Source organism: Pseudomonas sp. SJZ080 (assembly GCF_007828295.1).
In the GTDB taxonomy this organism is placed as follows: domain Bacteria; phylum Pseudomonadota; class Gammaproteobacteria; order Pseudomonadales; family Pseudomonadaceae; genus Aquipseudomonas; species Aquipseudomonas migulae_A.
Genome location: NZ_VIUK01000003.1, coordinates 207,409 through 265,079 on the forward strand (window position 1 = coordinate 207,409; position 57,671 = coordinate 265,079).

The following is a 57,671-nucleotide window of genomic DNA, read 5'->3' on the forward strand; positions in this document are numbered from 1 at the left end:
TCGATCAACGTCTGCTGCATCGCCTCGCGAAAGTGCCAGTCGTTTTTACCCAGGTACTGATTGGCGATGACGCTCAGCGCCGGGTTCACCACGTGCTCTTCCGCCGTGACCGTACGCAGGTTGTAACCGATCCAGCCCCAAGTCACGACGGTGCTTTTGAGCTCGTCGCTAAGGGCCTGGAATTTCGGGTGATGGAAGAACGGCACCATGCACTCCGGATAATCCGGGCGTGCCGGATCGAACGCTTCGCTGACCGAGGCCTTGTCCGGCGCACACACCGTGGCCCTTTTGGTCCATGCCTGATTGAGCCGCACGACCAGTTGATGATCGACCTTGGCGATCTCGATTGCTGTTTGCATGACGCGATACCTGTAGGACGCGTACCCGCTGAGGGGTACGCCGATTAAATAGTGAGCGACGGATGAATCAGGCCAGCCAGTAGCGGGTCAGGTTGCGCGCCGGGTCAGTGTATCGACTGCGGGCGTGGATCATTCGCCAGTTGTCCCAAATCAGCATGCAGCCGTCGGGAATCAGCACCGGCGTGTTGTGCTGGATGAAATATTCCTCGCCGAGCAGCGCGAACCTGGCCAGGGGCGATGAACTGCTCGTCACCTTCGATTGCTGCAAATCGTCTTCGGAAGGATTCACATCGCCGTAGTGAAACTGGTTGTAGCTGAAGCGGAAAATGTCCCCGTCCTCTGTCGGCGTCAGGATGTACTCCTTGACCCTGGTTTGCGCCGCCTCACCCGGTTTGGCGGTGGCGACGAACTCTACGGGTGTGTCGTCGATCCATTCGCGCAACTCGGGTTCGGTGCGTTCGAGGTACGCCAGGAACTCGATTCCGTCGACCAACCCCGTATGCCCGCCACCACAGGTAGCCTGATGATGACAATGCAACGCCAGATAACGCGGCGGCGGCCCATAGACCGGCGCTTCGGTGTGCGGGCCGATGCCGTTCATGCTCTGGGAGTACGGCAACGCTTCATACCCCGGCTTGCGGGTAATGGCGAACGCCGTCTGCCCGTTGAATTGCGGAATGACCTGACCGAACGCCTGCAGCGTGCCGACGACATCGTAGGCAAATTCGGCTGGGGTCAGCACCGTCCAGCCACGGGATGACAATTCATCATGGCGGTGGCCCAGTGAAACGTAAGGTTTAGACGCAACAATCCCTTGATCTGACATGGTGGTGTTCCTGGCGGTTTATCAGGCGTTAACGGTTGAGGTGTAAGCGGCAATGAATTCGCGACAGGCGTTGCCCGGTCGATAGCGCTGTTCGTCGATGCTCTGCACGGGGGTGATTTCAGCGGCGGTGCCCGTCAGAAAACACTCATCGAAGTCGCCAAGCTCAGTAGGAAGAATCGTGCGCTCGACCACCTGGTAATCCAGCGCCCCGGCCAGTTCGATGACGGTCTGGCGAGTGATGCCATTGAGAAAACAATCGGGTAGCGGCGTGTGCAGCGTCCGGCCCTTGACGAAGAACACGTTGGCACTGGTGGCTTCGGCTACATGGCCGCGCCAGTCGAGCATCAGCGCATCGTGATAACCGTTGTTTTCCGCATCGTGTTTGCTGAGCGTGGCGATCTGGTAATGCCCGGACGCCTTGGCTTCGAACGGGCTGCTGCTGGGCGGCGGCCGACGCCACTCGGCGGTCTTCAAACGAATGCCGCCCATGTGCCCCGCCGGGTCGAAGTAACTCGGCCATTGCCAGCAGGCGATCGCCACGTGCACGCGGTTGAAGCGGGCCGAGGTCGAGATCATTTCACTGCCGCGCCACGCCACTGGCCGCAGATAACCGTCGACCACGTTGTTGCGTTGCAGCAGTTCATGGCTGGCCGCTTCCAGTTCGGCCAACTCATAGGGAATCGCGAAATCCATCAACTGCGCCGAGCGGTACAGCCGCTCGCTGTGCTCACGCAGTTTGAAGATCTTGCCGTTGTAGACACGCTCCCCTTCGTACACGGTGCTCGCGTAATGCAAACCATGGGTCAGCACATGCAAGCGCGCCTCGGACCACTCGACGAACTCGCCATCGAGCCAGATAAAACCTTCTCGCTGGTCAAACGGAATGCCGCTCATATCCCTATCTCCTGATGAATTTTCTTACGCCGTTTCGAGCAAGACCGGTATCAATTCGGGCGCTGCTACAGGCTCCGGCTGAAAGAAAAACGAGCGCTCGCCAAACGCCGGTCGCAGCTCATCGAACCAGGTCGCGTGCGGATCGAAGCGCGCATAGAAGGTGCGCAATACCCATTGCGGGTCCCGGGCCTGAAGAAACTGCAACACGAAGACTTTTTCCCCGGCCACGGTCTCGATGCCGTTGATCAACACCTTCCCGTAAAACGTGCTCATCGATGGCCCGCGCACTGTGCGCGCCAGCCCGGAGACCGTTCGGTAAGCCGCCTGGAAAATCTCGAACGCCCGCACCAGCGGCATCGCGAAGTAGTGGCTCGGCCCGGTATCGCGCTCGACAAACATGTAATAAGGCACCGCCCCCAGCCGCACGCCCTCGGTCCAGAGCGCCGCCCAATCGGCGGGGTTTTCGTTGATGTGGCGGATCACCGGCGCCTGCATGCGCAAGGTCGCCCCGGTGGAACGAATGCGTTCGACAGCCTGGCGAGCGATGTCCTGGTGGATCTCCACCGGGTGGTTGTAGTGCCCCATGATCGACAGGTGTTTCCCTGCCGCGACGATCCGTTTAAACAGCGCCAACAGTTCCGGTGCGTCCTTGTCGCTGACAAACCGTTGCGGCCAATACGCCACGGACTTGGTGCCGATGCGGATGCTCTTGAGGTGGGGCAGTTCCAGCAGCGGCTCGATATACCCCGCCAGCGACCGGGTGTTCATGATCATCGGGTCGCCCCCGGTGATCAGCACGTCGGTCACCTCGGTGTGCACCCTCAGGTAATTCACCAGCTCCTGGGACTCACGCGCGTTGAACTTGAGTTCTTCCTCGCCGATGAACTGCGCCCAGCGGAAACAGAACGTGCAGTACGCGTGACACGTCTGACCGGCACCGGGGAAAAACAGCACGGTCTCGCGGTACTTGTGCTGTATCCCGGGTAGGACTTTCCCGTCGAGGGTCGCGCCGTTGTGTGTCAGCTGCCCGGCCGGGTGCGGGTTCATGCGCAGCCAGATCGCCTCGATCCGACGCTTGATGGCGACGGCGTCATCGCGCTCGATCAACTGTTTAAGCGACGCGTACTCGTCCGGCAGCAGCATGTCCTTGTGAGGAAAGGTCATGCGGAAAATCGGATCATCCGGAATGTTGTTCCAGTCGATCAGCGTACCGAGGACATATTCATTGGTGCGAAACGGCATGACCCTGGCCACCACGGTCATGGCTTCCTGCAACGCTGGTGTCAGTTTTTGCCAATACGGCGTGTCGCGAATGGTGCGTGAGTTATAGGGTTTGTATCTTTCCTGCTCCGACAGTCCCTGCATGGCAGCGCTCCTGGTGATTGCCTGGCGTTTTCACTGAATGGCCGGCGCTGCGCGCTCTATGTCCATCCATGCCCGGACGCTGTCGCGATCCCATTGCCGACGCACATAGGCCGCGAGCCGTTGAGGAACGCGATCGCCATTGGCGAGCAATCGGTTGAGCATGATTGCCAGGTCGGTGTCGGCGATGCTCCAGTCTCCGAACAGATGATCGGCGCCCTCCTCCAGCAACCGGTCGGCGACAAAGAACAGTCTCGCGACAGCTGCCTGGGCTTCATCCGACAACGGGGTTTCTTTCTTGCCGAAGTAAATGAGGTCTGCCGGACGCTCTTTGCGAATGACCAGCAGATCACTGCGCAACCAGGCCTGGAGTTGGCGGGCGCGGGCGCGCTGCTTGATGTCCAGCGGGAACAGTTTTGGATGCCCCGGCGCTATCTCGTCCAGATATTCGGCAATGGCCGAAGATTCCGACAATGCGAAACCGTCGTGAATCAACGTGGGGATCTTGCACGTCAGAGAGATATCTTGATAACTCGACTTATAGTTCTCACGTGCTTTCAAATCCAGCGTGACAAGTTCAAATGAAAGTTGTTTCTCTTTCAACGCCACAAATGCTGACAGCGCAAAAGCACTGACAAAATCTGCGCCGATATACAGTTTCAGCTTCGTACTTTCCATAGAACGCTCCCTTGCTTTAACCACAATAATCCGTTGCATTGGAAACGATCGTAGTTAGTTGCTTAAGCGCTGAACAGATACAGAAATTAGCTGTTTCTACGGATACAGAAGTTTAAAGACACAAATACCCAGGATGGGCAGAAATAAAAAAGGGAGTCTGCGAATGCAGACTCCCTGGTGGGTCACAGAGGGGAAGGTTGAGCGTGTCAGACCGTGGCGTCTGCCGCATTGGAGAGTTGCGCCATCTGGGGCATGTTGCTCATGTTCAGCATGGCCAGCGGTTCAGTGGCGCTGGTGTTGACGAAGCCGTGTCGGGTCCAGGCTGGCACCAGCAACACGTCGCCGGGGCTGACGTCCACTGCATCGGCATCGCCCAAGGTCAACGCGCCGCTGCCGGACTGAATGATGAACAGGTGCCACCAGGAATGCGCATGGCCATTCAGCGTCGTGCCCGGTTTCAACCATTGCATGGACACCGCCATCCCTGGCGTCAACTTGCAGCCTTCGGTGCTGTCGTCGTGAGCCAGGGCGACAATATCGATCTCGCTGGCTTCGAGGTTCTTACGCATGCCTGTGAGTTCGTCACCCTTCCACACCCGGGCATTGACCGGCGGTGGGTTCAAACTCTGGCGAAAGTCCTTATATGAAAAAAAACCACCTTGAATGTTATTCATCCGCGCACACCGATTTATTATCGACTTTGAGTCGACCTGACACTAGGCGAACAATCGATCACTGTAAAGCCGAGCAACTAAGACTCACAACACCGAGGGCCGCAGCGCCACAATCATGTCAACTTCCACGGCGGCATTTTTCGGTAGTTGGTAGACACCGACAGTGGTTCGGGTATGTTTCCCCGCATCGCCCAGCACATGACTGAAGACATCCGATGCGCCGTTGGCAACTTCACTGAGATCAACAAAGTCCGCCGTGCACTTCACGTAAACCGTAACCCGTATCAGCGACTTTATTTTGTCCAGTGAACCGATGGCATCAACGATCAGTGCCAGCCCGCGCATGGCGCTGATGCTGGCCGCCGCTTGTGCGTCCATCAGGCTGAGCTCAAGCCCGACCCTGCCCGGGTATTGCATTTTGCCGCTCACGCGCGGTACCAGACCGCTGATGTAGATTTCATCGTGATGCCGAACCAGCGGTGCGTAACGTCCGCCCACTGTGTTCTCGCCGTAGATGTCGTAGTCGAGTTCTTTCGCCAGGGTGATGAAACGTTCGTCACACGACATTTTTTGCTCAATCATTCATTCAACCCTCTTAAACCAATAATGCTTGAAACATTGATCCCGAAGGCTCAACCCACGGCTCTCGCCGGCACAGCCAGGCATGTGACTTCGACGCGCGATTCGATCGCCTCTGCCAGGCGCAGCAGGTTGTCGCTGAGCTGCCCGTAGTCTTCGCTGAACAATACGATGTGGCCGATAAACGACGTGTTGTCTTTCACCAGTGCGGTGACTGAATCACTGAGGCGCTTGGCGTACACCGCCTCGACCAGCTCGATGTTCAGCTCCCGGGCCAGGGACTGGATGTCGGGCACGAAGCGCAAAAGACCACCGGCCGGGGCTCTGAGCAGGCGAATGCCGCAATAGCCACGGGCAACGGGATCCTGATGGTCGACCTTGCCTTCTACCGCCCACCGGACCCAGCGTTCCCATGGATCGAAATCGACAAACGCCAGACGGGCCAGGTCCCAGATATGCATGCCGCCAGGGCGCATGTTGGTTTCCACCGCTGAAGTCAGGCCGTCGCGGCGCAGGAAGATTTCGTTGTGATAGGCGCCGTTTTCCAGTGAGACCAGTCCGGACATATGGCGACCGGCAGCCGCCAGGCGAGCCTGTACGTCAGCCGCCAACGGTGCCGGCACCACTTGCTGGATTTCTGCGCGATAGGCGCCTTCGGTGGTGGTTTTCTCAGTGACCCAAGTGCTGCCCGCGACGTAATCCCAACTGTATTCCCGGGCGTTCTGAATCAACTCTTCGAGGACGATGCCGCCTTCTCGATACGGCTTGAGCGCCTGCCAGGCCTCATCGCATTCGGACGGGTGATGGATGACCCGGCAACCCCTGCTTGCGCCTTCGCAGGCGGGTTTGATGAAGGCTCTGCCGCCCAGTTCGACGACCCGCTGACGCAGTTCTCCCAGGCTTTCGATACGTGCGGAAAACACCGGACGGTAATCCTCGGGCGCAGTGTCGGCGGCCGCTTCCAGCGTGCGAAAAATCTGTTTATCCAACCCCGCCCGCGCCTCGCCGGGGGTAATGCCGGGCAGGCCGAAATGCGTAGCCAACGCCGCGCCCAGCAACACGCCACGGTCGGAAAATGGCAGGACGCCTACCAGCTTCCAGCAATCGGCACTCAGGCAACCGACCAGCAGATCGACGGAGTCGGCGATGTCCTGCGGTGCCATCGAGGCTGTGCAGACGTGGTCCGCCACCTGATCGTCATCGGCTTGAATCTGCTCGACCACCAGGATCAGCCTGGCGTTATAGAGCGTCTTGCAGAGGTCGCGAAGCTTCTGGATATCGTGAACCCGGTTGCCGTTGTACCCGACCACTACTACGCATGACGTGGTGTTCATGAAACCTCCGACCTGTGGAGTAAAAAACGCAAATGCGAGGACTCAGTCGTGCAGCGACGCGTTCGCTCTGCGGTTGAGCCAGTACCAGGCGAGGATGCCGCCCGCGCCGATGGCCGCCAGTACCAAGGCGCTGTAGGGCGGCGGCATGACCCGCATGATCAACACCGTCAGCCCGGCACCGACGCCCAGGGACACTTCCTTGACGAACATGTTGTTTTGTTTGACGGAGAAGTAATCGAGATAGCTGAACGCGCACTCGGCGATGGACAGCAGCGCAACCCAGATCAACGCGCCGGCAAGGGTTTCGACGTGGAACGCATCCGGCGACGAGAGCACGGCGAAGCCACCGATGATGATCCCGATGACCGCGACCACCTTGAAGCGCCCGGTGCGCTCGATCAGTTTCATCACTGGCACTTGGGCGAATACCACCACGGCGCTGTTGAGGATCAGCATCAAGCCATACCAGGCCGGCAATTCACCGGTCTTGAGCAGGATCGCCTGAGGCAGGATCGAGAACACGCCAAACAGCTTGATGCCCATGATGATGCCGGCGATCACCCACGGCAGTTTGTTGCGCCAGCCGCTGCCGTCATGGGTGACCGGGCTTGCAACCACCGGTTGGGTGGTAAAGGTCGCGCCCATGGCGATGGGCAGGCACAGCAGGACGAAACCTGCGGCACCGAGGAAAAACAGGGTGGGCGTCAGCAGCGGCGACAGCAGGATCAGCCCCGCCACCAGACTGCCCATGTTCATGGCGACGCGGTTGTAGGCAGCGCCCTCTTTGGTCTGGGCGGCTTCGCTCTTGATCAGGTAACCGGCAATGGCAATGCCGTAGGCGAACAACGCCGCCGCGAACATCACCATGCCCTGGTTGCTGGTGACCGCCAGCAGCAACAGCCCGAGGGCAGCACACATGAGTGTGACGCTCAATGACCGACGGCCCAGCACCAGCAATGTCAGCGGCAGCAGCAACAGCAAGGCCCGATAACCCAGGGCGAGGATGCTGTTGGTGGCGGTGTCGAGCCAGACGTTGGCCTTGCCCAGCACGGCAAACAGCGACACGGCGGTGATGATCCGGATCGTGAACAGGCGGATGTTGATCACCGGTTTGGCGACGGCGACCGTGGTTTGAACACTCATGCAACACCTCTGGAACCAGCGACTGTTCAGGCGTCCAGCGCGAACAATCAGGAAAGTCTGTAAGGTGATGGTAGAGAGAGTCGCTTGTTTTCATCAGAGCAAGTTCGTATAGAATCAAACGAACTTTACTGCCGGAGAGACCAGTAAAATGCAGGTTCAGCGAGCAGTGATCGCCGCCATCGAGTTCCAGCCGGGAGTGCCGCTGGTCCAGCAGATCGTCGATCAATTGTCGGTGGCGATCAGCCAGGGCGGGCTGCCTCACGGCTCGCGGCTGCCGCCGATTCGCGAACTCTCCGAGTTGATGAACGTGGGCAAGTCCACGGTGGTGGATGCACTGGACCGCCTGCGGGCCAAGGGTCTGGTGGTTTCACGCCAGGGTTCGGGGCATTACGTGCACCGTTCCACCGCCACGCTCAAGACCGATGCCGGCCCGGACCTGCAACCCCAGGACACCCTCAGCGTGGTCCGCCGCGCAGTGCTGCAGGACAACGGCGCGTTGCGCCCTGGTGCCGGTTTCCTGCCTTCCTCGTGGCTGCCGGCAGAAGAATTGCTGAAAGCCGTGCGCGGCACCCTGCGCGCAACCTCCCTGCGCATGGGCGAATACGGCGTCGCCGCCGGTTATCTGCCGCTGCGCGAAGCGTTGCGGGTCAAACTGGCGACCTTGGGCATCGAAGTGCCGGTGGACCAGATCATCACCACCGCCAACACCGTGCAGGCCATCGACATGCTGATGCGTCTGCTGGTCAAACCCGGCGACACGGTGCTGCTCGACGATCCGTGTTACTTCACCATGCACACCAATCTGGCCTTGCATGGCGCCAAAGTCATCACCATCCACCGGGGTGTCGACGGCATGGACCTCGACGCCTTGGAGCAATTGCTGATTGCCCATCGGCCCGTGCTCTACATGACCAACAACACCCTGCACAACCCGACCGGGCACTCGTTCTCCCCGGCGCAGGTCTATCGCTTGCTGGAGTTGAGCCACCGTTATGGTTTTCACATCGTCGAAGACGATTTGTATTGCGACATGCAGCAACGAACAACGCCGCGCCTGGCTGCGGGCGGGCTGGACAATGTCAGTTACGTCTCCGGTTTCTCCAAGACCCTGACGGCCAACAGTCGTGTCAGTTATGCGGTGCTTTCGCCGCAACTGGCGGCACGGATGGTCACCCTGAAAATGGCCTGCGGTGGCATGACGTCGGAACTGGCGGAGCAGATTATCTGCACGATGCTCAGTGATGGCAGCTACGCCAAACACACCCGGCGCACGGTGGATCGGCTCTACGAATCGAGCAGTCGGGTGTCGGGTTGGCTGGTGGAGGCAGGGTGTTCCGTTTCATCGCTGCCGCATGAAGGGTTGTTTATCTGGACGCGATTGCCCGACGGGCATCATGCCGAAACGCTCGCGAGGAAGGGGCTGGATATCGACCTGGTGCTGGCGCCTGGCACCCTGCTGAGCAAAGCGCCGGACGCCAGTCACTTTCTGCGTTTCAACGTGGCGCACAGCGATAACGTTCAGGTGCGCGAACGGTTCTTCCGCCTGCTCGACACACCAAGTAACTAACTGACTGCCACTAACCTTGTGGGAGCGGGCTTGCTCGCGAATGCGGTGTGTCAGGCGCCATTAATGCTGGCTGATACGGCCTCTTCGCGAGCAAGCCCGCTCCCACAAGGATTGCGGTGATCACACTGTCGACTGACAGGATCAGACCGAAGTCATCTTCTACAAGATATGTCGCCTGACATGCTCACAAGCCACCAGATCGCTACGATTGCGGCTTCGGAAAATGCCGGATAGCTTGAGGTTGTCGCTGCCAATTCAGCGACCGGGCCTGAGAACCCGAGTAAGATGCGCATGCAACTGCGCCTAACTCACGATTGTCGGCGTTTTTTTACGCCCGAGTTTTCGTGCAATGGCGGCTGTGTGTGGGAGACCTTCGGGTCTGCCGGTTCCTGCATCTCCGGTTTCTCAGCCTGCGCACAGCTGCCACCCATTCGCCTGAGAACGAACGGGACAGCTTCACCTATGCAGGAGTTACAAATGAACGCTATCGATCTATCCGCTACACCGGTCATCGACCACCGCCCAACCTACGGAAGGTGAAACCCCAATGACCAATCCCAAAGACCTGAAAACCATCGGCCTCACCCCCTTCTCCTACCACGCCAATCAACCGCTGTTCCGCATCAACCGTGACGTCCCGATAATCCAGGCGCTGCACCACGCCTCCGACCTGCTCCATATCGCCAAACTTCTCGCCTCAGACGCCGCCATGATTCGCGATAGCGACCGACATGCCTGGGCGTCGCATTTTTTGCAGGATATGAGCAAAGCGATTATCGATGATGTGGCGAAGGTGCTCGACGCACCGTGTAACAACCGCGCTTGAATGAAAAAGCCCCGCGATTCTTTTGAATGCGGGGCTTTTTATACGAAGCGTGATCTAGCAATCGTCAGCAACTTCGGCCCCGTGCTTTTCCTGTTCCTGATCTCGAAGCAAGGTCTGCGTGACCCGCTCGATGTAATCAAACACTTCCTCCTGAACCGAATACTTGTACTGCTTGCGTCGGTGCTTTGAGACCGTGCCATTTTGCGACAAGCACATCATTACCAGATTGGCCAAGTCACTGCCGCGGACGTCATATCGCTCATCAACCGCCTTGACGATTTTGTCGTAATTTTCGAGAAAAACCGTTTCTTCACGAAGCTCTACTTCAAGAGCTCTCTTGGCCATCTCCAGAGTGAATCGAACGCCGGGCGTGGCATCCCAGAAGCGGTATATTGCCGGATGGCCAGTGAAGTTGAAGGACAAGTTTCCCTGATCAATCCACCGCACGTCCCAGAACTCACGCGCGGGTCGGGAGAATTCCTGCAGGGTTTCCAGATACAGACGCTCCTCACGCTTCATTGCCACCGACACCGGAAGCAGCAAGCCATTATCCAATGCCCCAGCACGGCAAAGCGTCTGGTGAATGAGGAAGCGGGAAAGTCGACCATTACCATCCATGAAAGGGTGAAGAAAGACGAATCCAAATGAAATGATCCCGGCGGCGACCAGAGGGTCAATATGTTTTACCGCGTCATTCCCCAATGCCATCAGCTGTTCCATCAGCTCTCGACATAAGTCCGGTGCAGGCGGGACATACGTTACACCCGCTGCACCATGCAGACCGCTTGCCAGATGGTTCTGTTCATGACGGAACGCAGCGGCCATATCGTATGGATTGGAGATCGTTGCATTCTGGAGGGTCACCAAGTAATCCTCACTCAACGGAATGCGTTCATGAGCCTGTCGGAGCAACTGGATGAAGCGTCGGGACTTGTCTTCGCTCGGTGATTCCTTCTCGATGGCGAACGAGTCCTGGGTTTCGCTCAGATAGGCCCAGTTGATTGCCCGATCCATCATTCCTGAAGGCAGGTTTTGAATGAATTGCTGTGCACGCGCAAGGATATCGTGTTGTAGCAACGCCATGATTTGAGGTGTTCGCTCAACGGTGGCGCAGTAAGCCAGTGTTCCAATACCATTGAACTCAATACGCCAGCGGGAATTACGTTCCCCTGGCATAGTCAAGTACTGCTCCGGGTCGAACAAGGGGATGAAGCCTCCCTTCACCGGGGAGTTTTGGGTCAGCTCCTCACCGGTGAATGCTTCGTGGAGAAAGCAGGCCTTGCGGATGTAGATCCCGTTTGGAGCCTTTCGCAATTCGGTTTCGAGCGCTTGTGCCGGAATTCGAGGTAACGCCTGAGCCAGAATGGCAAGGTTGATCCCCTCATGCTTCAAGGCGAAGAGGACATGTCCGAGCAGATCGTCTGGTGCAGGTGCAATTGCAGGTGGGACTGCCAATGTCGCGCCGATTCGTTCAAGCCGTGTAACGGGCTGAACTCTGGCAGGTTGGCGCAAAGGAAACGCTGAAAGCTGCAGTGCGTCTTGCAGACAGGCATATCCAGCTGAGTTCATCGCGCAAATCCTCATTTTTGAGCAGGCCGCGCGATTTTTCTTTAGCGGGCCAATAAAATCTTAAGATTCCTAGAATATCTCGATTTTTTCTTAAGTGACCAGTTCTATCTCATTGCTCGTGGTTATAGCGGGATGCCCTCAATTGACGTGACTTACCCACAGGGGTTTGGTGGCGAACACAAAAATGGCGGCCACACAGATTCAATTGTGGGAGCGGCGGTGCGGCGATCCGACTTGCTCGCGAATGGGGCGACACGGCCCACCAGAACACACCCAATAAAAAACCCCGCACTTCTCTCGAAGGCGGGGTTTTTCTTTACAGCATCCGACGCTTAAGGCGCGTACGTCAGCAACAGCTCGGTCGGCACTTTGAAGTCCAGGGACATCATCACGCTCAACGCGGTAATGGTGAAGATCGAGAACACGAACAGCTTGCGTGCCCAAACCGTGTCATCCACTGCCTTGTAGCCGGTCCAGGCCATGTACAGCCAGTACATGCCCATGGCCGCGGCGACGGCGAGATAGCTCATGCCGGCGTAGCCGCTGAAGGTCAGCATCAAGGTCGCCACAAGGAAGGCCAGGATGTAGATCAGGATGTGCTTCTTCGCCACTTGAATCCCGCGCTTCACCGGCAACACCGGAATCGATGCGGCCAGGTAATCGTTGAAGCGGAAGATCGCGATGGCGTAGGAATGCGGCATCTGCCACAGACTGAACATCACCAGCAACGTCAGTGCAGCCATGTCGAAGCTGTTGGTCACAGCAACGTAGCCGATCACCGGCGGCATCGCCCCCGACAGACTGCCCACCAGCGTGCCGTGAACCGACTTGCGCTTGAGGTACAGGCTGTAGAAACCGACGTAGATGACAAAACCGATCACTGCGAACAGCGCGGCCAACGGGTTGGCCACCTTGTACAGCAACGCAACGCCGGCAACACCCAGGACGGTCGCGAAGATCAGGGCCAGTTTCAGGGAGATCAAGCCCTGGACCAGCACCCGGTTCTTGGTGCGTTCCATCTTAAGGTCGATGTCGCGGTCGATGCAGTTGTTGAACACGCAACCGGAAGCCACAACCAGGGACGTGCCGATCATGGCGGCCAGGAAGATGGCCAGATCGACATGCCCTTTCGAGGCCAGGAAAAATCCGCCTGCCACTGAAAGCACGTTACCGAAAATGATCCCCGGTTTGGTGATTTGGATAAAGTGCTTCAAGGACATTCGGACTTACCTCACTTCGCCATCATGTTGGTGTGGATGCTGAACATGATCCACAACGACAGGCCAACCAGCAGGACAATCACGATCGCGGCGAACACAAACGCAATCACGTTGTTACGCTGCGCGGCGGAACGGTCCAGGTGGAGGAAGTACACCAGGTGCACCAGCACCTGGATCACTGCGAAGGCCAGTACGATCCACAGAGTCAGCGACTTCGGCAGCGACGGGTACATCACCAGGCCGAAAGGAATGACGGTCAGGATCACCGACAGGATGAAGCCGATAGCGTAAGACTTGACGCTGCCGTGGCCGGCGTCGTGGCTATCGTGGGAATGAGCGTTAGCCATTTACATAGTCCCCATCAGATAAACAACGGTGAATACGCAGATCCACACCACGTCCAGGAAGTGCCAGAACAGGCTCAGGCAGCTCAGACGGGTCTTGTTGGTCGCGGTCAGGCCATTTTTCTGCACCTGGTACATCATGATCGCCATCCAGATCAGACCGCTGGTCACGTGCAGACCGTGGGTGCCTACCAGGGTGAAGAACCCGGACAGGAAGCCGCTGCGGCTAGGACCGAAGCCCTCGGAGATCAACACGTGGAACTCGTTGATCTCCATGCCGATGAAGCCGGCACCGAACAGGAAGGTCATGGCCAGCCAGCCCAGGACCTGGTTCTTCTTGCCCTTGAACAACGCCAGCATGGCGAAGCCGTAGGTGATCGAGCTGAACAGCAGCAGAGCGGTTTCGCCCAGTACGTATGGCAGCTCGAAGATGTCGTGGCCCGACGGGCCACCCGCTACGTTGTTAACCAGTACCGCGTAGGCCGCGAAGATCGACGCAAACAGAATGCAGTCGGTCATCAGGTAGAGCCAGAAACCGAATACGGTCATCTCGCCCGAGTCGTGGTGATGGTCATCGTGCCCATGTCCATCGACATGGGTGTGTCCAGCATTGGTCACTAAGTTCGACATGGTTTAAGCCTGTTCCAACGAGGTTTCAACACGGGTGGCGGTGGCTGGAACTTTCCCGGCCGCTACCAGACGCTTGTGCTGCTCGGCTTCGATGCGCTCGATCACGTCGACCGGCACCATATAGCCTTGATCATCGCGGGCAGCGTGGATCACGAAGTAGCCCACGGTGCCGACCAGACTGACGATGGCCAACCACCAGATGTGCCAGATCATCGCGAAACCGAACACGGTCAACAGAGCCCCCATGACCACACCGGTCGCGGTGTTGTTTGGCATGTGGATCGGTTCGTACTTGGCCGGAGCCTGGTACGCGGTACCGTTTTCCTTGGCTTCGGTGAACGGATCGATGCCTTCGGCTTTTGGCAGCACGGCAAAGTTGTAGAACGGTGGTGGCGACGAGGTCGACCATTCCAGCGTATGGGCATTCCACGGGTCGCCGTGTTCGCACATGTTTTCCGGCTTGTTGCGGTCACGCACGCTGACGTACAGCTGGATCAGCTGGCAGGCGATGCCCACAGCGATCATCACCGCACCGAACATGGCGACGTACAGGTACGGCACCCACTCAGGGTTGGTGGTGGCGTTCAGACGACGGGTCATGCCCATGAAGCCCAGTGCATAGAGCGGCATGAACGCGACGAAGAAGCCCGAGATCCAGAACCAGAACGCTGCCTTGCCCCAACCTTCGTGCAGTTTGAAGCCGAACGCTTTAGGGAAGTAGAAGCCGAAGCCGGCGATGTAACCGAATACCGCGCCGCCGATGATCACGTTGTGGAAGTGAGCGATCACGAACAGGCTGTTGTGCAGGACGAAGTCAGCACCCGGGATGGCCAGCAATACGCCGGTCATGCCGCCGATGGCGAAGGTCACCATGAAGCCCAGGGTCCACAGAACCTGGCTGGTGAAACGCAGACGCCCTTGGTAAATGGTGAACAGCCAGTTGAACAGCTTCACCCCCGTCGGGATCGAAATCAGCATCGTCGCCAGACCGAAGAAGGCGTTGACGCTGGCACCCGAACCCATGGTGAAGAAGTGGTGCAGCCAGACCATGAAGCCCAGGATCGAGATCGCGCCCGATGCGTAGACCATCGAGTGGTGGCCGAACAGACGCTTGCCGGTGAAGGTCGAGATGACTTCGGAGAAGATCCCGAACGCCGGCAGAATCAGGATGTAAACCTCAGGGTGACCCCAGGCCCAGAACAGGTTGACGTACATCATCGGATTGCCACCAAGTTCATTGGTGAAAATGTGGAAATCCATGTAACGGTCAAGCGTCAGCAGTGCCAGGGTAGCGGTCAGGATCGGGAACGAAGCCACGATCAGGACGTTGGCCCAGGTGCAGGTCCAGGTGAAGATCGGCATGTCCATCAGTTTCATGCCAGGGGTACGCATTTTCAGCACGGTGGCGAGGAAGTTGACCCCCGTCAGCGTCGTACCCAACCCGGATAGCTGTAGCGCCCAGATGTAGTAATCCATCCCCACGCCCGGGCTGTATTGCAGGCCCGACAGCGGCGGATAGGCAACCCAGCCGGTCTTGGCGAATTCGCCGACGCCCAGGGACAGGTTGATCAGCACTACGCCCGATACCAGCAGCCAGAAGCTCAGGGAGTTCAGGAACGGGTAGGCAACGTCACGCGCGCCGATCTGCAGCGGCACTGCAAGGTTCATCAGGCCGGTGAAGAATGGCATCGCCATGAAGATGATCATGATCACACCGTGAGCGGTGAAGATCTGGTCATAGTGTTCAGGTGGCAGGTAGCCAGGCGAACCCTCGGTGGCCATGGCCAACTGGGTACGCATCATGATGGCGTCGGCAAAACCGCGCAGCAGCATGACCATGGCAACGATGATGTACATCACGCCGATTTTCTTGTGGTCGACCGAGGTCAGCCACTCGGACCACAGGTAGGTCCACTTCTTGAAATAGGTGATTGCAGCGAACAGCGCCAGACCACCGAGCGCGATCATGGCGATGGTCACCATCACGATCGGTTCGTGGAACGGGACCGCTTCCCAACTTAATTTACCAAACATCGTTTACTCCTCTGCCCCGGCAGCTGAATGCGAACTCATGTCCATCCCTTCCACGGCGGCCACTTCGTGCTCTTTCTTCTCGTGGTGCAGCGGCTTGCCCGGTTTCATGCCTTCGTACTTGTCGACGATGATCTGGAACAGGTTCGGCGTGACCGAGGAGTAAAGCTCGACTGGGTTGTTCTGGCTTGGCTTGGAAAGGGCTTCGTATTCAGCTTTTTCAAGCTGTTTAGGTGCCTTTTTGACTTCGCTTACCCAGGCGTCGAAATCTTCCTGAGAAGTGGCGATAGCTTTGAACTTCATACCGGTGAAACCAGCACCGCTGTAGTTGGCGGAGATACCGTCCATTTCAGCGTTCTGGTTGGCGATCAGGTGCAGTTTGGTCTGCATGCCGGCCATCGCGTAGATCTGGCCGCCCAGCGCCGGGATGAAGAACGAGTTCATCACGGAGTCCGAAGTCACCTTGAAGTTGATCGGCGTGTGCGCCGGGAACACGATCTTGTTGACGGTGGCGATGCCTTGCTCGGGATAGATGAACATCCACTTCCAGTCCAGCGCGACCACTTCAATGGTGATTGGCTTGACGTCGGATTCCAGCGGCTTGTACGGGTCCAGCGCGTGGGTCGACTTGTAGGTGACATAACCCAGGGCAATGATGATCAGCACCGGAACAGCCCACACCGCGATTTCGATCTTGGTGGAGTGCGACCACTTCGGCGTGTAGACGGCGTCAGTGTTGGACGCGCGATATTTCCAGGCGAACAGGAACGTCATGACGATGACCGGAACCACGACCAACAGCATCAGCAGCGTTGCGGTGATGATCAGGTTTCGCTCATCCAGGCCAACCTGGCCCTTGGGATCGAGCAAGGTCATGTTGCAGCCTGACAGCAACAACGTGCCGATCAGCGGCAATAAGCCTAGTAGTCTGGGGTACCTGTTTTTACTCATCTCACGACCTCTAAAGCAGCTTGCGCAATGCAGTTGGGTTTTGATCGCCAACACTTCACCCTGCCAAGGGTTGGCATTTTCTTGGATTGAATAAGGGCTGCCCGTCGCGCGTCAGACGCTGTTCGACAAATCCTGGGCCAGCGGTGAGTTCTTATTCGAATTCGTGGTCAAAGGCCTTGTTACAGACCAATTCCATTTGGTGCGGATAGTTGGAAGGCACCGACACCAGAGGCGTCGCATGAAGCCATCCGGCCTCTCGACGTCCTATTGCTGCTCATGCACCTGAGTCAGGGTGAGCAGTGCCGGGATTTCAGTGCGGGCGATTGTAGATATGTAACGATTCATAAACCATGTCTCATCCCGAAATAATTTTTATCCATTCCAGCAACAATCCTTGACGCTTTTTGTAAAAGTGCGCCATGTTATCGAAATTGATTCTCAACAAAAACACCAAAAATAGTAGGTCTACCACACGCAGTTCAGACAGCATCGAAGGCTCTGCCCTCCCCTTCGACCCTGCCCAAGCCCCCATGTGACAAGGGCTCTGGCAATTCGCCAGGGCCTGTTAAAACTGCCTGTTCCGGGTTGCGGGAATGGAAATCGGCAGAGGTGCCAAAAGACCAATTTCATTGCGTAGACCTGTACCAATCCGGCACGCTGAAATGCCTTGCGACACTCGCGCTGTGACAACATGTCGCACATGTGTCGCACCGCTCGTTGCCGCACATCACGATCTTTTTACCCGGCCTCTGAAATGCAAAAACGCCCCGGCCCTCTCAACGAGGACCGGGGCGTTTTTTTGTGTCACGCGGCGATGGGGCGAGTGACCTCAGCGCAGCGTCTTGCGGTTACGCGAAGTGAGCAACGGCACCAGCACTACCACCAGCACAAACGCGATCAACGCCCACTGTGCCAGCGACAGACCAAGGATCGGCGGGTACGGCGTGGAGCAGAAACCGTCGACCTGGAACCCCAGCGGGAAGATCTTCGCCAACGGCAGGCCGTCGACAATCGGCTGCAACACATCGATGCCACAGCTGACCGCCGGATAGAACTGGGTATAGACGTGATGCCCGGCAACCCCGACGCCTGCCAGGGCGCAGATCACCACCAGGGTTTCAAACACCGTAATGCTGCGACGGGTGCGCATTGCCGCGCCGATGAACGCGAAAATCGCGATCAGCAACAAGGCATATCGCTGCAGGATGCACAGCGGGCATGGCGCCTCGCCCAACACAATCTGCATGTACAGCGCGCCACCGATCAGCGCCAGGCAGATGATGCCCAGCAACACCAGGTAGCGCCGCTCACGGCCCAACCGCATCGTTTCCTCGCTCATTGCGTTTCCCTTCTTGATATCGATTGACCGGAAGTCTACACGCTGGCCCGGGCGTTGGAGAGCCCGGGGCGCATGGAATAGGTGTCGGGAAATAAACGACAGGGCGGTTAAGAAGGGATTAAATTCGGGCATATTCGTGGAATGTATAAAAGCCGACGGCCTCCGACTTGTAGGAGCCGGCTTGCTGGCGATGGTCGTTAACGATAACGCGTGCTGCCTGGATCAACGCGGCGCACTTGGGTCCATCGCCAGCAAGCCGGCTCCTACAAGGAAAACGTGTACATCAGCGAAACCTCTCGAACCTGGACGTTCGCTCAGTCGCCGTAGATATCCGTCTTGAAGTACTTGTCCGAAATTTTCTGGTACTCGCCACTGGCGCGAATGCCGTCGATGGCCGAGTTCAGCTGGCTGACCAACTCGGTGTTGCCCTTGCGCACCGCAATCCCGGCGCCCTCGCCCACGTATTTCGGGTCCTTGAGTTCTGGGCCGACAAAGGCATAACCCTTGCCACGCGGCATCGAAAGGAAGTCGTTCAGCGGGATGGTGTCGGCAAAAATGGCATCGAGGCGACCGGCCGCCAGGTCCATGTAGATCTCTTCGTTGTTGCCGTAACGCTTGACGTTGATGCCCTTCGGTTCAAACACCTCGGTGGCGTAACGGTCAGTGGTGGTTGCGCGCTGCACCCCGACGGTCTTGCCCTTGAGGCTGGCGTACTGGTCATCCACGGTCGCGCCTTCCTTCATCACCAGGCGCGATGAAGTGAAGTAGTACTTGTGGCTGAAATCCACTGACTTCTTGCGGTCTTCGTTGATGGTCATGGACGACAGCGCCATGTCGATTTTCTTCACTTTCAGCGAAGGAATCAGGCCATCGAACTCACCTTCGACCCAGACGCACTTGACCTGCATCTGCGCGCACAAGGCATTGCCGATGTCGTAGTCGAAGCCGACGATTTCGCCTTTGTCGGTTTTCGATGCGAACGGCGGGTACGCTGCTTCGATGCCGATGCGCAGGGTTTTATCAGCGGCGAACAAAGTGCTGCACGCCAACAGGCTCAGGGCCAGACCGGTGATGAGGGGGAATTTCTTCATGTTCGTTCTCTCGCGGGTTGTTGTTGGTTTGGCAAGACAGAAGAAAGAGCAGAAACAGGGGCACGCCTTTTTTGTACTTATAATTCCATACTGGACTTTTATGTATAAACCGTCAATCGGGGCGAATGGGGATGTGCCGGCCGGTGGTCGGGTGGTGATTCATTGGGAGTTTTGGTGTTGCGGATGGCCTCTTCGCGGGCAAGCCCGCTCCCACAGGTATTGCGTCGTTCACATAATGTATGAACGACGCAATACCTGTGGGAGCGGGCTTGCCCGCGAAGGCGTACTCAAAGGCGCCGCAGGACTTACTGCTTCCAGCGATCCGCCGCCGCATGATCACTGTCACGCCCCTCGACCCAACGCGCACCCTCGCTGGTGTTTTCTTTCTTCCAGAACGGTGCGCGGGTTTTCAGGTAGTCCATGACAAAGGCGCAGGCGTCGAACGCCGCCTGGCGGTGAGCGCTGGCGGCGCCGACGAAGACGATCGGCTCACCCGGCTCCAGAGCGCCGATACGATGCAGCACCTCCAGTTTGAGCAACGGCCAGCGCTGCTCGGCCTCGGTGGCGATCTTGCCCAGGGCCTTTTCGGTCATGCCCGGATAGTGCTCCAGAAACATCCCGGCCACGTCGAGCCCGTCATTGAAGTCGCGCACGTAGCCGACAAAACTCACCACCGCCCCGACACCGACATGGGCGGCGTGCATGGCGTTGACTTCAGCGCCAGGATCGAACGCCGTGGATTGCACACGAATGGCCATGGCTCAGCCCCCGGTCACGGTCGGAAAGAACGCCACTTCATCGCCGTCGCTCACCGGCTCGTCGAGTTGGCAGAGGTCTTCGTTGCGGGCGCACATCAGGTTCTGCTCGCTCAACACATCGGCGCCATCGCGCATGGCCAACAGCGCGCGAACGTCATCGACCGTGGCGAAGTCGCCTTCGACCCTCACCGAGTCGACGCCCAATGCTTCTCTGTAACGAGCGAAAAACTTCACGGTGACGTTCATGGCTGATCCGCCTGGAAATGGCCGCTCTTGCCGCCGAGTTTCTCCAGCAGGCGCACGCTTTCAATGGTCATGCCGCGATCGACCGCCTTGCACATGTCGTAGATGGTCAGCGCGGCGACGCTCGCGGCGGTCAGCGCTTCCATTTCGACGCCGGTCTGCCCGGACAGTTTGCAGCGCGCGACGATGCGCACGGTGTCGTCACCTTCCGCGCTGAGCTCGACTTTGACGCCGGTGAGCATCAGCGGGTGGCACAGAGGAATGAGGTCGCTGGTTTTCTTCGCGGCCTGAATGCCGGCAATGCGCGCCACGGCGAACACATCACCCTTGGGATGGCCGCCGCTGACGATCATCTGCAGGGTTTCGGGCAGCATGCGCACCAGCGCCTGGGCCGTCGCTTCACGGAACGTCACGGCTTTTTCAGTGACGTCGACCATGTTGGCGCGACCTTGGGAATCGAGATGAGTCAGCACAGGGTTACTCCTGATCAAGAGCCTCGATTGTAAACCTGCGGGTCAAATTTCCGCACGCAAGATTGCAAGATCACCACAATCAACTGCGGGAGCGGGCTTGCTCGCGAAGGTGGTGTATCAGTCGCAATAGATAGAGGCTGACGCACCGCCTTCGCGAGCAAGCCCGCTCCCACATTCGATAGGTATCGGGCACAAAAAACCGGGCGGCTTTGGGGCCGCCCGGTTTTGGTGAGGCGATTACAAATGCGATTCGGCGTATTCGGCCAGAATCGAACGTGGCACCCCTTGCAGGGTGATGTGGACGCCGTTCGGGAAGTCCTTGAAGCGTTCAGTCAGGTACGTCAGCCCGGAGCTGGTCGCGGACAGGTAAGGGGTGTCGATCTGCGCCAGGTTGCCCAGGCACACCACTTTGGAACCGGCGCCGGCACGGGTGATGATGGTTTTCATCTGGTGCGGCGTGAGGTTCTGGCATTCATCGATCAGGATCAGGCTCTGCTGGAAGCTGCGACCCCGGATGTAGTTGAGGGATTTGAACTGCAACGGCACTTTGCTGAGGATGTAATCGACGCTGCCATGGGTGTTTTCGTCATCCATGTGCAAGGCTTCGAGGTTGTCGGTGATGGCGCCCAGCCAAGGCTCCATTTTTTCCGCTTCGGTGCCGGGCAGGAAACCGATTTCCTGGTCCAGGCCCTGCACGCTGCGAGTCGCGATGATCCGGCGATAGCGTTTGCTGACCATGGTCTGCTCGATGGCCGCTGCCAGTGCCAGGATGGTTTTACCGGAGCCGGCTGCACCCGACAGGTTGACCAGGTGGATATCCGGATCGAGCAAGGCGTACAGCGCCAGGCTCTGATAGATGTCACGCGGTTTCAGGCCCCAGGCTTCCTGGTGCAGCAGGGGTTCCTGATGCAGGTCGAGAATCAGCAGCTTGTCCTCGTCGATCTCCTTGATCCAGCCGACAAAACCCTGTTCGTCGATGATGAACTCGTTGATATGCACTGCCGGCAGGTTGTCGATCATTTTCACCTGGTGCCAGGTGCGGCCGTGATCCTGACGGGTTTCGACATTCCTGACGAGGTCCCAGAAGGAGCCGGCCATGTTGTGGTAACCGTTGGGCAGCAGCGATACGTCATCAACCAGTTGGTCGGTGCTGTAGTCCTCGGCCGCGATCCCACAGGCACGGGCCTTGAGGCGCATGTTGATGTCTTTGGTGACCAGCACCACGGGCAACTTTGGCTCGCGCGCGTGCAGGTCGATCAACTGGTTGATGATGATGTTGTCGTTCAGGTGCTCGGGAAGAATGATGTTCGGTTCGGTACGTTTGCTCATCAGAATTGACAGCAAACCTTTTGGCCCACTTTTTCCACGCTGGATCGGTACACCCAGTTCAACGTCTTCAGGGCTGGCATCGCCCAGGGTCTTGTCGATCAGGCGAATCGCCTGACGGCATTCCGCAGCCACGCTGTGATGCCCGCTCTTGAGCTTGTCCAGCTCTTCAAGCACGGTCATCGGGATCGCTACGTGGTGTTCTTCGAAATTAAGCAGGGCGTTTGGATCGTGAATCAATACGTTGGTATCGAGTACATAAAGGATTGGCTGGTTGGAGGAAGAACTACGTCCGTGATCATCCATACTCGGTCACCTTTGTGGGAGCCATTCGACGCAATACCTTGGCGGTGCTGCGCCTCGAAGTGACTGCCGAATTCACCTGTGATGATTCAAGTGAACTGCACACAAACTGGGGTCTTGGGAGACGCCACCTGTGTTGCAGGTTTCGGCGGTCTGTCTTCGTAATACTCCAAAACCTGTGACAGAAAAAAGCACTTTGACGCTTTTTTGAAGTTTATTTTTCAGAGTGACGAATAGCCCTTGGCGTGCAGGCAATGTGCCGTTAAAGTCGGAAGTCCGCCTGCACCGAATTTTCTCTCGAAATCACCCCTCGCCCAATGTTTACGGGCTTTTTCCGCTTCAGCGAAACGCGTCCTGACAGTCCTCCCAACCGATCCCGCTCGGCGCCGTTTGCGTAATGAGCCAGGGCATCGCCGTTTTCACGCCATCCTGCTTGATGTTGAAGTTGATCACCCCGTGCCGCCACAACAGCATCAGGGTCAACACCCGCTGCGCGCTCTGGTTGGCCTTGAGCTTGCCGGCGCCGTCCTGGGCATCGATGTCCCACAGCGCGACCTGCAAGCCCTGGGACCTGAAAAAGCCTTCTGCGTCAGAACGGCGCTGGCCATCCGGCGGACGGAACAGCGGCACGTAGTTCTCCGGCAATTTGCTTTTGACCAGTTCGGCGCTGCGCCGCACCGAATCCTGCCAGTCCTGCCAGTGGCTGTGGGAGCGGAATTCCCAGCCTTGCACGCCGATGCACTGCGTCGAATAAGTCCCCTGCAGGCTCGCCACTGAACGCTCGCTCAGGCGCGCCTGAATATCCTTGCCGAGGACGAAAAACGTACCCGTCATGTTCGCTTTGCGCAGGTACTCGGTGACCCACGCCGTGTTGTCCGGCGCGGCATTGGCGGCGCTGTCGAAGGTCAACAGGAACAGCCGGTCATGCATCGCCTCGCCGTTGCGCTCGTAGTCGCCAAAACGATCGACTTCGCTGCTGGTTTGCGGAAACAGCGCAGCCTTGCGCAACTGCTCGTCGAGGTACTGCGCATGGAACAGCCGGCTCGGTTCAGCCCACTTTATGTAGTAGCTATCCTCGCTGACCTGGAACTTGGCGGCTTGCTCGCGCAGGGTGGCCATGTCTTCGACCAGAAAACAGAAGGACGCATCCTGATCGCAGCTTTGCTGGGCGAAGTTGTAGTTGGTCAGCAAGCGTTGCCACAGGCGCTGACGCAGGTTGTTGACCGAATCCAGATTGATCGTACGCAGGCCCAGGCGTTGGGCCAGGCTCGCCTCGTCCAGCGATTCGCTGGCCAGGAGCACACGAGCGAACATCAGAATCTCTGCGCGCGAGGCGACATCGAACAGCGTCGGGTTGCTGAGCTGTTCAGGCCAGGTGCTGCGATCGAGCGTCGCCACATCGCCCGGCGCCGCAACGGCACCGAAACTCAACAGCCAGGCTGATAAAAGAAAAACGATACGCAATGGGATGTCTCCATAACAAAACCCGCGCGGCACTATAGCTGATCCGGCCCTGACGCCACGATCTCCTGTGGGAGCGGGCTTGCTCGCGAATGCGGTGTGTCAGCCAGCATCATTGTCAACTGACACACCGCATTCGCGAGCAAGCCCACTCCCACAGGGTTTGCATCAAGCCGTCGATCACCTATGGACTTGATAGCTGGAGTCATTGAAGCCAACCCCCTAGAATCGCCCCCACGATTAAAGGAGACGACTTCATGCTGATGGTGATTTCCCCCGCCAAGACCCTCGATTACGAAACACCGCCGGCGACCCAGCGCTTCACCCAACCGCAATACCTCGACCATTCCCAGGAACTGATCCTGCAGTTGCGCGACCTGACGCCAGCGCAGATCAGCGATCTGATGCACGTCTCCGACAAGATCGGCGGGCTCAACGCCGCGCGTTTCGGCAGCTGGACCCCGGCGTTCACACCGGAAAACGCCAAGCAGGCACTGCTGGCGTTCAAGGGCGACGTTTACACCGGGTTGAACGCTCAGACCTTCAGCGAAGCCGATTTCGATTACGCCCAGCAGCATCTGCGCATGCTGTCCGGCCTTTATGGCCTGTTGCGCCCACTGGACCTGATGCAGCCATATCGCCTCGAAATGGGCACCAAATTGCCCAACGCCCGCGGCAAGGACCTGTATGCCTTCTGGGGTACGCGAATCAGCGAATGGTTGAACGAAGCCCTGGCCGACCAGGGTGATGACGTGCTGCTGAACCTGGCCTCCAACGAATATTTCTCGGCGGTCAAACGCACGGCCTTGAGGGCTCGCATCATCAATACCGAGTTCAAGGACCTGAAAAACGGCCAGTACAAAATCATCAGCTTCTACGCGAAAAAAGCGCGGGGCATGATGAGCCGTTTCGTCATTGAAGAACGCATCAACGACCCGGCCGTCCTCAAGCAATTCGACGTCCAGGGCTATCGATACAGCGCCGAGCAATCCAACCCGGAAAACCTGGTGTTTCTTCGCGATCACGCTCCCGAGTGACGCACCGGGTCGGTGCACGACAGCCGGTATCTGCTCGTGCACCAACGTCTGATCGTCGAACAATTTCCCGCCTGAATCGCCAAGCTCTTGGCGTCAAAAATTCAACAGTTACTTTCCTAACTTTAGTTTCACTCGACATCATTCATTTTTTTCAGTAGTGGCACTAAAAATATTTACCGGTAGTGGCACAAAACTATCTATCCGGCTAATCGCCCCGTGTAACAAGGGTGAAACAGCAAGTGCCATCAGTTTGAAAGTAGTGCCATCTTTCTCAACATTTCAAAAAATTTCAGAATTCGCGATGGGCGGACTGGAACTATGTCCAAATGCGTAGCTCCTACAACCGGTACCGATTATCTCTGAACATGTACGAGATAACTTACGCAGAGAAGAGATCACGTAGCGAAGTTGTCACAATAACTTTGGCTAAATAATCCCTGATTTGGACAACACATGAAGGACAGGAGATAACGCATGACTACTATCCCCTATACGGCCAAGGCTGCGCCCCTATAAACGTGCTCACTCGAGCACCTGAACCGCTTGATTTACGGGCTTCTGGCCTGGAATCGAGCGCGCAAGACCTTAGCACGAAGGACCTCTGAACCAGAGGACTCGGCTGCATAACAGGGCAATTCATAATAATAAGGCCTGGTTACGCACATCTTGAGTGCACTTATTTAGACACTCGGAACTTATATGCCTGCACCCGGCATTGCGGCGCCTGTCGCCCGAACTTCCGAGTGCACTATGACCGCTGAACACGATTAACACCGGCCATTTAATGGCTTGGTAAATACCGGCTTGAAAATAGAGAGGTAAATGCGATGCGCATCAGCATATTTGGTTTGGGTTACGTCGGTGCAGTATGTGCCGGTTGCCTGTCTGCACGGGGCCATGACGTCGTTGGCGTCGATGTCGCCAAAGACAAGATCGATATGATCAACGCCGGCAAATCGCCGATCGTTGAACCGGGTCTGGGCGAACTGTTGGCCAAGGGAATCGAAACCGGCCGTCTGCGCGGTACGACCGACTTCGCCGAGGCGATTCGCGACACCGACCTGTCGATGATCTGCGTCGGCACGCCGAGCAAGAAGAACGGCGATCTGGAACTGAACTACATCGAAGCGGTATGCCGCGAGATCGGTTTTGTCCTGCGTGACAAGACCACCCGCCACACCATCGTGGTTCGCAGCACCGTTCTTCCGGGCACGGTCGCAAACGTTGTCATCCCGATTCTCGAAGATTGCTCCGGCAAGAAAGCCGGCGTTGATTTCGGTGTGGCGGTGAACCCTGAGTTCCTGCGTGAAAGCACCGCGATCGCCGACTACGACCTGCCACCGATGACCGTCATCGGCGAGTTCGACAAGGCGTCCGGCGACGTTCTGCAATCGCTGTACGAAGAGTTCGACGCGCCGATCATCCGCAAGGACATCGCCGTTGCCGAGATGATCAAGTACACCTGCAACGTGTGGCACGCCACCAAGGTGACCTTCGCCAACGAGATCGGCAACATCGCCAAGGCGTGCGGCGTCGACGGCCGCGAAGTGATGGAAGTGGTCTGCCAGGACAAAACGCTGAACCTGTCCCAGTACTACATGCGTCCAGGCTTCGCATTCGGCGGCTCCTGCCTGCCGAAAGACGTGCGCGCCCTGACCTACCGCGCCGGTGCTCTGGACGTGGAATCGCCGCTGCTGAACTCGCTGATGCGCAGCAACGAATCCCAGGTACAGAACGCCTTCGACATCGTTTCCAGCCACGACAAACGCAAAGTCGCCTTGCTGGGCCTGAGCTTCAAGGCAGGCACCGACGACCTGCGCGAAAGCCCGCTGGTGGATCTGGCCGAAATGCTGATCGGCAAGGGTTATGACCTGAGCATCTACGACGCCAACGTCGAATACGCCCGCGTTCACGGTGCGAACAAGGACTACATCGAGTCGAAGATCCCTCACGTCTCGTCCTTGCTCAACTCCGACTTCGACGAAGTGATCAACAACTCCGACGTGATCATCCTCGGCAACCGTGACGAGAAATTCCGCGCCCTGGCGCAGAACGCCCCGCATGGCAAGCAAGTGATCGACCTGGTCGGCTTCATGTCTCAAGCCACCAGCGTGAGTGACCGGACTGAAGGCATCTGCTGGTAACCGGCAGGTTGTAAGCGCTTCGCGCTGATCGCCAGCAAGCCGGTTCCTACAAAATCACCGCAAACCTGTAGGAGCCGGCTTGCTGGCGAAGGCGCCCTCCGGGGCGCCACAACCTTCGGCATTTACGCCTGCCTTAACCCCTTCGGGCCACCCCACAGGCTCGCCCGAGATAGAGACGGATGCAGATTATGCACAGGCTAAAGCACGGCCTACTTCAGGCCGCCGGTTGGCTGTTTTACTTAAGTATTCTGATGGGCATCGCCATGGCGTTGCCTGCGAGTACGTTCGATTCCGAGTCGAAGGACTTCATCTTCCTGATCGGCTTCATCGGGATCTGGCGCTATTCGATGGGTGCCACGCACTTCCTGCGCGGCATGCTGTTTCTGTACGTGGTCTACCCGCACCTGCGGCGCAAAGTGCGCAAGCTGGGTAAAGCGGCAGACCCGTCCCATGTGTTTTTGATGGTCACCAGTTTTCGTATCGACGCGCTGACCACTGCCCAGGTCTATGCCTCGGTGATTCGCGAAGCGATCGACTGCGGCCTGCCGACCACCATGGTCTGCTCGATCGTGGAAATGTCCGATGAGAAGCTGGTGAAAAGCCTCTGGGCCAAGATGAATCCGCCCGCGCGGGTCAAGCTCGACTTCGTGCGCATTCCCGGTACCGGCAAGCGTGATGGCCTGGCCTACGGATTCCGCGCCATTTCCCGCCACCTGCCGGACGACCGTGCAGTGGTCGCCGTGATCGATGGCGACACCGTGCTCGCCGAAGGCGTCGTGCTCAAGACCGTGCCGTGGTTCCAGCTGTTCGGCAACGTCGGCGGCCTGACCACCAACGAGTTCTGCGAAGTGCGCGGCGGCTACATCATGAGCGAGTGGCACAAACTGCGCTTCGCCCAGCGTCACATCAACATGTGCTCGATGGCTTTGTCCAAGCGCGTGCTGACCATGACTGGCCGGATGTCGGTGTTCCGCGCCACCGTGGTCACCAACCCGGACTTCATCGCCGACGTGGAAAGCGACTCGCTGCAACACTGGCGCCTGGGTCGCTTCAAGTTCCTGACCGGTGACGACAAGTCGAGCTGGTTCAGCCTGATGCGTCTGGGCTACGACACGTTCTACGTGCCGGACGCCGCGATCCACACCGTGGAACACCCGCCGGAAAAAAGCTTCATCAAGGCCAGCCGCAAGCTGATGTTCCGCTGGTACGGCAACAACCTGCGCCAGAACGCTCGTGCGTTGGGCCTGGGTGTTAAACGCCTCGGTCTGTTCACCTCGGTGGTGCTGTTCGATCAGCGCGTGTCGATGTGGACGTCGCTGCTGGGCCTGACGGTCGCGATCATCGCGTCCTTCAAGTACGGCACTGCGTTCATCCTGGTGTACCTGCTGTGGATCGGCATCACCCGCCTGATCCTGACCGTGCTGCTGTCCTTGTCCGGGCACCGGATCGGACCGGCCTACCCGGCGATTCTCTATTACAACCAGATCGTCGGTGCACTGGTGAAGATCTACGTGTTCTTCCGCCTCGACCAACAGTCCTGGACTCGCCAGCCCACTTCCCTGACCCGTGATCTCGCCAGCTTTCAACGTTGGTTCAACACTTGGTCGTCTCGGACCATGACCTTCTCCGCAGGCAGCATTTTTGTCGCCGTGCTGCTGATGATGGTCTGACCGCCCCTTTTTGAATTAACCAGGAAATCGCCCCTATGAATACCGCCGTCAACGCCAACGTAGTGCATGAGTCAGAAGCCCAGCGCCAACACGCCCGAGTGAAAATTCCGGCCAAGCTGCGCTTCTTCGGTCCGGACCGGACCCCGGTGGAAGCTCGAGTGATCGATCTCTCCGCTGGCGGCCTGGCTTTCAACGCCGGTCAGCTGCCATTGAAGATCGGCGACGTGTACAAGGCTCGCCTGCAGTTCGTCATCGATAACCTCGGCCTGGCCATGGACGTAGAGCTGCAAGTGCGCTCCTTCGACCGCCCGACCGGTCGCGTCGGCTGCCAGTTCCAGAACCTGGAACCGCAAGACATCTCGACCCTGCGCCACCTGATCACCTCTCACCTGGCCGGCGACATCGTCAGCATGGGTGAAGTGCTGGCAACCCTGCAGCGCGACAACTTCACCAAGGCGCGCAAGATCAAGGATGGCGGCCACGGCATGACCGCGTTCGGTCGTCTGCGTGCAGTGACCTTCAGCCTGGCGATTTTCATCGTCGGCCTGGCAGCGTTCGGTTTCATTTTCAAATCGGTGTATGGCATGTACTTCGTCAGCCATGCGCAGGCCGGTCTGGTCAGCGTGCCGGGCATGAACATCACCATGCCGCGTGACGGCACCGTGCAGAGCCTGATCAAGGCTGACGGCGTTGCCGCCAAAGGCGCTCCGCTCGCCACGTTCAGCACCAGCATGCTCGACGTACTCAAAGGTCATCTTGACGACAATCAACTGCAACCGGCCAAGGTTGAAGAACTGTTCGGCAAGCAAATGACCGGCACCCTGACCTCGCCATGCGATTGCACCGTGGCCCAGCAACTGGTCGCCAACGGTCAGTACGCCAGCAAGGGCGACGTGATCTTCCAACTGGTGCCACGCAACAGCGAAGCCAACGTCGAAGCGCGCTTCTCCTATCGCCAGTTCGGCGACGTGCGCCCAGGCACCAACGTCAGCTTCCAGATTGCCGGCGAAGACAAAACCCGCACCGGCAAGATCGTCAGCAGCACCAGCCTGAAAAGCGCCGACCTGTCGTCCGACATCCGCGTGTTGATCCAGCCTGACGAACCGCTGGACAGCAAATTCGCCGGCCGCCCGGTTGAAGTGAACAGCGACCGTGGCCCGAACCTGAACTGGCTGATCGATAAAGCCATGGCTTCCGGTCTTTAAATCGAGGACATGCCTGTGAACATCATAAACATCCTGAATACACCGCAATCCCTGTGGGAGCGAGCTTGCTCGCGAAAGGGTCAACTCGGTTTGTCTGATGCACCGCAGCGCGTGTTTCGCGAGCAAGCCTACTCCCACAAGGGTTATGCGTTCTGCGCATTGGCGTTGGCCATCAGCCTCAGCGGTTGCGCCGGCCTGCCCGACCAGCGCCTGGCCAATGAAGCCCTCAAGCGCGGCGACACCGCGCTGGCTCAGCAGAATTACAAGCAACTGGCCGACCTGGGCTACAGCGAGGCTCAAGTGGGCCTCGCCGATATCCAGGTCGACAGCCGCGACCCGGCGCAGGTCAAGCAGGCTGAGGCGACTTACCGCGCCGCGGCCGACGTTTCACCGCGCGCTCAGGCTCGCCTGGGTCGTCTGCTGGTGGCCAAGCCCGGCTCCACCGAAGCCGAACAGCACGAAGCCGAAGGCCTGTTGAAAAAAGCCTCGGCCAATGGCGAAGGCAACACGCTGATCCCGCTGGCGATGCTGTACCTGCAATACCCCCACAGTTTTCCGAACGTCAACGCGCAAAAGCAGATCAGCCAATGGCGTGCCGAAGGCAAACCGGAAGCGGGCCTGGCCCAAGTGCTGCTCTATCGCACCCAGGGCACCTACGACCAGCACCTCGACGAGGTCGTCACCATCTGCAAAGCCGCGTTGAACACCACCGACATCTGCTACGTCGAGCTGGCCACGGTTTACCAGAAACAAGGCAAACCGGAACAGCAGGCCGAGCTGATCAAACAGATGCAAGCGGCGCATACCCGCGGCACCGTTTCCGCTCAGCGCGTTGATAGTGTCGCTCGTGTATTGGGCGATGCGAGCCTGGGCAAGACCGACGAGAAAACCGCTCAGTCGCTGCTCGAAGACATCGCTCCCGGCTACCCTGCTTCGTGGGTCAGCCTGGCGCAATTGCTCTACGACTTCCCGGAACTCGGCGATGTCGACACGATGATGAAGTACCTGGACAACGGCCGTGCCGCTGACCAGCCGCGCGCCGAACTGTTGCTCGGCAAGCTCTACTACGAAGGCAAATGGGTGCCGGCCGACGCGAAAGTCGCCGAAGAACATTTCCAGAAAGCCGTCGGCAAAGAAGTCGCCGCCGATTACTACCTCGGCCAGATTTACCGCCGCGGTTACCTGGGCAAGGTCTATTCGCAGAAGGCACTGGATCACCTGCTGACCGCTGCGCGCAACGGCCAGAACAGCGCCGACTTCGCCATCGCCCAGCTGTTTTCCCAAGGCAAGGGCACCCGGCCCAACCCGCTTAACGCTTACGTCTTCAGCCAATTGGCCAAGGCGCAGAACACCCCGCAAGCCACCGAGCTTGCGCAAACACTTGAAGCCCAACTGCCGCCTGCCCAGCTCGCCGAGGCCCAACGCCTGTTGAAACAAGAACAGGCCGTTCGTGGCGCCTTGAGTCCGAACACGCTGGAACTGCATGCCCTGGAAGAAGAAGACGGCGAGGAATCCCTATGAAGTTGAATCCATTTGTTAAGGCTGGTATTGGCCTGTCATTCGCCCTCTTGTGGTCGTGCCCAACCCTGGCGGCCCTGACCGAAACCAAGAACTACGGTCTCGATGTAAAAGTCACCGGCCAGTCCGAAGACGACCGTGACCTCGGCACCGCCAGTGGCGGCGACGTCAGCGGTGTCGGTCTCGACCTGCGTCCATGGGTCTATGGCGAAAGCGGCGCGTGGAGCGCCTACGCCATGGGTCAGGCCGTGACGTCCACCGACATCATCGAAACCGACACCTTGCAGCAGTCCGACAGCGACGGCACCCAGACCACCGACAACGGTGATCGCAAGACCAAGAAAAACTACCTGGCCATGCGTGAATTCTGGGTCGGCTACAGCGGCCTCACGCCGTATCCGGGCGAACAGCTGAAGCTCGGTCGCCAACGCCTGCGCAACGACGACGGCCAATGGCGCGACACCAACATCGAAGCCCTGAACTGGACCTTCGACACCACCCTGTTGCGCGCCAACGTCGGTGTCGCCGAACGCTTCAGCGAATACCGCACCGACCTGAAAGAACTGGCCCCCAAAGACAAGGACCGCCTGCACCTCTACGCCGATGCGGCGTATCAATGGACGCCGGGCAACTGGGTCGGGATCCGCGGTCATCACACCCACGATGATGGCAAGCTCGACTACCCGGAACCGGGTGTGGCCGGCGACTCGCTGGACAAGAAACAGAACGGCGACATCAGCTGGCTCGGCCTCACCGCTGACAGCGACGCCTACAACTATCGCAACACCAACACCGTCAATTACTGGGGCAGCGTCACCGGCATGAGCGGCGACACCGACACAGTGAATCAGCTCAACGCCGACGGCTCCCGCCCGACCGAAGCCAAGCGCGGTGAAGACCTCAATGGCTGGGCCACCGACGTCGGTGTGCGCCTGCGCCTCGATCCGCAATGGCAAGTCGGTGCAGCCTATGCCCGCGCCAGTGCCGATTACGAACAGAACGGCCTGGAAAGCAACCGTTCGAACTACACCGGTACGCGTTCGCGGGTTCACCGTTTCGGCGAAGCCTTCCGTGGCGAAATGAACAACATGCAGACCGCCACGTTGTTCGGCTCGTGGATGCTCAACGACGAATACGACGCCAGTGTGATCTACCACAAGTTCTGGCGCGTCGACAGCAGCAAGCCCGTCGGCAGCAATGGCATCAACGCCGTCGATAACGATATCGATGGCAGTGGCGCGAGCACCTCGTTACCGCTCAAAGAGGGTAGCAACGACCTAGGCCAGGAAATGGACCTCGTCGTCACCAAGTACTTCAAGCAGGGCCTGTTGCCTGCCGCGTTGAGCCAGTCGATCGATGAGCCGTCGGCCCTCGTGCGTTTGCGTGGCGGTGTGTTCAAGCCGGGCGATGCCTACGGCAAAGAAGTCGACTCGTACATGCACCGCGCGTTTGTCGACGTGATCTGGCGCTTCTGATGCGAACCGCTAAGGGAGTTCCTGACATGAACAGTCCGAAGAGAGGCTCATTGACCTTGCTGGCCGGCGCGATGCTGCTGGCCAGTTCGGCGTGCTTCGCCAATGTGGAGCCGGTCAAGCCGACCACCACGGCCAAGGAATTGCAGCAGGCCAAGACCTACACCGTCAGCAGCGCGCCCACCGCACCGCTGGAACTGGCAAAACCGAAACTGCCGGACACCTCCGGTTACACCAGCGACGCCATCGCCGCGAAAATCGTGCGCACCAAGGCCGGCAAGATCAGCGTGCGCCGGATGATGCAGGAAAACGCCCTGAAGGACTTCATCGGCGGCGATAACAAAATGGCCGAATGGGTGGTGCGTCAGCACGGCATCCCGCAGGCGATTTTCATCGACGACGGCTACATGAACCTCAAGGACCTGGCGAAGAAACTGCCCAAGCAGTACTTCAGCGAAACCTCGCCGGGCGTGTTCCTGGCGAAGTTGCCGATCGTGGTCGGTGAAAAAGGCATCCTCGAAATCGACAAACAGACCCAGGAATTGCGCCTGTCCCAGGAGGCCGGTTCGTTCCTGGTCAACGACGGCCAGCTGTTTGTGCGCGATACCAAAATCACCGGCTGGCGCGAGAAAGACAACGGCCCGGCGACGTTCAAGTCGCCGAAGGAATTCCGTCCGTTCCTGCTCGCCTGGGGCGGTACCCAGACCTACATCGCCAACAGCAAGATGGCCAGTTTCGGCTACGCCAACAGTAAGTCCTATGGCGTGAGTATTTCCCAGTACACGCCGAACATGGCCAAGGTGCTCAAGCGCCCTGAACCGAGCGGCTGGATCATCGATTCCGAATTCTCGGACATGTGGTACGGCTTCTACTGCTACGAAACCCGCGACTTTGTGGTCAAGGGCAACACCTACAAAGACAACATCGTCTACGGCATCGACCCGCATGACCGCTCGCACGGTCTGATCATCGCTGACAACACCGTCTACGGGACCAAGAAGAAGCACGGGATCATCATTTCCCGTGAGGTCAACGACAGCTTCATCTTCAACAACCGCAGCTACGACAACAAGTTGTCGGGCCTGGTGATCGACCGTAACAGCGTCAACAACATCATCGCCTACAACGAGATCTACAAGAACCACACCGACGGCATCACCCTTTACGAGAGTGGCGACAACCTGCTGTGGGCCAACAAGGTCATCAGCAACAAGCGTCACGGCATTCGTATTCGTAACAGCGTGAACATCCGCCTCTACGAAAACCTGGCCATGGCCAACGGACTGACCGGCGTCTACGGCCACATCAAGGACCTGAGCGACACCGACCGCGACATCAAGCTCGATCCGTTCGATGCCCAGGTGTCGCTGATCATCGTTGGCGGCGAACTGGCCGGTAACGGCAGCGGACCGCTGTCTATCGACTCGCCGCTGAGCGTCGAGCTGTATCGCGTGTCCATGCTCGCCCCGACCAAATCCAGCGGCATCAGCTTCAGCGGGATTCTCGGCGAGCGTCAGGATGAAATTCTCGACCTGCTGGTGCGCCAGCAGAAAGCCGTGCTGATCGACCCTGTCGAACGCCAGACCGAAATGCGGGACTGAGGATAATTTTATGCACCCACACTTGATCAAATTACTCAGCCTGTCGGCGTTGACCGTCGGCATTCTCGCGGCCAGCGCCGGCGCCCGTGCCGACGAAGCTGCCGCTAAAGTAAGTCCACCGGCATTCAACGCCGAGCCGTGCTGCAGCCTGTGTCCGGCCGCCCACGACGCGAAGAACTACACCACGCGTTATCAGCAGAACTTCACCACGCTGGTGCAGGCTCAGGGCGACTGGCTGTTCCGTACGCAGGAAGACTTGCGCACCGAATTCGACACCACGCCCGCCGGCTACAAACGCATGAAAGAACTGCACGATGCGTTCAAGAGCAAAGGCGTGGAGCTCGTTGTTGTTTATCAACCCACTCGTGGCCTGGTGAACCGCAACAAGCTCAATCCGGAAGACAAGGCCAAATTCGATTTCGACAAGGCCTTGAGGAACTACAAGACCATGCTCGGCCGTTTCGAGCAGATGGGTTATGTCGTGCCGGACCTGTCGCCGCTGACCAACGAATCGCTGCCCGACACCCTGCCCGCCCACGACTTCTACTTCCGCGGCGACCAGCACTGGACGCCGTATGGCGCCCAGCGCACTGCGAAAATCGTCGGCGAGAAAATCAAGCAACTGCCTGAGTTTGCCGGCATTCCGAAGCGCGAATTCGAGAGCCATAAGTCGGGTCGCATGGGCAAGACCGGAACGTTACACAACATGGCCGGTCAACTCTGTGGCACCAGCTACGCGATCCAGTACATGGATCAGTTCACCACCGAGCCAAAAGGCGAAGCGGCGGATGGCGACCTGTTCAGTGACTCCGGCAATCCCGAGATCACCCTGGTCGGCACCAGCCACAGTGGCAAGAACTACAACTTCGCCGGTTTCCTCGAAGAGGCCATCGGCGCCGATATCCTTAACGTGGCGTTCCCCGGCGGTGGCCTGGAAGGTTCGATGCTGCAGTACCTGGGCAGCGAAGAGTTCCAGACCAAGCCGCCGAAGATTCTGATCTGGGAATTCTCGCCGCTCTATCGCCTTGACCAGGAAACCATCTACCGCCAGATGATGGCGCTGCTGGACAACGGTTGCGAAGGCAAGGATGCACAGATGACCGGCAGTGCAACTTTGAAACCGGGCAAGAACGAATTGATGGTCAACAGCAAGAACCTGAACCTGCAAAACAGCAGTCACCAGGTCGACATCCGTTTCGCCGATCCGTCGGTGAAAACCCTGCAAGCCACCCTCTGGTACATGAACGGTCGCCACGAGGACATCAAGATCGAAAAACCGGAAACCTCCGACACTGACGGGCGTTTCGCCTTTGAGTTGCGCACGGACGAAGACTGGGCCTCGCAGAATCTGCTGGCCGTCGAAGTCCAGGGCCCTGAAGCAGGTGCCGCGCCGCAAAAAGTCGAAGCGAAAATCTGCAAACGCAACGTGTTCCCGAGCGCCGAGCAGCGTACTGCTTCGGTCGGGCAATGAGGCAATCATGCAAACCCGAACTTTGAAAAAGTTACTCGCGCCCTCCCTGCTGACGCTGGCCATGTTCGCCGGCGCCACCCAGGCCGCCGCGCCGCTGCGTCCGCCACAGGGTTACTTCGCGCCGATTGAAAAAGTCAAAACCGGCGACAGCAAAGAAGGCTGTGACGCGATGCCGACGCCGTACACCGGCGCGCTGCAATTTCGCAGCAAATACGAAGGTTCCGACAAGGCCCGTTCGACCCTGAACGAGGCATCGGAAAAAGCCTTCCGCGACACCACCGCCGACATCACCAAGATCGAGCGCGGCACCAGCAAACGCGTGATGCAGTTCATGCGTGACGGTCGCCCGGAACAGCTTGAATGCACGCTGAACTGGTTGACCGCCTGGGCCAAGGCCGATGCGCTGATGTCCAAGGACTTCAACCACACCGGAAAATCGATGCGCAAATGGGCATTGGGCAGCATGGCGTCTTCGTACATCCGCCTGAAGTTCTCCGACTCGCATCCGTTGGCCAACCATCAGCAAGAGTCGCAGTTGATTGAAGCCTGGTTCAGCAAAATGGCCGATCAGGTGGTCAGCGATTGGGACAATCTGCCGCTGGATAAAACCAACAACCATTCGTACTGGGCCGCCTGGTCGGTGATGGCAACGTCCGTCGCCACTAACCGCCGCGACCTGTTCGACTGGGCCGTGAAGGAATACAAGGTCGGCGCCAATCAGGTCGACGCCCAAGGCTTCTTGCCCAACGAACTCAAGCGCCAGCAACGCGCCCTCGCCTATCACAACTACGCCCTGCCGCCGCTGGCGATGATCGCCAGTTTCGCCCAGGTCAACGGTGTGGATTTGCGTCAGGAAAACAATGGCGCATTGAAACGCCTGGGTGATCGAGTACTCGCCGGTGTCAAAGACCCGGAAGAATTCGAGAAGAAGAACGGCAAGGAACAGGACATGTCCGACCTCAAGGTCGACTCGAAATTCGCCTGGCTCGAACCGTTCTGCACGCTCTACACCTGCTCGCCGGATGTGCTTGAGAAGAAGCACGAGATGCAGCCGTTCAAGACCTTCCGCCTCGGGGGTGACCTGACCAAGGTCTACGACCCGGCCAACGAAAAAGGCAAAGGCTCCTAGAACAAACGCAAATCCCCTTGTAGGAGCCGGCTTGCTGGCGATGGCGGTATGACATTCACCATCGATGTTGACTGATCCACCGCCTTCCCCAGCAAGCCGGCTCCTACAAGGGATCGCGGCGGTTTGAATGTAATGCATCTCCCCCGGTTTTTAGTGGGGGGGTTTGGGGGGGCTACGGCCCTTGACTGTTGGTTAAACATGGAGAGACCGGGATGGTATTTTCATCCAACGTGTTCCTGTTCTTGTTCCTGCCGATCTTTCTCGGCATGTACTACTTGAGCGGAATACGCTATCGCAACCTGCTGCTGCTGATCGCCAGCTATGTGTTCTATGCCTGGTGGCGCGTGGACTTCCTCGCACTGTTCGCCGCCGTCACGCTGTGGAACTACTGGATCGGCCTCAAAGTCGGCGCCGCTGGCGTTCGGACCAAACCTGCCCAGCGCTGGCTGCTGCTCGGCGTGGCCGTCGACCTGTGCATTCTCGGCTACTTCAAGTACGCCAACTTCGGCGTCGACAGCATCAACGCGATGATGACCTCGGTCGGTCTGTCGCCGTTCATCCTGACCCACGTGCTGTTGCCGATCGGGATCTCGTTCTACATCTTCGAGTCCATCAGCTACATCATCGACGTCTACCGCGGTGATACGCCGGCGACCCGCAACCTGATCGACTTTGCGGCGTTCGTGGCGATCTTCCCGCACCTGATTGCCGGTCCGGTGTTGCGTTTCCGCGACCTCGCCGACCAGTTCAACAACCGCACCCACACCCTCGACAAGTTCTCCGAAGGTGCCACGCGGTTCATGCAGGGTTTCATCAAGAAAGTCTTCATCGCCGACACCCTCGCGGTGGTGGCCGACCATTGCTTCGCCCTGCAGAACCCGACCACGGGCGACGCCTGGCTCGGCGCTCTCGCCTACACCGCGCAGTTGTACTTCGACTTCTCCGGTTACAGCGACATGGCCATCGGCCTGGGCCTGATGATGGGTTTCCGCTTCATGGAAAACTTCAAACAGCCGTACATCAGTCAGTCGATCACCGAGTTCTGGCGTCGCTGGCACATCAGCCTGTCCACCTGGCTGCGTGACTACCTGTACATCACGCTGGGCGGTAACCGCAAAGGCACGCTGATGACCTATCGCAACCTGTTCCTGACCATGCTGCTCGGTGGTCTGTGGCACGGCGCGAACATCACCTACATCGTGTGGGGCGCCTGGCACGGCATGTGGCTGGCCATTGAAAAAGCGCTGGGCCTGAACACCTCGCCGCGCAGCATCAACCCGATCCGCTGGGCGCTGACATTCCTGCTCGTGGTCATGGGCTGGGTGATCTTCCGCTCGGAAAACCTGCACGTCGCCGGCCGTATGTACGGTGCAATGTTCAGCTTCGGCGAATGGTCGCTGTCGGAACTCAACCAGGCCAGCCTCACCGGTCTGCAAGTGGCAACTCTGGTGGTGGCTTACATGACCCTGGCGTTCTTCGGCATCCGTGACTTCTACAGCAACCTGCCGCCTGAGAAGACCAAGCCTGTTGTGAACGTCGAGGCCGATGGCCCGGCCGCCGCAACCCCAGGAATGATCAAGGCCGTACCGGGCGACAACCCGGCCAGCATCCACGAACCGGGTTACACCGTCGGCGTTGAAGCCACCGTGCAACCGGCGTACTGGACGGCGGACTGGTCGCGCTACGTGATGCGCACGCTGGTCCTGGTGCTGTTCATCGCTTCGATTTTCAAACTCTCGGCGCAAAGCTTCTCGCCGTTCCTTTACTTCCAGTTCTGAGGGATCTGACCATGACCCGCTCATTACGTATCTTCTACATCGCCCTGTTCATGGTGACCCTGCTGGTGCTGGGCCTGTGGTCGACGCGCAGCTTCTTCGGCTTCAGCACCAACGCCGATGCGACGGTGCTCAATGGCCGCTGGGCCAAAGCCGTCGAGACGCACTACGACGACGAGTTCCCGATCAAGCGCCTGGGCACCAACCTCTGGGCCGCGCTGGATTTCAAACTGTTCAACGAAGGTCGTCCGGGTGTCGTGCTCGGTCGCGATCAATGGTTGTACAGCGATGAAGAATTCAACCCGATCGTCAACGAAGAACTGAACCTGCAAGGCAACTACGCGCTGGTCGAAGGCGTGCGCCAGGAACTGAAAGCCAAGGGTGTGAAACTGGTGATGGCGATCGTGCCGGCCAAGACTCGCCTGTACCCGGAACACTTGGGTGACGCGAAGCCTTCGAGCATTCACGCCAACCTCTATGAGGACTTCCACGCCCGAGTGGCGGCCAACAAGATCCTCGCGCCCGACCTGTACGGCCCGCTGCTGAAGGCCAAGCTCGACGGTCAGCAAGTGTTCCTGCGCACCGACACTCACTGGACCCCGGAAGGCGCGCAAATCGCCGCCGAGACCCTGGCCAAGACCATTGCCGAAAAAGCCCCGCTCAGCGGCGAGCCTCAGCGCTTCGTCACCGAGCCGGCAGAGAAAGTGACCCACAAGGGTGACCTGCGCTTGTTCCTGCCGCTCGATCCGCTGTTCGAAAACCTGATGCCGGCGACCGAGCCGTTGCAGAAACGCAACACCGTGGTTGCCGACGATCAGGCTGGCGGTGATGACGCGTTGTTCGCCAACACCGAAGTGCCAGTGGCCCTGATCGGCACCAGCTACAGCGCCAACCCGAACTGGAACTTCGTCGGTGCGCTGAAACAAGCGCTGAACAGCGACGTGGTCAATTACGCCGAAGACGGCCACGGCCCGATTCTGCCGATGCTCAGCTACCTGAAAAGCGATGCTTTCAAGAACAGCCCGCCACAGGTGCTGATCTGGGAGTTTCCTGAACGTTATCTGCCTGTGAACAACGAAATCGGCGACGCCGACCCACAGTGGGTCGCAGAGCTCAAAGAAGCCGGCGCCCGCCAACAAAACGTAGCCGCAAACACTAAATCCGAGACGCCCGACCGGGCGCAAAACTGAAAGAGAGGTACACCATGACTTTCACTACTACTCCTCGCCGTCTCGCCAAGACTTTCGCTTTGGCCGCAACCTTCAGCGTGCTGTCCATGAATGCCTTCGCTGGCGATGCCGCGCTCTACGGCCCGACCGCTCCGAAAGGTTCGAGCTTCGTACGTGTCTACAACGCCGGCAACGCTGAAGTCAGCGCCACCGTCGGCAGCACCAACCTGAACGACGTCGCGCCGCTGTCCAGCACCGACTTCAGCTTCATGCCGGGCGGCGACTACAGCGCCAAGGTCGGCAGCCAGACCCTGCCGGTGAAACTGGCCGGCGATCACTATTACACCCTGGTCAACAACGCCAGCGGCGCGCCGCAACTGATCGAAGAGCCGCCGTTCAAGAACAAGCAGAAATCCCTGGTTCGCGTACAGAACCTGAGCGACAAGGCCCTGACCCTGAAAACCGCTGACGGCAAGACTGAAGTGGTGCCATCCGTGGCCGCCAAGGGTCGCGGCGAGCGTGAAATCAACCCGGTCAAAGTCAGCCTGGCCCTATACGATGGCGCCACGAAAGTGGGCGACGTGAAGCCGGTTGCCCTGGAACGCGGTGAAGCGGCGGTGCTGTACGTCACCGGCAACGGCAGCAGCCTGTCGCCAGTCTGGGTAAAACGCCCGGTTTCGACGCGCTAAACAATTTTCCGGATTGCTGAAGGCTCGCCCGCGGGACCGCTGAAAAAACGCGGTCCCTGTAGGAGCCGGCTCGCTGGCGATGGCGGTCTCAGGCCCGATCGCCAGCAAGCCGGCTTCTACAGAGGACGAAGGCAATTCGGTACGGAATAAGAACAAGAGTGAAACGACAGAACGCAGTAGCTCTGACCCATACGATTTTCGAGGAGTAACAACATGATTCCGGTGATCTTGTCAGGTGGTAGTGGCTCACGTCTTTGGCCGCTTTCCCGTAAGCAGTTCCCTAAACAATTCCTGGCCCTGACCGGCGAGCACACGCTGTTCCAGCAAACCCTGGAACGCCTGGTGTTCGAAGGCATGGACACCCCGATCGTGGTCTGCAACAAGGACCATCGTTTCATCGTCAACGAGCAATTGGCCAACCGCAAGCTGGAAACCCAGCGCATCCTGATGGAACCGTTCGGCCGCAACACCGCGCCGGCCGTGGCCCTGACCGCGATGATGCTGGTCAATGAAGGTCGTGACGAGTTGATGCTGGTGCTGCCGGCCGACCACGTACTGGAAGACCAGAAAGCGCTGCAACGCGCTCTGGCCCTGGCCACCGTTGCCGCCGAAAACGGCGAAATGGTGCTGTTCGGCGTTCCGGCCACCAAACCGGAAACCGGCTACGGCTACATCAAGTCGACCAATGACTCGCTGCTGCCGGAAGGCGTCAGCCGTGTCTCGCACTTCGTCGAAAAACCGGACGTGAAACGCGCCACCGAGTTCGTCCAGTCCGGCGGTTACTTCTGGAACAGCGGCATGTTCCTGTTCCGCGCCAGCCGCTTCCTCGAAGAGCTGAAAAAACACGATCCGGACATCTACGACACCTGCCTGCTGACCCTTGAGCGCAGCGTACAGGACGCCGACACCGTCACCATCGACGAAGCCACCTTCGCCTGCTGCCCGGACAACTCCATCGATTACTCGGTCATGGAAAAAACCCAGCGCGCCTGCGTCGTACCACTCACTGCAGGCTGGAGCGATGTCGGTTGCTGGGCGTCGCTGTGGGAAGTGAACGAAAAAGACGTCAACGGTAACGTCACCAAAGGCGACGTGGTCATTCAGGACAGCAAAAACTGCATGATCCACGGCAACGGCAAACTGGTGTCGGTGATCGGTCTGGAAAACATCGTGGTCGTCGAAACCAAGGACGCCATGATGATCGCGCACAAGGACTCGGTCCAAGGCGTGAAACAGATGGTCAACACCCTCAACGAACAGGGCCGCAGCGAAACCCAGAACCACTGCGAAGTCTATCGTCCGTGGGGCTCCTACGACTCGGTGGACATGGGCGGGCGCTTCCAGGTCAAGCACATCTCGGTCAAACCGGGCGCGTGCCTGTCCCTGCAAATGCACCACCACCGCGCCGAACACTGGATCGTGGTCAGCGGCACCGCGGAAGTGACCTGCGACGAGAATGTGTTCCTGCTGTGCGAGAACCAGTCGACCTACATTCCGATCGCTTCGGTTCACCGTTTGCGCAACCCGGGCAAGATTCCACTCGAGATCATCGAAGTGCAATCGGGTAGTTACTTGGGTGAGGACGATATCGAGCGGTTTGAAGATATCTATGGTCGGTCTACGCCGATCGAGCGTGGGGTTTCGGTGAAGACCATCGCGCAGTAAGCGTTCAGTAAAACGAAAAGCCCCCGTCCAGCCCGCTGCGTTCCCTATCCGCAGTGGGTTAGGCGGGGGCTTTTTCCTGCTGGCGATTCAGGGATAAAGCAGCCTGCCTCTTGGCTCGTGCTAAAGCGAACATATTTCTCGATGCTGATGGCTTCTCAGCGTTAATGACTTCATAAGGGCCAGTCGGGATGACCGCCACGATAAAATCGGTGTAGCCTCCCGTCACTTCCTTTGTTACAGCCGTGGCTTTCAAACCCACTTCATCCATCAACCTTTGTGTCGCCTTGCCATTAGGTGTTTCAGAAAAAAAGACCTTGAACAATTCCTCGCTACCGCTTTCAAGTCCAGCTGTTTTGGTGAGCGTTGTTTCATTCAATACTTTAGATCGCCTGATAACGCTTGGAAGATAGTTAAGGTCCGCTACAAGACGTATCTGCCCCCTGCTTACATCATTCAAAAAAACGCCGCCAGAGTCAGAATACTTATAATTACTCTTAAACTCCCACTCACTCTTCGTAAATATATTAAAAAATTTACTGGGCTTCTCCAGCATCGACTGTTTCGGCGTAGTAACAATAGATCCTATTCTTTCATTTATTTTATGATCGAAATTATCTTGGACCTGAATTGCCCTTCCTTGCGATGCAGTATCGGCCAGCAATAAACGGCTCTCCAGGTAGTCAACCCGGTAGTAGAGCGGCTGGCCTCCTACGGGAGTTATCGCTTGTTGCGTCGAAACGGGCGCTGCTGACTTATCTGTAGGTTTCTCATCAATAGAGATGGGAGCCAAACCTTGTTCGTCACGAAACCCAAGTGGACAATTTCTGACCATACGGTAGAGATTCAATCCGTCAACGGGGCCCGCAGGGTCGACGTTTAGCCACCGCTGCAACCAAGACACGTAATACCTGAACCCATAGTAATAAAGCCCCGTCGCATCCTGCTCCTTGCCCGAGTACCGCACCGTTTTGTAACTGACCTGCACCGCCATACCGTTTGACCAGGCCGTACCGCCAAACGGGTAATACCGTTCCTGAGTGATGAGGCGGGCGTCCTGATCCAGCTCCAGCGTGCTCGAGCCCAGATGATCCGTCAGGCTGTAACGCTGCTGGTTGTTGGTGATCTCATTCGGCTTTTCCGCCTCCCAGTGCAACACCCGCACGCTGCCGCGTCCGGTCGTCACGTCGATGACGTGCAGCACTTCGCCGGTGCCGCTGTGGGTACGGATTTCCACACCGGGCAAGTAACGGGTTTCAATGACCACCGTTTGCGCATTGGTTTGCAGCGAGCGGACCTTGCGCACGCGCATGCCGTCAGCGCCGTAGTCGTAGCATTCGCAATCGTCAGGACCAGCGTCGCGCTTGACCGGCCGGACTTCGCGCAGTTGATTGCGCAGATCCCAGCTCAGCGTTTGTCCGGGTTGCAGGCTCAGCAGGTTGCCGTTGGCATCGAAGCCGATGCGGAAATCGTCTTCGCCCGGCTCGAGGCCATCGCGCACCGGCAGGCAGCGGTTGCTGTGGGCTTCGGCGACCAGGCGATGGCCGTGGTTTTGCGGGCCGACGTGGGTCAGTTCAAGCAGGTTGTTGCCGGCGTCGTAACGGTAGGTTTGACGGTAGTTGCCGGGGGTGGCGGGATCTGCCGTCATCGCCGACGACGGACCGTGGTTGACCGATCCGGCCTCCCATCCCGTCGCTTCGATCAGCCGATAGAGCGTGTCGTACCAGTAATGGCTGACCGGTTCGATGCGCTGATTGGCGAAATAGCGGATCGGCAGGGCGGCGTCTTCGATGCTCAGCACATTGCCGACCGGGTCGTAGGCATAACGCAGATCCTGCAACGGCTCGTTCTGACCGAGCCGGGAGACCAGTCGTTGCAAGCGCCCGTCCTCTGCGGTGTATTTGAGGATGGTGATCACGCCATTGCCGGCGACTTCCCTTTCAACCTGGCCGTGGGCGTTGCAGGCGATGGCGCTGACCATCGGCAGCCATTCCAGCGTGTTGTTCAAGCGCAAATCCACGGCGCGCAACTGGCCGCCCACGGTCTGGCTGAAACGTTGTTCGTTGCCTTGGGCATCGGTTCGGGACAGCAGATCGTTCAACGGATTGAATCGTGAGTGCGTGGCGAAACCGGGAGACGGCTCCTTGGCAAAACGCCGCTCCTGCTCGAGTATCCCGCCGCTCAATCCGTAGTCATTGCACAGCACAGCCCCGGCCGGGTCCTCGTGACAGATCAATCGGCCGCATTGGTTGTGATCAACGAACGCCTGATCGTTGGCCGCGTAATTCAAACGTTCCGCGCAAACCGCTTCGCCGTCCGCTGCTTGCTCGAACAGCGCCGTCAATCGCAGCTGATTATCGTAGTGCATCCAGTGCTGCGACCCCCGTCCATCCCAGGATTGCACCGATTGACCCGCCTCACCGAACAGGCTCACGCGCAAGCCTGCATCGACACTGAGGTTGTACAAAACAGTGCCGCTCAGGCCATGTGCAGTGCTCAGGTTGGCCAGCGCCGAATCCTCCAGAAACATGCGCGGATCCCACTGCGCGACCGACCTTCCCGCCTGGTCATGGGTCGTGCGTTCGACATGAGCCTCCGCCATGTCGCCAGGACCGGCACGGTAATGATCCACTGAGCGAACGGCCAGCCCACGAGGATCGATGGCAATCAGCTTTGGAGTATGGCGGTGCATGGCCGCTACCTGGATATCCATGAAAATTCGTCTCGAAGAATGACGATCAACTAATGCTTAAAACCCATACTCGACTTCTGTAATAACTTTCATAACGGAGGACTATTCAGGATGAACGCAGCACCTCAACTTTTCAACCATCGGCTAAACACACCCCTTATACGACGAGTGACACTATCATTAATCGCTGGCAGCAAAACCTCCCCCGAAAAAATATTTTTTATATCTTTAGCGCTCGGATCATTTGCCGGCTTAAGCCCCACCACAATTAAACTTCCGTACTGAGCCGACTCAATATGGCGCACGTCTTTTACTTTAAACACGGCATTAGGCTTAATCAAAACATGATCAGTCAGCATACCTGCGGAAGCGACTTTCTTCGTCGTACTTTTGTCGAAAATAAATATTACCCTTTCATTTTTTTCATTGTTGCTGCCTCCATCAACCCAAGTTTCAAGCCAATCTATCGCATGATGAGGTATCGCGCTGGTCGACATATAAGCCATATCCATTACTGCATCACTCTTATTTATGAGCTTCCCATAAACTCCAGGAGGTGTCCGTGTAGCGCGATAAACTTCTCCTTCGTATTCGGATAGATTTTCGACCTCTTGCTTAAGCTCTTCCATTAGGCTTGACAGCTCAGGATCTCCAGAAGTTTGACCTGAACGAAGCTCGTTATTAATCTGAGCATAAACTCCACTCCCGCCCTCAACATATTCTTCTAATGCGGAAGTGTTTTGATCAAAGCTTGCCAAGTGCTCAAGAACACCACCATATTTATCACGTTCATCATCAAGCATCACTCGCAGACGCCCATTGTTATCTCGATTAAAAACTTCAACTAACTTATCTACAGAGGAGGACATGGACTGAGCAGAACGACTCCACGGCCAACTTACTAATCCCTCCCTATCATAACGAGCAACTGGGCTATTACTTACAAACACGTAAAGGTTCAAGCTTTCTATATCTTTCGCCGGATCCGGACTCAACCACCGCTGCAACCACGCCACGTAATACCGAAACCCATAATAATAAAGCCCTGTCGCATCCCGCTCTTTCCCCGAATACCTCACCGTTTTACGACTCGCCTCAACTTCCCCCCTCCCGGCAAACCAAGCCGTAGTCCCAAACGGGTGATACCGCTCCTGGCTGATCACTTCTCCTTCACTGTCGAGCTCCAGGGTGCAAGACCCCAAATGATCATTCAGACAGTACCGGTACTGATCATTGGCGCTGTCCTTCGGCGGCACCGTTTCCCAGTGCAACACCCGCACACTGCTGCGCCCGGCCTGGACGCTGATCACATGGAGCACTTCACCCGTGCCGCTGTGCGTACGAATTTCCAGGCTCGGTAAATAACGCACTTCAGCCATCACCGTTCGAGCATTGGTTTGCATCGAACGCACTTTGCGCACGCGCATGCCGTCGGCACCGTAGAGGTAACGTTCACTGTCGGAGGCCGCAGAATCGCGTGCTACCGGCCGCACCTCGCTCAACTGATTGAGCAAGTTCCAGAACAACGTTTGTCCTGGCTGCAGTTTCAGCAGGTTGCCGTTGCTGTCGAAGCCCGCGCGAAAATCCTCCTCACCCGGCTCCACGCCCTCGATCACCGGCAGACAGCGGTTGCTGAACGGCGCGGCGACCAAGCGGTGTCCATGGTTTTGCGGCCCTTTGTGGCTGAGTTCCAACAGGTTGCCGCCACGATCATAACGATAGGTCTGACAGTAATTGCCCCGTGGCGCGGGATCGTCGAAGACAGAAAACTGTGGGCCTTTATTTGTGCCGCCGACCTCCCAGCCCGTCGCGCGGATCAACTGATCAAGGGAGTCGTAGTCGTATCGGTTGACCGGTTCGATGCGCTGATTGGCGAAGTAACGAACGGGTACGGCAGCGTCTTCGATGCGCAGCACATTGCCCGCCGGGTCGTATTCATAAGAGGAATCTTGCAGCACGTGACTGCCGCGTTTGGCGTGCAGACGGATCAGACAACCATCTGCCGGGGCGTACTCGACCATGGTGATCACGCCGTTGCCCGCCACTTCCCGCTCGGTCTGGCCATGGGCGTTGTACTGGATGGCGCTGACCAGTGTTTTCTGCGTTGTGTCATTCCGCAGCTGCAGTCGAACCTCGCGCAACTGACCGGCGACGGTGTGGTTAAAGAACTGACGGTTGCCTTGGGCGTCGGTCTGTTCAACAGACTCGCCCAGCGCATTCAAACGTGAATGGGTGGTTGCGCCGGGGCCCGGCTCCAGCCATTCATTGCATTCAGCTGCAGATTCAGGCCAGTCGGGGGACTCCAGTGCGCGCAGAAAATGCCGAGTCTGCTCAAGCAGCCCGCCCATCAATCCAAACGCCTCGAACAGTTGTGTACCTGCCGGATCGTCATGCCGGATCAGTTGACCGCATTGGTTGTGATCAACGAACGCCTGATCGTTGGCCGCGTAATTCAAACGTTCCGCGCAAACCGCTTCGCCGTCCGCTGCTTGCTCGAACAGCGCCGTCAATCGCAGCTGATTATCGTAGTGCATCCAGTGCTGCGAACCCCGACCATCCCAGCTGTGAACCGGTTGACCCGCTTCACCGAACAGACTCACATGCAGCCCGGCATCGACACTGAGGGTGCACAAGGCAGTGCCCGAGAGGCCATGAATCGTCACCAGATTGGCCGGCGCCGAGGCATTCAGGAACAACCGCGGATCCCACTGCGCAATCGCCCGCCCCGCAGGGTCATGAACCGTGCGATTGACCCGCGCATCGACGCCTTCCTCCTCCACGGCACGGTAATAATCCACCGAGCGCACAGCCAACCCCCGCGGTTCAACGACCGCTACTTTTGGGGTGTTGCGGTGTATGAAAACCAAGTGAGGCTGCATCAGGTGTCTTCATGTCGATTTGCACCAGCTAATGCTGAAACCTCATGCATGGCTACTGTCACAAATTACAGGCTCGACAAACGGTCGCCCTCACCACGCCCATCGCCAAGCACACCCGCCCTTAGGTAGGATGAGCCTCTCTCCTGCGAGGTTGTGCGACATGTTTATCGGCGTCCTGTTGGTCATCACCTGGCTGATCCTGTTGCTGCGTTACCCGGCCAAGGCCTTGCCCGTCTCGGTAGCGGCCGCCATTGGATTGGGCGTGGTAGCCACTTGGGTGATCTGGATGGACAACCGCGAAGTCAAGCAACTGGCACGTCTTGAGTTGCGCATCACTTACGCGCCGGAGCAGTGTCCAGCGGATCGCCCGTTGCTATTGAAGATGAACAATGGCAACGATGTGCCGCTGACCGAGCTGCGTTGGCGCATCGCCGCCTACGCGCCGGGTGATACGGTCAACCTCGCCGACAACCAATACACCGCGCCGCGTTATCGCGGCCCCGGCGAATTGCAGGCAGGGGCAAATTGGGAAGACTGTTTGCCCATGCCGCCACTGCGTCCCGGCTATCGCCCGCAAACCCTGGAGTTTCGCGCCGAGCGTTTGCAGGGTAGTTTCTCCGACTGAGCCCTTTTCTCTCTTCTGCACAAGGACCGCGCCATGCCCGTTGCGTTGATTACCGGTTGTTCCAGCGGCATTGGCCGCGCCCTGGCCGACACGTTCAAAACAGCCGGCTACGAAGTCTGGGCCAGCGCCCGCAAGGCTGAAGACGTGGCGGTCCTGGCGGCAGCCGGTTTTACCGCCGTGCAACTGGACGTCAACGATGGCGCGGCACTCGAACAGTTGAGCGAACAGATCAATCAACGGCATGGTGGCCTCGATGTACTGATCAACAACGCCGGTTATGGGGCGATGGGCCCGCTACTGGACGGTGGCGTACCGGCCATGCAACGGCAGTTCGAAACCAATGTGTTTGCCATCGTCGGCGTGACGCGCGCGCTGTTTCCGGTGTTGCGCCGGGCCAAAGGGATCGTGGTGAATATCGGCAGTGTGTCCGGCGTGTTGGTCACGCCGTTCGCGGGTGCCTACTGCGCGTCGAAAGCCGCCGTGCACGCCTTGAGCGATGCGTTGCGCATGGAACTGGCGCCGTTTGGCGTGCGGGTGATGGAGGTGCAGCCGGGCGCCATCGCCTCCAGTTTTGCCAAGAATGCCGGGGCTGAGGCTGAGCAATTGATCAGCGAGCAGTCGCCGTGGTTTCCACTGCGAGAAGGCATTCGGGCGCGAGCCAAGGCGTCTCAGGACAATCCGACGCCGGCCAGTGAATTTGCCGCCGGTTTGCTCAAGGCCGTGCAGCAGAGCAAGCCACCACGGCTGGTTCGCTTGGGCAATGGCAGCCGGGCGTTGCCGTTGATGGCGGGGCTGTTGCCCAAAGGGTTGCTGGAGTCGGGGTTGATGAAACGGTTCGGGTTGCGTGGGCAGCTCTGAGACCGAGTCGCCCGCTTCGCGAGCAAGCCCGCTCCCACATTTGAAATGTATTCCAAATGTGGGAGCGGGCTTGCTCGCGAAGAGGCCCATCCAGGCGCTACAAAATGTCAGGAATCGAACATGACCGACTACACAGAGTACTTCGACGAAGTCATCCAGGCGCACGTCGCCATCGAACAGTGGCTGGCCGAAGAAAGGGACGCGTCCGAACTCGAACACCTGCTGACGCGCTTTTCGCCGCAGTTTTCAATGGTCTCGCCGTTGGGCCGGGTGCTGGATTTTGCGGCGTTGAACGAACTGTTCACGTTGGCGGGTGGCAAGAAACTCGGGTTCCGGATCGAGCTGAGCGAATTGTGTGGCCTCGCATTACATGATGGTGGCGCCACTGTGAGTTACCGCGAGCAGCAGACGGATGCGACCGGCCTGCACTCCGATCGTCGCTCGACTGTGGTGTTCGAGAAGGTGGAAGGCAAAATTCTTTGGCGGCATTTGCATGAGACTTTCTGCAAGGCGTGAGCTGTCAGGCCGAGTCGGCCCCATCTCCAGCAAGCCGGCTCCTACAGGTCATGCGTCGAACCCGAGAATCGTGCACGACGCATATTTGTAGGCGCCGGCTTGCTGGCGATACAGACGCCTCGGTCCAACGGTTACACCCCACTATCCTGCTTCACCACCACCGTGCACGTGATCCCCGCCGCCAGCAGCACGCCCTCCGGCACTTCATCAATGTGAATCCGCACCGGCACGCGCTGTGCCAGGCGCACCCAGTTGAAGGTCGGGTTCACATCGGCGATCAGCTCACGACTTTCCGGATTGTCACGGTCATAGATGCCCCGCGAGATGCTTTCCACGTGCCCCTTGAGCACTTCGCCGCTCATCAGTTGCATGTCGGCCTTGTCACCGACGCGCACGTGGGGCAGCTTGGTTTCTTCGAAGAAGCCGTAGACCCAGAACGAGTTCATATCGACCACGGCCATTTTCGCTTCGCCGATGCGTGCGTAGTCGCCACGATGGACGTTGAGGTTGGTCACATAACCGTCCACCGCCGCCCGCACTTCGGTGCGTTTGAGGTTGAGTTCGGCCGCTTCCAGTTGCGCTTGCGCGTGCTGGTAATCGGCGAGGGCCGAGTCGGCGATGTTGCTGGCGTCGTCACGGTTTTCCTTGGAGATCACCAAGGCATCCATGTCGGCGCGGCGATGGGCGTTGACCTTGCGCATCTCCCACGTCGCCTTGCGTGAAGCCACCATTGCCTGCGCCTGTTTGACCGCGATGCGGTAGTGCTCGGGGTCGATGCGCATCAGCAAATCGCCCTTCTTCACCTGTTGGTTGTCGCGCACCGGCACGTCCACCACTTCACCGGTGACGTCGGCGGCGACGTTGATGATGTCGGCACGCACACGGCCATCGCGGGTCCACGGCGTGTTCATGTAATGCACCCACAGGGTCCGGCCGATCCATAGCGCGAGGGCCAGCACCAGCAGGGTGGCGAGCAGGCTGAAAAGCTTTTTCATCAGAGCCTTCTTCAGTGATAGAGAGTCAGTGGTAGACCGTCAGCGCCAGGGCGCCGAACAGACAGGTAAACAGGCTCAGGCGCAGCAGCGCCGGGTGCCAGAAGAAGCGGTACAGGTCGAACCCGGACAGGAACCGGTCCAGCGCCCAGGCCAGTGCTGCGGCGATGAAAAACATCAGCGTCATGGTCGGCATGTACACGCCGTGGAAGGCGATTTCACGAGGCATGTTCAAGTCCTTGAGACGGGGCGTTCACGTAAGCGGCGAGCGGCGATTGCGGGTCGAGCAACGAGGTGCGGATGAAGTGCAGGTAACTCTTGACCCGACGCAACGCCGAAGTATCGAAGTGCGGGGCGAAGGGTTCGTCGGTGGCTTGCACGCGGCTGATCGCGTGATCGACCGCAATCAGTCCGCGTTCCAGATTGCTCTGGCTCGGTTGCAGAAACAGCCGCACCAGCGAGCGGCCCATCACCCGGATCGCCTGGCGCCACGGCTGCGATTCGGCATACGCCGGGTGCACCGGCAGAATCGCCTGTTCCTTGCGCAGCTCGATGATCGCGTGACCGACTTCCAGCACCACGAACATCCAGCGCAGCAAGTCCCGTTGCACCTGCGGCTGGCCGGCCGCGAGACCATAGGCCTGATGCAGCAGGTCACGCGTACGGCTTTCGAAACTGGAGGCCAGTCCTTTGAGTTTGCCGCTGATCGCGTAGACCACTTGCCCGCGCAAATCCTGCTCCAGCCGACGCCACAACCAGCGACTGTTGGGTGGCAGGATGATCGCCCCCGCCGCCGCACACACCAGCATGCCGAGCACCATGGCGATGTAGTCGTTGATGAAGGTGTAAGGGTTGTACACGGTGAGGTTGTCCGGCACCGAACCGGTGCTGAAGAAAATCAGCAAGCCGAGGCCGACACCGGCGTATTGCGGGCGCGAAGTCAGGAAGGAACCGAGCACGATCACTGGCGCAAGCATCACGCACAGCAGTGGAAAACCGTCGATCCACGGGAAGATGAAAAACATCTCGACGAAGCCGATCAGGGCGCCGAGGAACGTGCCGCAGGCCATCTGAAATGCCATGCGTTTTGGATTGGGCGTCGCGGCGGACAACCCGACAGTCGCCGCTGCAATCAGGGTCATGGTCGCCCCGCTCGGCCACGCCGTTGCGACCCAATAGCTGCCGAGCACGACCAATATGAATGCCGCGCGAATCCCCGAAGCGGCGGATGCCATCCAGTTGGTTTGCGGGGTGAACGGCTCGTCCCATTGCTCTCGTTCATGGCGGTGATCGGCCAGGGACGCGTGGGTCTGTGCATAACTGTGCAGGTCATCGACGAAGCGGTAGAGCAGCTCGTACGCGGTGTGAAAATCCAGCAGCTCGGCGTCGCTCGGGCTGGTCTCCTGAAAGACCGCCCGCAGACTGCGAACTCGCGCCGGCAAGTTGTGCTTGTAGGTCGTCAACGCGGTCGTCAGACGTGCTGCGTCGGGGCTGGTCAGGGCACGGCCGCTGAAGCCGTCGAGCACTTCGGCGAGGTCCTGCAACCCCGGTTTGATTGCCGCGACCACGTGATCGGCATCGCTGCTGCGCAAGCGCTCAAGCAATTGGTGCAAGGCGTTGAAGCGTGTGGTGATGCCCATGAATTCGCTGTTCAGGCGACTGAGCCGACCGTTGCGCCGACGCATGTGCGGGTCTTCGAACACGGTGACGCTGCGCAGCCCTTCCAGGCCGACCGCCTCGGCGATGAAGCGCACATTGCTCGCTTCGAACGTGTCCTGTTTGCTGCGACCGCGCAAACCATCGGTGACGAACAACGCGAACACGCCGAAGCGCTGATACAAGGCGTTGCGCATGGCCGCACTGGCGGTTTGCGGCAGAATCGCGGCGCTGACCACCGTGGCGCAGAGAATCCCCAGGGAGATTTCCAGCACCCGCCACACCGCCGCCATGAAGGCGCCTTCCGGATGCGCCAACGCTGGTAGCCCGACCATCGCCGCCGTATAACCGGCCAGTACAAAACCATACGCACGGAAGTTGCGATAACGCGCGGCACCCGCCGAACAGATGCCGACCCAGATCGCCAGCGAACCGAGAAACAGTTCGGTGTTTTGCGCGAACAAGGCAATCAGCGCGACCATCACGGCCGACCCGGTCAAGGTGCCGAGAAAACGGTAGAAGCTTTTGGCGAACACCTGCCCGCTTTGCGGCTGCATGACGATGAACACCGTGATCATCGCCGTGCGCGGCTGCGGCAATTCCAGGCGCATCGCCAGCCACAGGGTCAGGAATGCGGCGAACAATACTTTGAAAATGTAGACCCAGGTCACGCCGTCGCTGCGTGCCCATTCAAAGAAACCCCGGCGCCATTCGAGGGAATACAGCCAGCGCAGAGGTGCGGGCAAGGGAGTCATGGAATCCTGCTCATCGGTGAAAAATGGTGCGGCCAGAACTCGGCCTCTGTGGGAGCGGGCTTGCTCGCGAAGACGGTGTATCAAGCGACATCGAGATTGATTGACCCACCGCTTTCGCGAGCAAGCCCGCTCTCACAGGGTCATTGTTCAATTCAATATCTTCAGCATGGCCGGGGTTTTCGGTGCAGCGGTCTGGTTGTCTTTCGGCACATCGTTGCCCGTACCGAGTCCACCGCCGAGCGCGGTCACCAATTCGGCGTGCGCACTCAGCCGCGCGGCCTGAACCTGCTGCTGAACCTGCTGCTGCTTGAACAACAGCGTCTGGGCATTGAGCACGTTGAGGTAATCGGTGAGCCCGCGTTGATAGGCAATCATCGCGATGTCGTAAGTCTTCTGTGCGGTGGCCACGGACTCGGCAGCGAAGGTTTGCTGCTTGTCCATGGACTCGCGGCGGATCAACTGGTCGGAGATGTTCTTCAGCGCATTGACCAACGTCTGGTTGTACTTCGCCACCGCGATGTCATAACCGGCCGATGCTTCACCCAGCTCGGCACGCAAACGGCCGCCGTCGAAAATCGGCAGCGAGATCGCCGGACCGACGCTGTAATTCAGTTTCTTGCCGGTCAAGAATTCCAGCGCTCCACCGCCGGTGGCCATGTAGCCGAGGCTGCCGACCAGATCGACGTTGGGGTAGAAACCGGCGTGAGCGACATCAATGCCCCGCGCCTGCGCCGCGACTTGCCAGCGACTGGCGACCACGTCCGGACGTTGGCCGAGCAATTGCGCGGGCAGCGACGACGGCAATTTCAACGCCGTGCCCAACGCCAGCGTCGGTCGCTGCAACTGCGCGCCATCGCCCGGCCCCTTGCCTGCCAGGGCAGCGAGCTGGTTGCGGCTGAGGGCTATTTCTTCATCAAGGGCATCGAGCTGGCGGTGAGTTTCCGGCAGCGGCGTTTCGGCCTGGCTGACTTCGAAGTGCGTGCCGATGCCGCCGTTCAGACGCTTCTGTGCGAGGTCGAGAATTTGCTGTTGCTGTTTCAGGGTCGCAGCGACGATGTCCCGTTGCGCGTAATGCAGCGACAGTTCGATGTAGGCGCGCACGATGTTGTTCTGCAACTCGAGCTGGGCCAGGCGCGCTTCGGCGACGCTCATGTGCGCCATGTCGACGGCGCGCTCGGTGGCATTGCTTTCGCGCCCCCAAAGGTCGAGGGCGTAGCTGAAGCCCAGCGCCGCGTTGTTGTCCCAGGTCGTCGTGTTGGCCAGTTCACCCGGCCCGTAGAACTGATCGGTGGGCCAGTTGTGGCGCTTCAGGGTGGTTTGGCCATTGATCTGCAGCGACTCGGCCGACTCGGCGATGCCCGCCATGGATCTGGCCTGACGCACCCGCGCGGCGGCCATGGCCATGGTCGGGCTGCCTTGCAGCGCAAGGTCGATCCAGCGGTTCAATTGGGGGTCGCTGTAAGCTTGCCACCATTGTGCCGTGGGCCAGTGAGCGTCCTGCGCGGCGCTCTGGATGGCTTCGTCAGTGGCCAGGGAATTGGCCTCCAGTGCCTTGCCCTGCGGGGCAATACCTCCGGTTCCGATGCAGCCGCTGATTGCCAGGGTTAAAGCCAAAACACTGAGCGTCTGAAGCGCTCTGCTGATGCGACGCGGCACTGCTGCGATTTCCTGAAAGAGAGGAGGTTGTAGGAACCGGCTTGCTGGCGATGGTATCGCCGCGGTCTGGCTGACAGACCGTGGTGATGCCATCGCCAGCAAGCCGGCTCCTACAGTCGGCGCAATTTTAGAGGTGGGGTTGATTGGCGATAAGCCGGGATTCCTGTGAATCTTTGTTACCGTTAACGCGATAATCCCTTGGTCGGGGTCTCAGACATTGAAACGTTGTGTCACAATTTGCCATCGCACCCGAGAGCACCTCATGGACACTTTGCAAAACATGCGCGCCTTCAGTTACGTGGCCGAGGCCGGCAGCTTCACCGCCGCCGCCGTGCAACTCGACACCACCACGGCCAACGTCTCGCGCGCGGTCTCCAACCTGGAAGCCCACCTGCAAACCCGCCTGCTCAACCGCACCACCCGCCGCATCGCCCTGACCGAGGCCGGCAAGCGCTACCTGTTGCGCTGCGAGCAGATCCTGGCCTATGTCGAAGAAGCCGAGGCCGAGGCCAGTGACGCCCACGCGCGCCCCGCCGGGCAGCTCAAGGTGCACACCATGACCGGCATCGGTCAGCACTTCGTGATCGACGCTATCGCCCGCTATCGCAAGACTCACCCGGATGTGACCTTCGACCTGACCATGGCCAACCGCGTGCCGGACCTGCTCGACGAGGGCTACGACGTGTCGATCGTCCTCGCCAGCGAACTGCCGGATTCGGGTTTTGTGTCCCAGCGTCTGGGGATCACCTACAGCATCGTCTGCGCTTCACCGGCCTATGTGAAAGCCAACGGTTGCGCACAGAAACCCAGCGATTTGCTGAACCATGCGTGCCTGCGCCTGGTGAGCCCGGTGATTCCACTGGAGAAGTGGACCTTCGACGGGCCCGAAGGCCAGGAAATGGTCACCATTCAAAGCTCGCCGTTCCTGGTGAACTCGGCGGACGCGATGAAGACCGCGATCACCAGCGGCATGGGTGTCGGCGTGTTGCCGGTGTATGCGGCGATTGAAGGGTTGCGTAATGGCTCGCTGGTGCGGGTGATGCCGAACTACCGGTCGCAGGAACTGAACCTGTATGCGATCTACCCCTCGCGGCAGTACCTGGATGCGAAGATCAAGACCTGGGTCGAGTATTTACGCGGCTCGTTGCCGGATATTCTGGCGGCGCATCAGGCGGAACTGGCGGCGTATGAGTTGAGCGGGAGTCTGGCTGGGGCGCGATTGGCGAATTGATCCCCCTTGTGGGAGCGGGCTTGCTCGCGAAAGCGGCGTGTCATTCAGCTCAGATGTTGGCTGACACGACGCCTTCGCGAGCAAGCCCGCTCCCACAAAGGTGTGGTGTCCCAGGATGTTTCCGACACGTTCTGTCGATTATCGTGTGGGACGCGAGATGGGTAGGCTTTGGGCGTCGTAGAAAAATCAGCGACCAGGTTTGGTAAAACAGCTTCACAACACCCAATCCGTAGGAGCCGGCTTGCTGGCGATCCAGGCGACGCGGTGCGCCAGACGGACCGAGGTGCCTGGATCGCCAGCAAGCCGGCTCCTACAGAGAAACGCGTGCATCCGAACCATCCGGGCACTCGCATAAAAGCGGGGAAGAATGTTAGCGTGCTTGGCATTCTCCACGCCCGACGAGCCCTCCTCCCATGAAAAAGACCGTCCTCGCCTTCAGCCGCATCACGCCTGAAATGATCGAACGCCTCAAGCAGGACTTCGACGTCATCGTGCCCAACCCGAAAAACGGCGACATCAACGCTCAATTCAACGAAGCCCTGCCCCACGCCCATGGCCTGATCGGCGTGGGTCGCAAGCTCGGCCGGGCGCAACTGGAGAACGCGAGCAAACTGGAAGTGGTGTCCAGCGTCTCGGTTGGCTACGACAACTACGACGTCGCCTATCTCAACGAACGCGGGATCATGCTGACCAACACGCCGGATGTCCTCACCGAAAGCACTGCCGACCTGGCCTTCGCCCTGCTGATGAGCAGCGCCCGTCGCGTTGCCGAACTCGATGCCTGGACCAAGGCCGGTCAATGGCAGGCGACCGTCGGCGCGCCGCTGTTCGGCACCGACGTCTATGGCAAAACCCTGGGCATTGTCGGCATGGGCAACATCGGCGCAGCCATCGCCCGTCGCGGTCGGCTCGGCTTCAACATGCCGGTTATCTACAGCGGCAACAGCCGTAAAACCGCGCTGGAACAAGAACTCGGCGCGCAGTTCCGCAGCCTGGATGAGCTGTTGGCCGAGGCCGATTTCGTCTGTCTTGTGGTGCCGCTCAGTGAAAAGACCAAACACCTGATCAGCCGCCGCGAACTGGCGTTGATGAAACCCAGTGCGATTCTGATCAACATCGCCCGTGGTCCGGTGGTGAACGAACCGGCACTGATCGAAGCGCTGCAGAACAATCAGATCCGTGGCGCCGGGCTGGATGTCTACGAGAAAGAACCGCTGGCCGAATCGCCGCTGTATCAACTGAAAAACGCAGTGACCTTGCCGCACATCGGCTCGGCGACCCATGAAAC

48 protein-coding genes (2 of these 48 only partly in view) are annotated in these 57,671 nt (G+C 58.8%); 20 read left to right on the forward strand and 28 right to left on the reverse strand.

The genetic code is table 11. From position 1 onward, the window contains the following. The 9 genes from FBY04_RS05770 to FBY04_RS05810 form a co-directional block, all read right to left on the reverse strand. On the reverse strand, positions 1 to 359 hold the beginning of the coding sequence (locus FBY04_RS05770; RefSeq protein WP_084320736.1) for a diiron oxygenase. The gene continues 601 nt to the left of window position 1, outside the view; 359 of the gene's 960 nt are visible here — the first part of the coding sequence; its start codon is at positions 357 to 359; its stop codon lies off the left edge, out of view. A 67-nt stretch (positions 360 to 426) separates the two neighbouring features. After that, positions 427 to 1,185: a TauD/TfdA family dioxygenase gene (locus FBY04_RS05775; protein WP_084320735.1), complete on the reverse strand. Its 759-nt coding sequence runs from the start codon at positions 1,183 to 1,185 to the stop codon at positions 427 to 429. A gap of 21 nt (positions 1,186 to 1,206) precedes the next feature. Next, the gene (locus FBY04_RS05780) at positions 1,207 to 2,079 is read right to left on the reverse strand and encodes a branched-chain amino acid aminotransferase (protein WP_084320734.1); all 873 of its coding nucleotides are present in this window, start codon (positions 2,077 to 2,079) and stop codon (positions 1,207 to 1,209) included. A 24-nt stretch (positions 2,080 to 2,103) separates the two neighbouring features. Further along, entirely contained in the window at positions 2,104 to 3,444 is a 1,341-nt protein-coding gene (locus tag FBY04_RS05785; protein WP_145314766.1) for a KamA family radical SAM protein, read from the reverse strand. 30 nt (positions 3,445 to 3,474) lie between these two features. After that, positions 3,475 to 4,119: a glutathione transferase gene (yfcF, locus tag FBY04_RS05790; RefSeq protein WP_145314860.1), complete on the reverse strand. Its 645-nt coding sequence runs from the start codon at positions 4,117 to 4,119 to the stop codon at positions 3,475 to 3,477. Between the two features lie 206 nt (positions 4,120 to 4,325). Further along, positions 4,326 to 4,793 carry a cupin domain-containing protein gene (locus tag FBY04_RS05795; RefSeq protein WP_084320731.1) on the reverse strand — a complete coding sequence of 156 codons (468 nt, stop codon included), beginning with the start codon at positions 4,791 to 4,793 and terminating at the stop codon, positions 4,326 to 4,328. An 84-nt stretch (positions 4,794 to 4,877) separates the two neighbouring features. Beyond that, complete coding sequence (locus tag FBY04_RS05800; RefSeq protein WP_178118260.1) at positions 4,878 to 5,375, reverse strand: RidA family protein; 498 nt, start codon at positions 5,373 to 5,375, stop codon at positions 4,878 to 4,880. A gap of 50 nt (positions 5,376 to 5,425) precedes the next feature. Next, on the reverse strand, positions 5,426 to 6,706 hold the full coding sequence (locus FBY04_RS05805) for an acetyl-CoA carboxylase biotin carboxylase subunit family protein (RefSeq protein WP_084320730.1): 1,281 nt from the start codon (positions 6,704 to 6,706) through the stop codon (positions 5,426 to 5,428). 42 nt (positions 6,707 to 6,748) lie between these two features. Further along, a complete protein-coding gene (locus FBY04_RS05810) occupies positions 6,749 to 7,849 on the reverse strand; it encodes a hypothetical protein (RefSeq protein ID WP_084320729.1) in 1,101 nt (366 codons plus the stop codon). 148 nt (positions 7,850 to 7,997) lie between these two features. Here FBY04_RS05810 and FBY04_RS05815 point away from each other — a divergent pair, with 148 nt between their 5' ends. Together FBY04_RS05815 and FBY04_RS05820 are read left to right on the forward strand one after the other, a co-directional pair. Beyond that, the gene (locus tag FBY04_RS05815; RefSeq protein ID WP_145314767.1) at positions 7,998 to 9,416 is read left to right on the forward strand and encodes a PLP-dependent aminotransferase family protein; all 1,419 of its coding nucleotides are present in this window, start codon (positions 7,998 to 8,000) and stop codon (positions 9,414 to 9,416) included. 547 nt (positions 9,417 to 9,963) lie between these two features. Continuing rightward, positions 9,964 to 10,242, forward strand: coding sequence for a DUF3077 domain-containing protein (locus FBY04_RS05820; protein WP_084320727.1), 279 nt, complete (start codon positions 9,964 to 9,966; stop codon positions 10,240 to 10,242). Between the two features lie 54 nt (positions 10,243 to 10,296). Here FBY04_RS05820 and FBY04_RS05825 read toward each other — a convergent pair whose 3' ends face one another. The 13 genes from FBY04_RS05825 to FBY04_RS05895 form a co-directional block, all read right to left on the reverse strand. Next, a complete protein-coding gene (locus tag FBY04_RS05825) occupies positions 10,297 to 11,811 on the reverse strand; it encodes a Fic family protein (RefSeq protein ID WP_084320726.1) in 1,515 nt (504 codons plus the stop codon). Positions 11,812 to 12,143: 332 nt separating this feature from the next. Then, on the reverse strand, positions 12,144 to 13,031 hold the full coding sequence (gene cyoE, locus FBY04_RS05830; protein WP_084320725.1) for a heme o synthase: 888 nt from the start codon (positions 13,029 to 13,031) through the stop codon (positions 12,144 to 12,146). An 11-nt stretch (positions 13,032 to 13,042) separates the two neighbouring features. Continuing rightward, positions 13,043 to 13,378 (reverse strand): cytochrome o ubiquinol oxidase subunit IV, encoded by a 336-nt coding sequence (gene cyoD / locus FBY04_RS05835; protein WP_084320724.1) that lies wholly within the window; start codon positions 13,376 to 13,378, stop codon positions 13,043 to 13,045. Then, entirely contained in the window at positions 13,379 to 14,005 is a 627-nt protein-coding gene (locus FBY04_RS05840; protein ID WP_008044529.1) for a cytochrome o ubiquinol oxidase subunit III, read from the reverse strand. It lies immediately after the preceding gene. Positions 14,006 to 14,008: 3 nt separating this feature from the next. Continuing rightward, positions 14,009 to 16,039, reverse strand: coding sequence for a cytochrome o ubiquinol oxidase subunit I (gene cyoB, locus FBY04_RS05845; protein ID WP_084320723.1), 2,031 nt, complete (start codon positions 16,037 to 16,039; stop codon positions 14,009 to 14,011). Positions 16,040 to 16,042: 3 nt separating this feature from the next. Then, on the reverse strand, positions 16,043 to 16,987 hold the full coding sequence (gene cyoA, locus FBY04_RS05850; protein WP_084320722.1) for a ubiquinol oxidase subunit II: 945 nt from the start codon (positions 16,985 to 16,987) through the stop codon (positions 16,043 to 16,045). Between the two features lie 829 nt (positions 16,988 to 17,816). Continuing rightward, positions 17,817 to 18,326 carry a disulfide bond formation protein B gene (locus FBY04_RS05860; RefSeq protein WP_084320721.1) on the reverse strand — a complete coding sequence of 170 codons (510 nt, stop codon included), beginning with the start codon at positions 18,324 to 18,326 and terminating at the stop codon, positions 17,817 to 17,819. 314 nt (positions 18,327 to 18,640) lie between these two features. Beyond that, the gene (locus FBY04_RS05865; RefSeq protein ID WP_084320720.1) at positions 18,641 to 19,417 is read right to left on the reverse strand and encodes an ABC transporter substrate-binding protein; all 777 of its coding nucleotides are present in this window, start codon (positions 19,415 to 19,417) and stop codon (positions 18,641 to 18,643) included. A 305-nt stretch (positions 19,418 to 19,722) separates the two neighbouring features. Further along, positions 19,723 to 20,175 (reverse strand): molybdopterin synthase catalytic subunit MoaE, encoded by a 453-nt coding sequence (gene moaE, locus FBY04_RS05870; RefSeq protein WP_084320719.1) that lies wholly within the window; start codon positions 20,173 to 20,175, stop codon positions 19,723 to 19,725. 3 nt (positions 20,176 to 20,178) lie between these two features. Continuing rightward, complete coding sequence (locus FBY04_RS05875; protein WP_084320718.1) at positions 20,179 to 20,421, reverse strand: MoaD/ThiS family protein; 243 nt, start codon at positions 20,419 to 20,421, stop codon at positions 20,179 to 20,181. Beyond that, positions 20,418 to 20,891: a cyclic pyranopterin monophosphate synthase MoaC gene (gene moaC / locus FBY04_RS05880; protein WP_059406245.1), complete on the reverse strand. Its 474-nt coding sequence runs from the start codon at positions 20,889 to 20,891 to the stop codon at positions 20,418 to 20,420. The genes FBY04_RS05875 and moaC overlap by 4 nt, the downstream gene beginning before the upstream one ends. Positions 20,892 to 21,128: 237 nt before the next feature. Beyond that, complete coding sequence (locus FBY04_RS05890; RefSeq protein ID WP_084320717.1) at positions 21,129 to 22,523, reverse strand: PhoH family protein; 1,395 nt, start codon at positions 22,521 to 22,523, stop codon at positions 21,129 to 21,131. Positions 22,524 to 22,859: 336 nt separating this feature from the next. After that, positions 22,860 to 23,984, reverse strand: a complete 1,125-nt coding sequence (locus FBY04_RS05895) for a polysaccharide deacetylase family protein (protein ID WP_084320716.1) — start codon at positions 23,982 to 23,984, stop codon at positions 22,860 to 22,862. Between the two features lie 254 nt (positions 23,985 to 24,238). Here FBY04_RS05895 and yaaA point away from each other — a divergent pair, with 254 nt between their 5' ends. From yaaA to FBY04_RS05960, 13 genes are all read left to right on the forward strand, one after another. Further along, positions 24,239 to 25,018, forward strand: coding sequence for a peroxide stress protein YaaA (gene yaaA, locus FBY04_RS05900; RefSeq protein WP_145314768.1), 780 nt, complete (start codon positions 24,239 to 24,241; stop codon positions 25,016 to 25,018). Between the two features lie 827 nt (positions 25,019 to 25,845). After that, the gene (locus FBY04_RS05905; RefSeq protein ID WP_145314769.1) at positions 25,846 to 27,162 is read left to right on the forward strand and encodes a nucleotide sugar dehydrogenase; all 1,317 of its coding nucleotides are present in this window, start codon (positions 25,846 to 25,848) and stop codon (positions 27,160 to 27,162) included. Between the two features lie 188 nt (positions 27,163 to 27,350). Then, positions 27,351 to 28,832 carry a mannuronan synthase gene (gene alg8 / locus FBY04_RS05910; RefSeq protein WP_371850922.1) on the forward strand — a complete coding sequence of 494 codons (1,482 nt, stop codon included), beginning with the start codon at positions 27,351 to 27,353 and terminating at the stop codon, positions 28,830 to 28,832. 35 nt (positions 28,833 to 28,867) lie between these two features. Continuing rightward, positions 28,868 to 30,037 carry an alginate biosynthesis protein Alg44 gene (locus tag FBY04_RS05915; protein ID WP_084320712.1) on the forward strand — a complete coding sequence of 390 codons (1,170 nt, stop codon included), beginning with the start codon at positions 28,868 to 28,870 and terminating at the stop codon, positions 30,035 to 30,037. A gap of 15 nt (positions 30,038 to 30,052) precedes the next feature. Next, positions 30,053 to 31,558 carry an alginate biosynthesis TPR repeat lipoprotein AlgK gene (gene algK / locus FBY04_RS05920; RefSeq protein WP_145314770.1) on the forward strand — a complete coding sequence of 502 codons (1,506 nt, stop codon included), beginning with the start codon at positions 30,053 to 30,055 and terminating at the stop codon, positions 31,556 to 31,558. Next, positions 31,555 to 33,030, forward strand: coding sequence for an alginate export family protein (locus tag FBY04_RS05925; protein ID WP_145314771.1), 1,476 nt, complete (start codon positions 31,555 to 31,557; stop codon positions 33,028 to 33,030). The genes algK and FBY04_RS05925 overlap by 4 nt, the downstream gene beginning before the upstream one ends. A 26-nt stretch (positions 33,031 to 33,056) precedes the next feature. Beyond that, positions 33,057 to 34,628 carry a mannuronan 5-epimerase AlgG gene (algG, locus tag FBY04_RS05930; RefSeq protein WP_084320710.1) on the forward strand — a complete coding sequence of 524 codons (1,572 nt, stop codon included), beginning with the start codon at positions 33,057 to 33,059 and terminating at the stop codon, positions 34,626 to 34,628. Positions 34,629 to 34,638: 10 nt separating this feature from the next. Further along, positions 34,639 to 36,099, forward strand: coding sequence for an alginate O-acetyltransferase (locus FBY04_RS05935; protein ID WP_084320709.1), 1,461 nt, complete (start codon positions 34,639 to 34,641; stop codon positions 36,097 to 36,099). Between the two features lie 7 nt (positions 36,100 to 36,106). Beyond that, positions 36,107 to 37,228 carry a mannuronate-specific alginate lyase gene (locus FBY04_RS05940; protein ID WP_084320708.1) on the forward strand — a complete coding sequence of 374 codons (1,122 nt, stop codon included), beginning with the start codon at positions 36,107 to 36,109 and terminating at the stop codon, positions 37,226 to 37,228. Between the two features lie 212 nt (positions 37,229 to 37,440). Beyond that, positions 37,441 to 39,006, forward strand: coding sequence for an MBOAT family protein (locus FBY04_RS05945; protein WP_017336625.1), 1,566 nt, complete (start codon positions 37,441 to 37,443; stop codon positions 39,004 to 39,006). 11 nt (positions 39,007 to 39,017) lie between these two features. After that, positions 39,018 to 40,193 carry an alginate O-acetyltransferase gene (locus FBY04_RS05950; RefSeq protein WP_084318185.1) on the forward strand — a complete coding sequence of 392 codons (1,176 nt, stop codon included), beginning with the start codon at positions 39,018 to 39,020 and terminating at the stop codon, positions 40,191 to 40,193. Positions 40,194 to 40,207: 14 nt separating this feature from the next. Next, on the forward strand, positions 40,208 to 40,861 hold the full coding sequence (locus tag FBY04_RS05955) for an alginate O-acetyltransferase AlgF (protein ID WP_084318184.1): 654 nt from the start codon (positions 40,208 to 40,210) through the stop codon (positions 40,859 to 40,861). Between the two features lie 213 nt (positions 40,862 to 41,074). Continuing rightward, complete coding sequence (locus FBY04_RS05960; RefSeq protein ID WP_084318183.1) at positions 41,075 to 42,526, forward strand: mannose-1-phosphate guanylyltransferase/mannose-6-phosphate isomerase; 1,452 nt, start codon at positions 41,075 to 41,077, stop codon at positions 42,524 to 42,526. A gap of 58 nt (positions 42,527 to 42,584) precedes the next feature. Here FBY04_RS05960 and FBY04_RS05965 read toward each other — a convergent pair whose 3' ends face one another. Both FBY04_RS05965 and FBY04_RS05970 read right to left on the reverse strand, forming a co-directional pair. Then, positions 42,585 to 45,236, reverse strand: coding sequence for an RHS repeat domain-containing protein (locus tag FBY04_RS05965; RefSeq protein WP_256666770.1), 2,652 nt, complete (start codon positions 45,234 to 45,236; stop codon positions 42,585 to 42,587). A gap of 104 nt (positions 45,237 to 45,340) precedes the next feature. Then, positions 45,341 to 48,094 carry an RHS repeat-associated core domain-containing protein gene (locus FBY04_RS05970; protein WP_145314772.1) on the reverse strand — a complete coding sequence of 918 codons (2,754 nt, stop codon included), beginning with the start codon at positions 48,092 to 48,094 and terminating at the stop codon, positions 45,341 to 45,343. A gap of 160 nt (positions 48,095 to 48,254) precedes the next feature. Here FBY04_RS05970 and FBY04_RS05975 point away from each other — a divergent pair, with 160 nt between their 5' ends. The 3 genes from FBY04_RS05975 to FBY04_RS05985 all read left to right on the forward strand — a co-directional run bounded on the left by FBY04_RS05975 (position 48,255) and on the right by FBY04_RS05985 (position 50,093). Then, positions 48,255 to 48,719 (forward strand): multidrug transporter, encoded by a 465-nt coding sequence (locus FBY04_RS05975; RefSeq protein ID WP_084318179.1) that lies wholly within the window; start codon positions 48,255 to 48,257, stop codon positions 48,717 to 48,719. 33 nt (positions 48,720 to 48,752) lie between these two features. After that, positions 48,753 to 49,577: an SDR family oxidoreductase gene (locus FBY04_RS05980; protein ID WP_084318178.1), complete on the forward strand. Its 825-nt coding sequence runs from the start codon at positions 48,753 to 48,755 to the stop codon at positions 49,575 to 49,577. 120 nt (positions 49,578 to 49,697) lie between these two features. Further along, the gene (locus FBY04_RS05985) at positions 49,698 to 50,093 is read left to right on the forward strand and encodes a DUF4440 domain-containing protein (protein WP_145314773.1); all 396 of its coding nucleotides are present in this window, start codon (positions 49,698 to 49,700) and stop codon (positions 50,091 to 50,093) included. 131 nt (positions 50,094 to 50,224) lie between these two features. Here the strand turns inward: FBY04_RS05985 and FBY04_RS05990 are convergent, their stop codons facing one another. From FBY04_RS05990 to FBY04_RS06005, 4 genes are all read right to left on the reverse strand, one after another. Then, complete coding sequence (locus FBY04_RS05990; protein ID WP_145314774.1) at positions 50,225 to 51,088, reverse strand: HlyD family secretion protein; 864 nt, start codon at positions 51,086 to 51,088, stop codon at positions 50,225 to 50,227. Between the two features lie 25 nt (positions 51,089 to 51,113). Next, positions 51,114 to 51,314, reverse strand: coding sequence for a DUF1656 domain-containing protein (locus FBY04_RS05995; protein ID WP_008153498.1), 201 nt, complete (start codon positions 51,312 to 51,314; stop codon positions 51,114 to 51,116). After that, on the reverse strand, positions 51,304 to 53,496 hold the full coding sequence (locus FBY04_RS06000) for an FUSC family protein (protein ID WP_145314775.1): 2,193 nt from the start codon (positions 53,494 to 53,496) through the stop codon (positions 51,304 to 51,306). The genes FBY04_RS05995 and FBY04_RS06000 overlap by 11 nt, the downstream gene beginning before the upstream one ends. Positions 53,497 to 53,643: 147 nt before the next feature. After that, on the reverse strand, positions 53,644 to 55,152 hold the full coding sequence (locus tag FBY04_RS06005; RefSeq protein WP_145314776.1) for an efflux transporter outer membrane subunit: 1,509 nt from the start codon (positions 55,150 to 55,152) through the stop codon (positions 53,644 to 53,646). Between the two features lie 262 nt (positions 55,153 to 55,414). On the opposite strand from FBY04_RS06005, the gene FBY04_RS06010 reads away from it, so the two are divergent. Together FBY04_RS06010 and FBY04_RS06015 are read left to right on the forward strand one after the other, a co-directional pair. Next, positions 55,415 to 56,383, forward strand: coding sequence for a LysR family transcriptional regulator (locus FBY04_RS06010; RefSeq protein ID WP_084318173.1), 969 nt, complete (start codon positions 55,415 to 55,417; stop codon positions 56,381 to 56,383). A 413-nt stretch (positions 56,384 to 56,796) separates the two neighbouring features. Continuing rightward, a protein-coding gene (locus FBY04_RS06015) for a D-glycerate dehydrogenase (RefSeq protein WP_145314777.1) crosses the window boundary here: on the forward strand, positions 56,797 to 57,671 show its 5' portion. It continues 100 nt past the right edge of the window; 875 of the gene's 975 nt are visible here — the first part of the coding sequence; its start codon is at positions 56,797 to 56,799; its stop codon lies beyond the right edge, outside the window.

Excerpts from the sequence above, each read along its gene's own strand:
- cyoD (WP_084320724.1), bottom strand. The coding sequence starts at position 13,378 with ATGGCTAACGCTCATTCCCACGATAGCCACGACGCCGGCCACGGCAGC.
- FBY04_RS05945 (WP_017336625.1), top strand. The coding sequence starts at position 37,441 with ATGGTATTTTCATCCAACGTGTTCCTGTTCTTGTTCCTGCCGATCTTT.
- FBY04_RS05890 (WP_084320717.1), bottom strand. The coding sequence starts at position 22,523 with ATGGATGATCACGGACGTAGTTCTTCCTCCAACCAGCCAATCCTTTAT.
- FBY04_RS05990 (WP_145314774.1), bottom strand. The coding sequence starts at position 51,088 with ATGAAAAAGCTTTTCAGCCTGCTCGCCACCCTGCTGGTGCTGGCCCTC.
- yfcF (WP_145314860.1), bottom strand. The coding sequence starts at position 4,119 with ATGGAAAGTACGAAGCTGAAACTGTATATCGGCGCAGATTTTGTCAGT.
- FBY04_RS05985 (WP_145314773.1), top strand. The coding sequence starts at position 49,698 with ATGACCGACTACACAGAGTACTTCGACGAAGTCATCCAGGCGCACGTC.
- FBY04_RS05860 (WP_084320721.1), bottom strand. The coding sequence starts at position 18,326 with ATGAGCGAGGAAACGATGCGGTTGGGCCGTGAGCGGCGCTACCTGGTG.
- FBY04_RS05865 (WP_084320720.1), bottom strand. The coding sequence starts at position 19,417 with ATGAAGAAATTCCCCCTCATCACCGGTCTGGCCCTGAGCCTGTTGGCG.
- FBY04_RS05780 (WP_084320734.1), bottom strand. The coding sequence starts at position 2,079 with ATGAGCGGCATTCCGTTTGACCAGCGAGAAGGTTTTATCTGGCTCGAT.
- alg8 (WP_371850922.1), top strand. The coding sequence starts at position 27,351 with ATGCACAGGCTAAAGCACGGCCTACTTCAGGCCGCCGGTTGGCTGTTT.
- cyoB (WP_084320723.1), bottom strand. The coding sequence starts at position 16,039 with ATGTTTGGTAAATTAAGTTGGGAAGCGGTCCCGTTCCACGAACCGATC.
- FBY04_RS05825 (WP_084320726.1), bottom strand. The coding sequence starts at position 11,811 with ATGAACTCAGCTGGATATGCCTGTCTGCAAGACGCACTGCAGCTTTCA.
- FBY04_RS05975 (WP_084318179.1), top strand. The coding sequence starts at position 48,255 with ATGTTTATCGGCGTCCTGTTGGTCATCACCTGGCTGATCCTGTTGCTG.
- FBY04_RS05795 (WP_084320731.1), bottom strand. The coding sequence starts at position 4,793 with ATGAATAACATTCAAGGTGGTTTTTTTTCATATAAGGACTTTCGCCAG.
- FBY04_RS05965 (WP_256666770.1), bottom strand. The coding sequence starts at position 45,236 with ATGGATATCCAGGTAGCGGCCATGCACCGCCATACTCCAAAGCTGATT.
- FBY04_RS05995 (WP_008153498.1), bottom strand. The coding sequence starts at position 51,314 with ATGCCTCGTGAAATCGCCTTCCACGGCGTGTACATGCCGACCATGACG.
- FBY04_RS05980 (WP_084318178.1), top strand. The coding sequence starts at position 48,753 with ATGCCCGTTGCGTTGATTACCGGTTGTTCCAGCGGCATTGGCCGCGCC.
- algG (WP_084320710.1), top strand. The coding sequence starts at position 33,057 with ATGAACAGTCCGAAGAGAGGCTCATTGACCTTGCTGGCCGGCGCGATG.
- FBY04_RS05775 (WP_084320735.1), bottom strand. The coding sequence starts at position 1,185 with ATGTCAGATCAAGGGATTGTTGCGTCTAAACCTTACGTTTCACTGGGC.
- cyoE (WP_084320725.1), bottom strand. The coding sequence starts at position 13,031 with ATGTCCTTGAAGCACTTTATCCAAATCACCAAACCGGGGATCATTTTC.
- cyoA (WP_084320722.1), bottom strand. The coding sequence starts at position 16,987 with ATGAGTAAAAACAGGTACCCCAGACTACTAGGCTTATTGCCGCTGATC.
- FBY04_RS05815 (WP_145314767.1), top strand. The coding sequence starts at position 7,998 with ATGCAGGTTCAGCGAGCAGTGATCGCCGCCATCGAGTTCCAGCCGGGA.
- FBY04_RS05915 (WP_084320712.1), top strand. The coding sequence starts at position 28,868 with ATGAATACCGCCGTCAACGCCAACGTAGTGCATGAGTCAGAAGCCCAG.
- FBY04_RS05955 (WP_084318184.1), top strand. The coding sequence starts at position 40,208 with ATGACTTTCACTACTACTCCTCGCCGTCTCGCCAAGACTTTCGCTTTG.
- FBY04_RS05800 (WP_178118260.1), bottom strand. The coding sequence starts at position 5,375 with ATGATTGAGCAAAAAATGTCGTGTGACGAACGTTTCATCACCCTGGCG.
- FBY04_RS05925 (WP_145314771.1), top strand. The coding sequence starts at position 31,555 with ATGAAGTTGAATCCATTTGTTAAGGCTGGTATTGGCCTGTCATTCGCC.
- FBY04_RS06010 (WP_084318173.1), top strand. The coding sequence starts at position 55,415 with ATGGACACTTTGCAAAACATGCGCGCCTTCAGTTACGTGGCCGAGGCC.
- FBY04_RS05960 (WP_084318183.1), top strand. The coding sequence starts at position 41,075 with ATGATTCCGGTGATCTTGTCAGGTGGTAGTGGCTCACGTCTTTGGCCG.
- FBY04_RS05785 (WP_145314766.1), bottom strand. The coding sequence starts at position 3,444 with ATGCAGGGACTGTCGGAGCAGGAAAGATACAAACCCTATAACTCACGC.
- FBY04_RS05810 (WP_084320729.1), bottom strand. The coding sequence starts at position 7,849 with ATGAGTGTTCAAACCACGGTCGCCGTCGCCAAACCGGTGATCAACATC.
- FBY04_RS05935 (WP_084320709.1), top strand. The coding sequence starts at position 34,639 with ATGCACCCACACTTGATCAAATTACTCAGCCTGTCGGCGTTGACCGTC.
- FBY04_RS05950 (WP_084318185.1), top strand. The coding sequence starts at position 39,018 with ATGACCCGCTCATTACGTATCTTCTACATCGCCCTGTTCATGGTGACC.
- FBY04_RS05940 (WP_084320708.1), top strand. The coding sequence starts at position 36,107 with ATGCAAACCCGAACTTTGAAAAAGTTACTCGCGCCCTCCCTGCTGACG.
- FBY04_RS05805 (WP_084320730.1), bottom strand. The coding sequence starts at position 6,706 with ATGAACACCACGTCATGCGTAGTAGTGGTCGGGTACAACGGCAACCGG.
- FBY04_RS06000 (WP_145314775.1), bottom strand. The coding sequence starts at position 53,496 with ATGACTCCCTTGCCCGCACCTCTGCGCTGGCTGTATTCCCTCGAATGG.
- FBY04_RS05875 (WP_084320718.1), bottom strand. The coding sequence starts at position 20,421 with ATGAACGTCACCGTGAAGTTTTTCGCTCGTTACAGAGAAGCATTGGGC.
- FBY04_RS05905 (WP_145314769.1), top strand. The coding sequence starts at position 25,846 with ATGCGCATCAGCATATTTGGTTTGGGTTACGTCGGTGCAGTATGTGCC.
- moaE (WP_084320719.1), bottom strand. The coding sequence starts at position 20,175 with ATGGCCATTCGTGTGCAATCCACGGCGTTCGATCCTGGCGCTGAAGTC.
- FBY04_RS05840 (WP_008044529.1), bottom strand. The coding sequence starts at position 14,005 with ATGTCGAACTTAGTGACCAATGCTGGACACACCCATGTCGATGGACAT.
- FBY04_RS05820 (WP_084320727.1), top strand. The coding sequence starts at position 9,964 with ATGACCAATCCCAAAGACCTGAAAACCATCGGCCTCACCCCCTTCTCC.
- yaaA (WP_145314768.1), top strand. The coding sequence starts at position 24,239 with ATGCTGATGGTGATTTCCCCCGCCAAGACCCTCGATTACGAAACACCG.
- FBY04_RS05970 (WP_145314772.1), bottom strand. The coding sequence starts at position 48,094 with ATGCAGCCTCACTTGGTTTTCATACACCGCAACACCCCAAAAGTAGCG.